The organism is Sphingomonas sp. PSPC2-2, from assembly GCF_049897725.1.
Lineage (GTDB): Bacteria > Pseudomonadota > Alphaproteobacteria > Sphingomonadales > Sphingomonadaceae > Sphingomonas.
On record NZ_JAFCWU010000008.1, the window covers coordinates 56259 to 113929 of the forward strand.

General features: G+C 64.7%; 48 protein-coding genes, 1 tRNA gene and 1 pseudogene (2 of these 50 cut by a window edge). 28 read left to right on the forward strand and 22 right to left on the reverse strand.

Annotated elements, in window-relative coordinates:
- The 6 genes from ruvB to ftsH form a co-directional block, all read left to right on the forward strand.
- On the forward strand, positions 1 to 350 hold the final stretch of the coding sequence (gene ruvB / locus ACP7BY_RS14860) for a Holliday junction branch migration DNA helicase RuvB (RefSeq protein ID WP_033964683.1). It extends 673 nt beyond the left edge of the window; the window shows 350 of its 1023 coding nt (coding positions 674-1023); the start codon falls outside the window, past its left edge; it ends in the stop codon at positions 348 to 350.
- Positions 351 to 454: 104 nt separating this feature from the next.
- A complete protein-coding gene (ptsP, locus tag ACP7BY_RS14865; RefSeq protein WP_137902707.1) occupies positions 455 to 2725 on the forward strand; it encodes a phosphoenolpyruvate--protein phosphotransferase in 2271 nt (756 codons plus the stop codon).
- 109 nt (positions 2726 to 2834) lie between these two features.
- Entirely contained in the window at positions 2835 to 3806 is a 972-nt protein-coding gene (locus tag ACP7BY_RS14870) for a helix-turn-helix domain-containing protein (RefSeq protein WP_137902706.1), read from the forward strand.
- 58 nt (positions 3807 to 3864) lie between these two features.
- Entirely contained in the window at positions 3865 to 4866 is a 1002-nt protein-coding gene (locus tag ACP7BY_RS14875; protein ID WP_033964682.1) for a tetratricopeptide repeat protein, read from the forward strand.
- A 1-nt stretch (position 4867) separates the two neighbouring features.
- Positions 4868 to 5899, forward strand: coding sequence for a tRNA lysidine(34) synthetase TilS (gene tilS / locus ACP7BY_RS14880; protein WP_137902705.1), 1032 nt, complete (start codon positions 4868 to 4870; stop codon positions 5897 to 5899).
- Between the two features lie 81 nt (positions 5900 to 5980).
- Positions 5981 to 7945: an ATP-dependent zinc metalloprotease FtsH gene (gene ftsH, locus ACP7BY_RS14885; protein ID WP_033964681.1), complete on the forward strand. Its 1965-nt coding sequence runs from the start codon at positions 5981 to 5983 to the stop codon at positions 7943 to 7945.
- A gap of 99 nt (positions 7946 to 8044) precedes the next feature.
- Here the strand turns inward: ftsH and ACP7BY_RS14890 are convergent, their stop codons facing one another.
- The gene (locus ACP7BY_RS14890; protein WP_033964680.1) at positions 8045 to 9106 is read right to left on the reverse strand and encodes a DUF3667 domain-containing protein; all 1062 of its coding nucleotides are present in this window, start codon (positions 9104 to 9106) and stop codon (positions 8045 to 8047) included.
- Between the two features lie 77 nt (positions 9107 to 9183).
- Between ACP7BY_RS14890 and ACP7BY_RS14895 the strand changes: the two genes are divergently transcribed.
- The 10 genes from ACP7BY_RS14895 (at position 9184) to ACP7BY_RS14940 (ending at position 17729) form a co-directional block, all read left to right on the forward strand.
- Positions 9184 to 10452 carry a glutamate-5-semialdehyde dehydrogenase gene (locus ACP7BY_RS14895; protein WP_033964679.1) on the forward strand — a complete coding sequence of 423 codons (1269 nt, stop codon included), beginning with the start codon at positions 9184 to 9186 and terminating at the stop codon, positions 10450 to 10452.
- On the forward strand, positions 10416 to 11081 hold the full coding sequence (locus ACP7BY_RS14900) for a nicotinate-nucleotide adenylyltransferase (protein WP_052192313.1): 666 nt from the start codon (positions 10416 to 10418) through the stop codon (positions 11079 to 11081). The genes ACP7BY_RS14895 and ACP7BY_RS14900 overlap by 37 nt, the downstream gene beginning before the upstream one ends.
- Positions 11082 to 11089: 8 nt before the next feature.
- Positions 11090 to 11491, forward strand: coding sequence for a ribosome silencing factor (gene rsfS / locus ACP7BY_RS14905; RefSeq protein ID WP_033964677.1), 402 nt, complete (start codon positions 11090 to 11092; stop codon positions 11489 to 11491).
- Between the two features lie 153 nt (positions 11492 to 11644).
- Entirely contained in the window at positions 11645 to 12067 is a 423-nt protein-coding gene (locus ACP7BY_RS14910; RefSeq protein WP_033964676.1) for a 23S rRNA (pseudouridine(1915)-N(3))-methyltransferase RlmH, read from the forward strand.
- A 1-nt stretch (position 12068) separates the two neighbouring features.
- Positions 12069 to 13250 (forward strand): murein hydrolase activator EnvC family protein, encoded by a 1182-nt coding sequence (locus tag ACP7BY_RS14915; protein WP_126845433.1) that lies wholly within the window; start codon positions 12069 to 12071, stop codon positions 13248 to 13250.
- A gap of 93 nt (positions 13251 to 13343) precedes the next feature.
- A complete protein-coding gene (locus ACP7BY_RS14920) occupies positions 13344 to 14684 on the forward strand; it encodes a S41 family peptidase (RefSeq protein WP_033963508.1) in 1341 nt (446 codons plus the stop codon).
- Between the two features lie 3 nt (positions 14685 to 14687).
- Positions 14688 to 15161, forward strand: a complete 474-nt coding sequence (locus ACP7BY_RS14925) for a disulfide bond formation protein B (protein WP_033963509.1) — start codon at positions 14688 to 14690, stop codon at positions 15159 to 15161.
- Positions 15158 to 15694: a demethoxyubiquinone hydroxylase family protein gene (locus ACP7BY_RS14930; RefSeq protein WP_137902704.1), complete on the forward strand. Its 537-nt coding sequence runs from the start codon at positions 15158 to 15160 to the stop codon at positions 15692 to 15694. Before ACP7BY_RS14925 ends, ACP7BY_RS14930 begins: the two co-directional genes overlap by 4 nt.
- Before the next feature lie 14 nt (positions 15695 to 15708).
- On the forward strand, positions 15709 to 16134 hold the full coding sequence (locus ACP7BY_RS14935) for a hypothetical protein (protein ID WP_033963511.1): 426 nt from the start codon (positions 15709 to 15711) through the stop codon (positions 16132 to 16134).
- 110 nt (positions 16135 to 16244) lie between these two features.
- Positions 16245 to 17729: a hypothetical protein gene (locus ACP7BY_RS14940; RefSeq protein WP_137902703.1), complete on the forward strand. Its 1485-nt coding sequence runs from the start codon at positions 16245 to 16247 to the stop codon at positions 17727 to 17729.
- Here ACP7BY_RS14940 and ACP7BY_RS14945 read toward each other — a convergent pair.
- From ACP7BY_RS14945 to ACP7BY_RS14980, 8 genes are all read right to left on the reverse strand, one after another.
- The gene (locus ACP7BY_RS14945) at positions 17721 to 18068 is read right to left on the reverse strand and encodes a tRNA-binding protein (protein WP_081988595.1); all 348 of its coding nucleotides are present in this window, start codon (positions 18066 to 18068) and stop codon (positions 17721 to 17723) included. The genes ACP7BY_RS14940 and ACP7BY_RS14945 overlap by 9 nt on opposite strands.
- Entirely contained in the window at positions 18055 to 18726 is a 672-nt protein-coding gene (locus tag ACP7BY_RS14950; protein WP_033963514.1) for a glutathione S-transferase family protein, read from the reverse strand. The genes ACP7BY_RS14945 and ACP7BY_RS14950 overlap by 14 nt, the downstream gene beginning before the upstream one ends.
- Before the next feature lie 99 nt (positions 18727 to 18825).
- Positions 18826 to 19260 carry a hypothetical protein gene (locus ACP7BY_RS14955; protein WP_033963561.1) on the reverse strand — a complete coding sequence of 145 codons (435 nt, stop codon included), beginning with the start codon at positions 19258 to 19260 and terminating at the stop codon, positions 18826 to 18828.
- 72 nt (positions 19261 to 19332) lie between these two features.
- Complete coding sequence (gltB, locus tag ACP7BY_RS14960) at positions 19333 to 23844, reverse strand: glutamate synthase large subunit (RefSeq protein WP_137902702.1); 4512 nt, start codon at positions 23842 to 23844, stop codon at positions 19333 to 19335.
- On the reverse strand, positions 23841 to 24419 hold the full coding sequence (locus tag ACP7BY_RS14965) for a DUF2059 domain-containing protein (protein WP_137902701.1): 579 nt from the start codon (positions 24417 to 24419) through the stop codon (positions 23841 to 23843). Before ACP7BY_RS14965 ends, gltB begins: the two co-directional genes overlap by 4 nt.
- A 5-nt stretch (positions 24420 to 24424) precedes the next feature.
- Positions 24425 to 25867, reverse strand: coding sequence for an NAD(P)-dependent oxidoreductase (locus tag ACP7BY_RS14970; RefSeq protein WP_033963516.1), 1443 nt, complete (start codon positions 25865 to 25867; stop codon positions 24425 to 24427).
- Positions 25868 to 26023: 156 nt separating this feature from the next.
- Positions 26024 to 26833, reverse strand: a complete 810-nt coding sequence (locus tag ACP7BY_RS14975) for an undecaprenyl-diphosphate phosphatase (protein ID WP_033963517.1) — start codon at positions 26831 to 26833, stop codon at positions 26024 to 26026.
- Positions 26834 to 26856: 23 nt separating this feature from the next.
- Positions 26857 to 27789, reverse strand: coding sequence for a complex I NDUFA9 subunit family protein (locus ACP7BY_RS14980; RefSeq protein WP_033963518.1), 933 nt, complete (start codon positions 27787 to 27789; stop codon positions 26857 to 26859).
- Between the two features lie 109 nt (positions 27790 to 27898).
- On the opposite strand from ACP7BY_RS14980, the gene ACP7BY_RS14985 reads away from it, so the two are divergent.
- Together ACP7BY_RS14985 and ACP7BY_RS14990 are read left to right on the forward strand one after the other, a co-directional pair.
- A tRNA-Leu gene (locus ACP7BY_RS14985) sits at positions 27899 to 27985 on the forward strand.
- Positions 27986 to 28202: 217 nt separating this feature from the next.
- Positions 28203 to 29321 (forward strand): annotated as a pseudogene (locus tag ACP7BY_RS14990) (IS3 family transposase).
- 95 nt (positions 29322 to 29416) lie between these two features.
- Here the strand turns inward: ACP7BY_RS14990 and ACP7BY_RS14995 are convergent.
- From ACP7BY_RS14995 to ACP7BY_RS15005, 3 genes are read right to left on the reverse strand one after another with little or no spacing between them, the layout of a single operon-like run.
- The gene (locus ACP7BY_RS14995) at positions 29417 to 30133 is read right to left on the reverse strand and encodes an SDR family oxidoreductase (protein WP_033963520.1); all 717 of its coding nucleotides are present in this window, start codon (positions 30131 to 30133) and stop codon (positions 29417 to 29419) included.
- 56 nt (positions 30134 to 30189) lie between these two features.
- Positions 30190 to 30864, reverse strand: a complete 675-nt coding sequence (locus tag ACP7BY_RS15000) for a peroxiredoxin-like family protein (RefSeq protein ID WP_033963521.1) — start codon at positions 30862 to 30864, stop codon at positions 30190 to 30192.
- A gap of 36 nt (positions 30865 to 30900) precedes the next feature.
- On the reverse strand, positions 30901 to 31584 hold the full coding sequence (locus tag ACP7BY_RS15005; RefSeq protein WP_231564897.1) for a glutathione S-transferase family protein: 684 nt from the start codon (positions 31582 to 31584) through the stop codon (positions 30901 to 30903).
- A gap of 88 nt (positions 31585 to 31672) precedes the next feature.
- Here ACP7BY_RS15005 and ACP7BY_RS15010 point away from each other — a divergent pair, with 88 nt between their 5' ends.
- Both ACP7BY_RS15010 and ACP7BY_RS15015 read left to right on the forward strand, forming a co-directional pair.
- Positions 31673 to 32551 (forward strand): LysR family transcriptional regulator, encoded by an 879-nt coding sequence (locus ACP7BY_RS15010; protein ID WP_197057694.1) that lies wholly within the window; start codon positions 31673 to 31675, stop codon positions 32549 to 32551.
- 99 nt (positions 32552 to 32650) lie between these two features.
- Complete coding sequence (locus ACP7BY_RS15015) at positions 32651 to 33421, forward strand: enoyl-CoA hydratase/isomerase family protein (RefSeq protein ID WP_033963523.1); 771 nt, start codon at positions 32651 to 32653, stop codon at positions 33419 to 33421.
- A 611-nt stretch (positions 33422 to 34032) separates the two neighbouring features.
- On the opposite strand, the gene ACP7BY_RS15020 is transcribed toward ACP7BY_RS15015, so the two are convergent.
- The 3 genes from ACP7BY_RS15020 to ACP7BY_RS15030 form a co-directional block, all read right to left on the reverse strand.
- Positions 34033 to 34968 carry a glycerophosphodiester phosphodiesterase family protein gene (locus ACP7BY_RS15020; RefSeq protein WP_033963524.1) on the reverse strand — a complete coding sequence of 312 codons (936 nt, stop codon included), beginning with the start codon at positions 34966 to 34968 and terminating at the stop codon, positions 34033 to 34035.
- 104 nt (positions 34969 to 35072) lie between these two features.
- Positions 35073 to 37583, reverse strand: coding sequence for a TonB-dependent receptor (locus ACP7BY_RS15025; RefSeq protein WP_137902700.1), 2511 nt, complete (start codon positions 37581 to 37583; stop codon positions 35073 to 35075).
- A 97-nt stretch (positions 37584 to 37680) separates the two neighbouring features.
- Positions 37681 to 38811, reverse strand: a complete 1131-nt coding sequence (locus tag ACP7BY_RS15030) for an ROK family transcriptional regulator (protein WP_033963565.1) — start codon at positions 38809 to 38811, stop codon at positions 37681 to 37683.
- Positions 38812 to 38884: 73 nt separating this feature from the next.
- On the opposite strand from ACP7BY_RS15030, the gene ACP7BY_RS15035 reads away from it, so the two are divergent.
- Positions 38885 to 40192 (forward strand): MFS transporter, encoded by a 1308-nt coding sequence (locus ACP7BY_RS15035; protein ID WP_033963525.1) that lies wholly within the window; start codon positions 38885 to 38887, stop codon positions 40190 to 40192.
- Positions 40193 to 40316: 124 nt separating this feature from the next.
- Here ACP7BY_RS15035 and ACP7BY_RS15040 read toward each other — a convergent pair whose 3' ends face one another.
- Genes ACP7BY_RS15040 through ACP7BY_RS15050 form a run of 3 tightly spaced genes read right to left on the reverse strand, consistent with a single transcriptional unit; the run spans position 40317 to position 43592 of the window.
- Positions 40317 to 42824, reverse strand: a complete 2508-nt coding sequence (locus tag ACP7BY_RS15040; protein ID WP_137902699.1) for a TonB-dependent receptor — start codon at positions 42822 to 42824, stop codon at positions 40317 to 40319.
- Positions 42824 to 43123 (reverse strand): EthD family reductase, encoded by a 300-nt coding sequence (locus ACP7BY_RS15045; protein ID WP_033963526.1) that lies wholly within the window; start codon positions 43121 to 43123, stop codon positions 42824 to 42826. Before ACP7BY_RS15045 ends, ACP7BY_RS15040 begins: the two co-directional genes overlap by 1 nt.
- Before the next feature lies 1 nt (position 43124).
- Positions 43125 to 43592, reverse strand: a complete 468-nt coding sequence (locus ACP7BY_RS15050; protein ID WP_052192054.1) for a pseudoazurin — start codon at positions 43590 to 43592, stop codon at positions 43125 to 43127.
- 196 nt (positions 43593 to 43788) lie between these two features.
- Between ACP7BY_RS15050 and adh the strand changes: the two genes are divergently transcribed.
- The 4 genes from adh to ACP7BY_RS15070 all read left to right on the forward strand — a co-directional run bounded on the left by adh (position 43789) and on the right by ACP7BY_RS15070 (position 49264).
- Positions 43789 to 45309, forward strand: a complete 1521-nt coding sequence (gene adh / locus ACP7BY_RS15055; protein ID WP_033963527.1) for an aldehyde dehydrogenase — start codon at positions 43789 to 43791, stop codon at positions 45307 to 45309.
- A 94-nt stretch (positions 45310 to 45403) separates the two neighbouring features.
- On the forward strand, positions 45404 to 45796 hold the full coding sequence (locus ACP7BY_RS15060; protein WP_033963528.1) for a DUF779 domain-containing protein: 393 nt from the start codon (positions 45404 to 45406) through the stop codon (positions 45794 to 45796).
- Positions 45797 to 45830: 34 nt separating this feature from the next.
- Positions 45831 to 47009, forward strand: coding sequence for an FIST N-terminal domain-containing protein (locus tag ACP7BY_RS15065; protein WP_052192057.1), 1179 nt, complete (start codon positions 45831 to 45833; stop codon positions 47007 to 47009).
- Positions 47009 to 49264 (forward strand): hybrid sensor histidine kinase/response regulator, encoded by a 2256-nt coding sequence (locus ACP7BY_RS15070; protein ID WP_033963529.1) that lies wholly within the window; start codon positions 47009 to 47011, stop codon positions 49262 to 49264. Before ACP7BY_RS15065 ends, ACP7BY_RS15070 begins: the two co-directional genes overlap by 1 nt.
- Before the next feature lie 2 nt (positions 49265 to 49266).
- Here the strand turns inward: ACP7BY_RS15070 and ACP7BY_RS15075 are convergent, their stop codons facing one another.
- The 4 genes from ACP7BY_RS15075 to pedF all read right to left on the reverse strand — a co-directional run bounded on the left by ACP7BY_RS15075 (position 49267) and on the right by pedF (position 53223).
- Entirely contained in the window at positions 49267 to 49875 is a 609-nt protein-coding gene (locus ACP7BY_RS15075; RefSeq protein WP_231564900.1) for a LuxR C-terminal-related transcriptional regulator, read from the reverse strand.
- A gap of 164 nt (positions 49876 to 50039) precedes the next feature.
- Positions 50040 to 51827 carry a methanol/ethanol family PQQ-dependent dehydrogenase gene (locus tag ACP7BY_RS15080; RefSeq protein ID WP_171010502.1) on the reverse strand — a complete coding sequence of 596 codons (1788 nt, stop codon included), beginning with the start codon at positions 51825 to 51827 and terminating at the stop codon, positions 50040 to 50042.
- A gap of 123 nt (positions 51828 to 51950) precedes the next feature.
- Positions 51951 to 52805 carry a substrate-binding periplasmic protein gene (locus ACP7BY_RS15085; protein ID WP_126845452.1) on the reverse strand — a complete coding sequence of 285 codons (855 nt, stop codon included), beginning with the start codon at positions 52803 to 52805 and terminating at the stop codon, positions 51951 to 51953.
- 4 nt (positions 52806 to 52809) lie between these two features.
- Entirely contained in the window at positions 52810 to 53223 is a 414-nt protein-coding gene (pedF, locus tag ACP7BY_RS15090; RefSeq protein ID WP_052192066.1) for a cytochrome c-550 PedF, read from the reverse strand.
- 147 nt (positions 53224 to 53370) lie between these two features.
- On the opposite strand from pedF, the gene ACP7BY_RS15095 reads away from it, so the two are divergent.
- The 3 genes from ACP7BY_RS15095 to ACP7BY_RS15105 form a co-directional block, all read left to right on the forward strand.
- Positions 53371 to 54336, forward strand: coding sequence for a PQQ-dependent catabolism-associated beta-propeller protein (locus ACP7BY_RS15095; protein WP_033963533.1), 966 nt, complete (start codon positions 53371 to 53373; stop codon positions 54334 to 54336).
- 111 nt (positions 54337 to 54447) lie between these two features.
- Positions 54448 to 55875 carry a porin gene (locus ACP7BY_RS15100; RefSeq protein ID WP_052192060.1) on the forward strand — a complete coding sequence of 476 codons (1428 nt, stop codon included), beginning with the start codon at positions 54448 to 54450 and terminating at the stop codon, positions 55873 to 55875.
- A gap of 80 nt (positions 55876 to 55955) precedes the next feature.
- Positions 55956 to 57671 carry the 5' portion of a TonB-dependent receptor plug domain-containing protein gene (locus tag ACP7BY_RS15105; RefSeq protein WP_033963536.1) on the forward strand. 297 nt of this gene lie beyond the right edge of the window, so 1716 of the gene's 2013 nt are visible here — the first part of the coding sequence; its start codon is at positions 55956 to 55958; its stop codon lies off the right edge, out of view.

Sequence of the window (57671 nt, forward strand, 5' to 3'; positions counted from 1 at the left end):
GGCGGGTGCGCGATTTCGCGCATGCGGCAGGGCACGATCTGGTCGATGCGCGCGCCGCAGATGCCGCGCTCAATCGGTTGGAAGTCGACCGGCTCGGGCTCGACGCGATGGATCGGCGCTATCTGATGATGATCGCCGACATTTATCGCGGTGGCCCGGTCGGCGTGGAGACGCTTGCGGCGGGCTTAAGCGAACCGCGCGACACGGTCGAGGAAGTGATCGAGCCGTATCTCATCCAGCTCGGCCTGATCGCGCGCACCGCGCGCGGGCGTTGCCTCAATGCGGGCGGGTGGAAGCATCTTGGCCTGACCCCGCCCGAAGGCGCGCAGGAAAGCTTGTTCGACGTGTAAAACTCCCCTCCCGCAAGCGGGAAGGGAATAAGAAAGAGCCCCCCAAACAAATCTTGTGCGTCGCACGATAGCCAAGCCCTGCACCAATCTGTTAGCCGGGTACCATGCCAAGCGCCGCCGCCTCCGCCCGCGAAATCCTCCGTCGTCTGCATGACGTGATGGCCTCGCGCACGCCTGCGCAGGCCAAGCTCAATGCGGTGGTCAACATCGTTGGCGAGGCGATGGCGAGCGAGGTCTGCTCGATCTATCTGCTGCGCGAGGGCGTACTCGAACTTTACGCCACGCGCGGGCTGGCGCAGGAGGCGGTGCACGTCACCAAGCTGGCCTTGGGCGAAGGTCTGGTCGGCACGATCGCGCAGACGGTCGAAATGCTCAACCTCGACGAAGCGGCGAGCCATCCCGACTTCGTCCACAATCCCGAAACCGGCGAGGAAAAGTTCCGCAGCTTTGCAGGCGTGCCGATCATCCGGCGTGAACGCGCAGTCGGCGTGCTGTCGGTCCAGCATGTCGATCCGCGCAAATATGACGAGGTCGAGATCGAGGCCTTGCAGACCGTGGCGATGGTGCTGAGCGAACTCATCGCCAATGCCGAACTGGTCGATGCCAGCGGTGCCGCGACGATGCGCCCGCAATCGACCGCCGCAATGCGCATTGCCGGGCTGAAGCTCGTCGATGGCATGGCGAGCGGCTATGCCGTGTTCCACCAGCCGCGCGTCCATGTCGAACATATCGTCGCCGAGGATACCGAGGCCGAGCGCCACCGCGTCTATGCCGCGTTCGACAAGATGCGCGAGCAGATCGAGCGGATCGCCGCACAAGCCGAATTCGGCGTCGGCGGCGAGCATGAAGAGGTGCTCGAGACCTATAAGATGTTCGCCTATGACGAAGGCTGGGCGCGGCGCATCAACGAAGCGATCGATTCCGGGCTGACCGCAGAAGCGGCCATCGAGCGCGTGCAGCAACGCACGCGGATGCGGATGCGCCAGATCGACGATCCGTTGCTGGCCGATCGGATGCACGATCTTGAGGATCTGTCGAACCGGCTGTTGCGGATCGTGTCGGGCCAGATGGGCACCGCCGCGCAAATGGGCTTGCGGCAGGATACGATTCTGATCGCGCGCAACTTGGGGCCCGCCGAATTGCTCGAATATGATCGGCGGCGGCTGAAGGGCGTGCTGCTCGAAGAAGGGTCGCTCACCGCGCACGTCACCATTGTCGCGCGGGCAATGGGGGTACCGGTGCTTGGCCGCGTGCGCGACGTGCGGCGTTTGGTGGGCGAGGGCGATTTGCTGCTGCTCGATGTCACCGCAGGCAACGTCTTTGCGCGGCCATCGGCGGCGATGGAGGAAGCGTTCCAGACCGCGCTGGAATTGCGCCAGAAACGCCGTGCGGTGTTCGCTGCACTGAAGAGCGAGGCCCCGGTCACCAAGGACGGCCACCGGTTGACGGTGATGGTCAATGCCGGGCTGCGCGACGATGTTTCGGCGCTCGATGTGACCGGTGCCGACGGCATCGGCCTGTTCCGCACCGAATTCCAGTTTCTCGTCTCCGCCACCTTGCCCTCGCGCGAGCGCCAGCAGCGTTTGTACCGCGATGTGCTCGACGCAGCGGGCGATCGGCCCGTGGTGTTCCGCACGGTCGACATCGGCGGCGACAAGGCGCTGCCCTATCTCAACAAGGAAGATGCCGACGAAGAAAATCCGGCGATGGGCTGGCGCGCGATCCGGCTCGCACTCGAACGCGGCGGGCTGATGAAGGTGCAGGCGCGCGCGCTGCTGGAGGCGGCGGCCGGGCGCACGCTCAACGTGATGTTCCCGATGGTCAGCGAGCCGTGGGAGTTTGACGAAGCGCGTGCACTGTTCGAAGCGCAGCGCGACTGGCTGGGCGCGCGCGGCAAGAAGCTGCCGACCGACATCCGCTATGGCGCGATGCTTGAAGTGCCGGCGCTTGCCGAGCAGCTTGACGTGCTGCTGCCCAATATTGCCTTCCTGTCGGTCGGCACCAATGACCTGACGCAATTTCTCTTCGCCGCCGATCGCGCCAATCCCAAGCTCGCCGAACGTTATGACTGGTTGAGCGCCGCGATCTTGCGCTTTCTGCTCAAGCTGGTCGAACCGACGCGGGCGGCGGGCGTGCAGTTGACGGTGTGCGGCGAAATGGGCGGGCGTCCGTTGGAAGCGATGGCGCTGATCGGGCTCGGCATCGATCGTCTGTCGATCACGCCGGCGGCGGTCGGGCCGATCAAGGCGATGGTGCGCTCGCTCGATCGGGCGGCATTGACGGCGCATATGGCAGCGCTGCTCAAGGCACCTCCGCGCGATATGCGCGGCGCGCTTTCGGCTTGGGCGACCGAAAACGGCGTTGAACTGGCGTGATCGGGCGATGGAGGATGCGACAGGCCGTTGACTTGTCTGCCCCCCTTTGTGAGACACGATCGCAGGGCAGGACAAAGATTGGGCCGCACCCATCCTGCCGGAGAGACGCATGACCGATCCGTTACCGTCCGAAGAGGCAACGCTGTTCCCCAAGACTGCCGGGGAAAAGCTGCGCGAGGCGCGTGAGGCGCAGGGCTTGTCCCTCGCCGAGATCGCTGCGCGGACTCGCGTACCGGTGCGCCAGCTCGAAGCGATCGAACTCGGCAATTACGCGACCTTGCCGTCGATCACCTATTCGGTGGGTTTCGCCAAAGCCTATGCCCGTGCGGTCGGGATCGACGAAGTCGCGATCGCGCGCGAGGTGCGCGGTGCCAGCGATCAGCCCAATGCGGTCCGGCGAACCGAATATGAGGCCTATCAGATCGACGAGCCGTCGCGCGTGCCGACGCGCGGTCTGGCGATGGTGACGCTGCTGGTGGCGATCATACTGCTGGTTGGGGTCGGGGTGTTTTACGGGACCAACCTGTTTCGCGGCGAGGAGAGCGTGGCCACGACGCCCGCTGCCGAGCCAACCGCACCGGTCGCGGACGCGCCGACGGCTGCACCCACGCCTGCCGCGCCGACGGGTGCCGTGGTGTTGACCGCGACCGACGAGGTGTGGCTGAAAGTCTATGACAAGGCCGGAAAGACCTTGTTCATCGGCACAATGAAGGCCGGGGACACCTATGCGGTGCCCGGCGATGCTGTCGGCCCGATGATCAATGTCGGGCGTCCCGACAAATTGCAGGTGACGGTGGGCGGAACGCAGGTCGCGCCGCTTGGTGACGGCAAGGTTGCGATCAAGGACGTGCCGATCGACGCGGCGACGCTCGGGGCACGCGGGGCAGCACAGCCTAATCCGGCCGTTGCCGCACCCCCGACGCCCGCCGCCCCGACGCGTGCGGCATCGCGGAGCACGGCAAGCCCCGCCGCGCATCGCGATCGTGCGGGTTCGGCCTCGGTCGAACCGCCGCTCAACATCGCCGCTCCCGTCGCCCCGGAGCCGACCGGGCCCACGCCGGGCGCGACGCCGAAACCATGATCGTCTGCGCAATGGCGAGGTTCGTTGCGCGATTTCTATTTACACCGGGGGGTGTCGAATGCGCACTTATCTGATCTCTGCACTGGTCGTGGCTGGAACTGCCCTGGCCCCCCAGCCAGCATTTGCCCAGCGCACGACCGGCGCTGCAATTGAGGGGCGGGTGGACCGGCTCGAAGGCGAGATGCGCGCGGTGCAGCGCAAGGTGTTTCCGGGCGGAAGCGGGCAATATGTCCAGCCCGAGAACCAGCCGACCAACCCGGACACGATCCTGTCGGGCTCGCCCACCAGCCCGGTCGCGGACCTGACCGCGCGCGTCGATTCGCTGGAAACGCAGTTGCGCGGCATGACCGCGCAAATCGAAACCAATCAGCATCGCCTGCAACTGGTCGAGGGGCGATTGAAGACGCTCGAAGCGAATGCAGCGGCTGCGGCAGCGGCGGCCGCAGCCGCAGCAGAGCCCGCACCGATCCAGTCGCCCGGTGCCGATGATCGCCCCACTCCGGTACGCCCCGTAGCGGACCGGCCCTCCGACAAGCCGACGGCGGCCAAGCCGGCCCCGACCAAGGGCGGCGTGACCCCGCCGCCGGTCGTGCGCACGGTTGTTGCGAAGGACCCCGAACGTGGGGCGAAGCTCGCCGCGATCGATCGGCCGGACACTGGGGACGCTGCCGAAGACACCTATCTCTACGGCTATCGGCTGTGGGCGGCGAAGCTCTACCCCGAGGCCGAGGCGCAGTTCACCATCGTCACCACCAAATTCCCGACCCACAAGCGCGCGAGCTATGCGCAGAATCTGCTGGGCCGGTCGTATCTGGAAGATGGCAAGCCGTCGCTTGCCAGCCTTGCCTTTTACGACAATTACAAGAAATGGCCCGATGGCGACCGCGCGCCCGAAAGCCTTTATTATCTGGCCCAGGCACTGGTGAAACTCGACAAGCCCGCCGCCCAAGTGTGCAAGGTCTATACCGAGCTTACGCGGACCTACGGTGCCAAGGTCGATGCCGACCCAAAGATGAAGGCAGGCGTCGCCAAGGGCCGCGCCGCCGCCAATTGTTCGTGAGATGAGCGCGCTCGACCGTGCGGCGGTCGAGCGGTTCGGCGGTGATCTTGCGCATGTGCTGGGGGGTGCCGTCCCGCCCGATGCGCCGATCGCGCTGGCGGTGTCGGGCGGGCCCGACAGCATGGCGATGCTCGCGCTCGCGGCTGCGGCGTTTCCGGGGCAAGTTCACGCGGCCACGGTCGATCACCGCTTGCGCGCCGCCGCTGCCGCCGAGGCGCGGATGGTCGCCGCCTGGTGTGCCAACGCCGGGGTGCCACACACCACACTCGTGGTGGCAGAGCCGATTGGACCCGGGTCGGTGCAGGCGCGCGCCCGGGCTGTACGTTATGAGCTGCTGCTGCGCTGGGCGGCCGAGATCGGCGCGAGCTGCCTTGCTACCGCGCATCATGCCGACGATCAGGCCGAAACCTTCCTGATGCGCGCCGCACGCGGGTCGGGTGTGGCAGGGCTGGCGGGCATCCGCGCACGACAGCGGCGCGAAGTGGTTGCTCCCGGCCGATGCGGCGGGGTCGATTTGGTCCGCCCGCTCCTCGGATGGCGCGTGGCGGAATTGCGGGCTTTGGTGGTCGCAGCGGCGATGCCCTTCGTCGATGACCCCAGCAATGCAGATCCGCATTATGACCGCACGCGTTTTCGCGCGCTGCTCCGCGACACGCCATGGCTTGATCCTGCGCAGCTTGCACGGTCGGCTGGCTACGTCGCCGAGGCCGATGCGACGCTGCGCGAGATCGAGGCGTGGCTGTGGACGACGCGAAAGGTCACGCCCGAAGGGGTTGACGATCCAGACTTGCAAAGCTGGCTCGACCTGACCGATCTTCCGCGCGAGGTGCAACGCCGGATGTGCCGCTCCGCAATCCATTCGGTGCGCGCGGTGAACGGCATTGTCCGCCCGTCCTTCGACGACTCGACCAATATCGAACCGCTGCTAGACGCACTTGCGGCGGGCAAGACCGCGACCCAGGCCGGAATCATGGTGTCGGTGCGGGGAAAAGTGTGGCGTTTCGCCCCGCAACCGCCGCGTCGCTCACTCTGATCGGCGAATTTGCTTGGCGCATTCCATTGCCATTAATCCTCATGCGCCTATCTTGAGAGATCGAGAAAGGTACGTTTCCGCATGAACGACAACGACAAGCAGCCCGGCTCCAACACTGGCGGGCCCAACCCGTGGATGAAGTCGCTGCTCATCTGGGTTGGCATCCTCGTCGCGCTGGCGTTGTTCGTCACGCTGATCGGCAATCGCGAGCCTGGCCCCGCAGCGGCGCAGATCCCCTATTCGGCGTTCCTCGACAAGGTCGAGAGCGGTGCGGTCCATGACGTCAATATCGCGGGCGAGGTTGTTACCGGAACGTACAACGACACCACCAAATTCCGCACCTTCGCGCCGCAGGACCCGCGCCTGACCGATCGCCTGCGCGAAAAGGGCGTCGTGATCAGCGCCAAGCCCGAAGAGGGCGCGCCGATCTGGCAGATCCTGCTGGTCAATTCGCTGCCGTTCTTCCTGTTCCTCGGCCTTGGCTATTTCGTGCTGCGCCAGATGCAGAAGAACACCGGCTCGGGCGCGATGGGCTTCGGCAAGAGCCGCGCCAAGATGCTGACCCAGAAGGAAGGCCGCGTGACCTTCGATGATGTCGCCGGTATCGACGAAGCGCGCGAGGAGTTGCAGGAGATTGTCGAGTTCCTCAAGGACCCGACCAAGTTTGCCCGCCTCGGCGGCAAGATTCCTAAGGGCGCGTTGCTGGTCGGCTCGCCGGGCACCGGCAAGACGCTGCTCGCCCGCGCGATTGCGGGTGAGGCGGGCGTGCCGTTCTTCACCATTTCGGGGTCCGATTTCGTCGAGATGTTCGTCGGCGTCGGTGCCAGCCGCGTGCGCGACATGTTCGAACAGGCCAAGAAGTCGGCCCCCTGCATCGTCTTCATCGACGAAATCGACGCGGTCGGCCGCCATCGTGGTGCCGGCCTCGGCAATGGCAATGACGAACGCGAACAGACGCTCAACCAGTTGCTGGTCGAGATGGACGGGTTCGAGGCGAATGAAGGCATCATCATCATCGCCGCCACCAACCGGCCGGATGTGCTCGATCCAGCCTTGCTGCGTCCGGGCCGGTTCGATCGCCAGGTCGTCGTGCCCCGGCCCGACATTGAAGGCCGCGTAAAGATCCTCGAAGTGCATATGAAGAAGGTGCCGCTGGCACCCGACGTCGATGCGCGCGTCATCGCCCGCGGTACGCCCGGCTTCTCGGGTGCCGATCTCGCCAATCTCGTCAACGAAGCTGCTCTGCTGGCTGCGCGGAAAGGCAAGCGGCTGGTCGCGATGAGCGAGTTCGAAGAAGCCAAGGACAAGGTCATGATGGGGGCCGAACGGCGCTCGATGGTGATGACCGACGAAGAAAAGCGCATGACCGCCTATCATGAGGCCGGCCATGCGATCGTCTCGATCCACGAAGCAGCGTCCGACCCGATCCACAAGGCCACGATCATCCCGCGCGGTCGCGCATTGGGCATGGTGATGCGCCTGCCGGAACGCGATTCGTACAGCTATCACCGCGACAAGATGTACGCCAACCTCGCCGTTTCGATGGGCGGGCGCGTCGCCGAGGAAGTGATCTTCGGTTATGACAAGGTGTCGTCGGGTGCTTCGTCGGACATTCAATATGCCACCGGCCTGGCGCGCGACATGGTCACCAAATGGGGCATGTCCGACAAGGTTGGCCCGGTCGAATATGCCCAGCCCGAAGGCGAATCCTTCCTTGGCTATTCGAATTCGCAGCCGGTGCGCATGTCCAACCAGACCGCGCAATTGATCGACGACGAGATCAAGGCGATCGTCCAGGGCGGTCTCGACCGTGCCAAGCATCTGCTGACCGAGCATATCGACCAGCTTCACCTGCTGGCAGGGGCCTTGCTCGAATATGAGACGCTGTCGGGCGATGAGATCCTGAAGCTCGTCGCCGAGGGCAGCATCAGTCGCGACGACGGCCCCAAATCGCCATCGGTGCCGGGGGCTGGCACGTCTATCCCCAAGACGCGGAAGCCCAAGGGCGGCAGCGGCTTCGGCAATCCGGCACCTGCCGGAGCCTGATGCCAGGCACCAAGAGGCAAGAAAAGGCTGCGTCCGAAGCATCGGGCGCGGCCTTTTTTATGGGATAAGCCGCAGCCGAAATCCGCTGCCGCCAAGCGGCTATTCCATCAGCCCCATAACGAGCAGCATCGCGGCAAAGGCGAGCAACGCGACCCAGGCAAAGATCAGAAGGGCGACAGTGCGCCACAGCGCCGACCGCTTGCGCAGCCCATAAGCGCCGCGCAATTGTGCGAACATGTGGACGGGGGGAATGATCAGCGCCGCCCGCTCGATCAGCCACGACGATACGCCTGCGGTCGATAGCAGCGTCAGCGTCACCACCAGCATCATCATGAAGGCGATCGAATAGGTCACGAAGATCGCATGGTCGTACATCTGGAAGCGTCGCCGCCACAGAAACAGCAACGCCACGAACGGCGTTGAGATCGGGATCAGCGCCCAGCTATATTTGTACGCGCTCGACTGCAGTTTGTAGAGTACCAGTCCCGGGTTCTCCCTCGCCTTGGCCAGCCCCTTGTCGAGCGCGTGCCAACTGGTGTGAACGTCGTCGAAGCTAAGCGGGATGTCCTGCATTGCCTTGCCCGACATCACATTGCGCGCTGCGGTGAGCGAGGTCATATCGTCCTTCAACTCAGCGATTTTTTCCGCGGCACCGGGCGCATTGGGCGTTGCTTGCAGCTCGGCGAGCCGCGCCGTGTTCTTGGCGATATTGGCATCGATGTTCTGCACCGCCCTGGTGCGCGCCTCGGGCGGCATGCCGATGCCGAGTTCCCCCGCGATCGCGTGGATCGTCGCGAACATCAGGAACACCGAAAACAGGAACAACGCCAGCGGCGAGACGAAGCGTGCGCGCTCACCCGCGATATAGCGTCGCGTCAGTGCACCGGGGTGGAATGCCAGCATCGGCAAGGTGCGCCAGATCTTGCCTTCAAAGTGGAACACGCCGTGCAGCAGATCATGGCCGATCGAGTGCAGTGAACGGTGGACATGCCCGGCCTGGCCGCAGGCATGGCAAAAGTCGCCGTGCAGCGACGTTCCGCAATTCAGGCAAAGCCCATGCTCATGTGCGCGATGGACGATTTCGCCAGCATGCGGTTCGGCCACACGGCCGACCAGCATGCCCGTTGCGATATCGCCCGCTGCCCCGATTTCCCCCGACATGCGCGGAGCATAGCAGCGGCTTTTGCGAATGCGATAGCTTTTGCGGGGGCGGCCTTGCTCGTGATAGCGACGGTTTCATGAACGATGCCACGATTCTGCTCGCCGACATGACCAACCGCGCTCGCGCCGCTGCCCGCACGCTGGCGACGCTGCCGACAGCGACCAAGGCGGCTGCGTTGCGTGCGGCCGCGCAGGCGCTGCGCGATGCCGCGCCGCAGATCCTGTCCGCCAACGCCACCGATATGGCCAAGGCGACGGAAGCCGGTCTGTCGAACGCGATGCTCGACCGGTTGAAGCTCGATAGCGGGCGCGTGGCGGCGATGGCGGACGGCGTTGCCGCCGTTGCGGGACTGGCAGATCCGGTCGGCGCGATCATCGACGAGAGCGAGCGCCCCAACGGCCTGCGCCTGCGCCGCGTCCGCGTGCCGATCGGCGTGATCGGCATTATCTATGAAAGCCGCCCCAATGTGACCGCCGATGCCGCCGCGCTCGCGGTGATGGCGGGCAATGCTGTGATTCTGCGCGGGGGCTCGGAGGCGATCGAGAGCAACCGCGCGATCCACGCCGCGCTCGTGTCGGGCCTGGTGGCCGAAGGCATCCCCGCCGATGCCGCGCAACTGGTGCCCACCACCGACCGGGCCGCCGTCGGCGCGATGCTGGCGGCCGACGGATCGGCGGGCGCAGGCGCGATCGACCTGATCGTACCGCGCGGCGGCAAGGGGCTGGTAGCGCGCGTCCAAGCCGAGGCGCGTGTGCCCGTGCTCGCGCATCTCGACGGCATCAACCACATCTATGTCGATGCCTCGGCCGATCCGGCGATGGCCCGGTCGATCGTGGTCGATGCCAAGATGCGGCGCACCGGCGTGTGCGGTGCGATGGAGACGTTGCTGATCGATCGCGCTTATCCCGATCCGGTGGGGCTGGTCTCCGCTTTGCGCGATGCTGGCTGCGAGGTGCGCGGCGGCCCCGGCCTGCGCGCGCTGGTGCCCGATCTGGTGTCCGCGACCGATGCCGACTGGGACACCGAATATCTCGAGGCGATTGCCTCGGCGGGGCTGGTCGACGGCCTCGACGGTGCATTGCGTTTCATCGCGCGCCACAGCTCGCACCACACCGACGCGATCGTCGCGAATGACGAACGCGTCGCGACGCGCTTCCTCGCCGAAGTCGACAGTGCGATCGTGCTGTGGAACGCCTCGACGCAATTTGCCGATGGCGGCGAATTCGGGCTCGGTGCCGAAATCGGCATCGCCACCGGGCGCTTGCACGCGCGCGGCCCAGTGGCGCTCGAGGGCCTGACGACCTACAAATGGGTCGGCTATGGCACCGGGCAGGTGCGCGGTTGAAGACGGCGACACGGACGCGCATCGGCATTCTCGGCGGTTCGTTCAATCCAGCGCATGCGGGGCACCGCGCGATCAGCCTGGCGGCGCTGGAGGCGCTCGCGCTTGATGAAGTGTGGTGGCTGGTGTCGCCCGGCAATCCGTTGAAGGAGAAGAGCGGGGACATGGCACCGTTCGCGGCGCGCTTCGCCTCGGCGGCGCGCGTGGCGCGGCATGCGCCGATCCGGGTGAGTGCGATCGAGCAGCGTCTCGGCACCCGCTACACCGTCGATACGGTCACCAAATTGCGGCGACTCTTCCCCAAGAAGCAGTTCATCTGGCTGATGGGATCGGACAATCTCGTGCAGTTCGACCAGTGGAAAGGGTGGCGCCGGATCGCGCGTGAGGTTCCGATTGCGGTTATCGCGCGTCCGGGGTATGAACATGCTGCTCTCGCGGCTCCCGCGATGGGCTGGTTGCGGCGCGCACGTCGGCCCGCACACCAGGCGAAGAACTGGACGCAGTGGAGATTGCCGGCACTCGTGCTGTTGCGCTTCCGCCCCGACCCGCACTCCGCGACGCAGCTTCGTGCTGCCGACCCCGCCTGGCAGCGGCATTTCCTGCCAGATGAACCGTCCCCACCTTCTGCATAGGAATCGTCTTGGCCTCATCTTCTCCTGTTTATCGCGCGTCCGAACCCGATGAGGTCGAGGCGCTGCATCGGCTCGTGCTCGCGTCGCTCGACGACGATCAGGCGGTCGACACCATCTCGATCCCGCTCGCGGGCAAATCGAGCATCGCGGATTACATGGTCATCGCCAGTGGGCGTTCGACCCGCCAGGTCGCGTCGATGGCGCAGAAGCTCGCCGAAAAGATCAAGGGCGAGCTTGGCCGCCAGACCCGCATCGAAGGTCTGCCGACCGCGGATTGGGTGCTGCTCGATGCCGGGGACGTGATCGTGCATCTGTTCCGTCCCGAAGTGCGCACCTTCTACAATCTGGAACGGATGTGGGCGTTTGGCGATGCGCCGACGCCGCCGGTCGCCCCGGCGATTGCGGATTGATCGCACGATCTTCTGCCTCCCCGGCGAAGGCCGGGGCCCAGTCGTGAGCGGTGAGATGGTGCGCGCAGCGCTTACGAGCAGCGGTCTCTGCGATTGGGCCCCGGCCTTCGCCGGGGCAGGCGTGGGCTAAGACCTCTCGCAACGGAGTCAACAATGCTGCTCCACATCGTTGCCCGTGGTCGGATCGGGCGCGGGCCGGAGGCCGAATTGGTCGAGCGCTATGTCAAGCGGCTGGCCTGGCCGTTCAAGATGACCGAATTGCCCGATACCGGCGGCAAGATGCCTGCGGTCGAGCCGGGCACGCGCGTGGTGATGCTCGACGAGACCGGGCAGGTGCTGCCCTCGCGCGATCTTGCGGCGACGTTGGAGAAGTGGCGCGATGGCGGCGTGCGTGAGGCGCGCTTTCTGATCGGGGCGGCGGATGGCTTTGACGATGCGCAGCGCGCCGAGGCCGATGTGTTGCTGAGCTTCGGGCGGGCGACCTGGCCGCACTTGTTGGCGCGCGCGATGCTGGCGGAGCAATTGTACCGCGCGACCAGCATTCTCGCCAACCATCCCTATCACCGCGAGGGGTAAGATGCGCGGGCGGGGCTTTTTGATCGGGGCGCTGGCGCTGGCGGGTGCAAGTGTAGCACCGGCGCAGGATACCGCCGACCAGCGTCAGCGACTGGCCGAGGCCAAGGCGCAATCGGCTGCCGCTGCCGCGCGTTCGGCCGGGCTGGAACGCGCCGCCGCCATCGAACGCGACCAGGCCGCGCAGGCGCGCGCGCAGGAGGCGGCCGTCGCCGCGCGGATTCAACAGGCCGAGGCCGACATCGCCGCCGGTCAAGCGCGGATCGCGATCATTGACCGGTTGCTGGCCGATCAGCGCGCGCGGCTCGCCGCGAAGCAAGCGCCGGTCGCGCGCCTGATGGCGGCGCTGCAATCGCTCGCGCGGCGTCCCGCGGTGATCAGCATGGTCCAGCCCGGTTCGGTCGACGATCTGGTTCACGTCCGCGCGGTGCTGTCGAGCACGCTGCCGGTCATCCGCGCGCGCACCGCCGATGTCCGCGCCGATCTTGCGCACACGCGGGCGCTGCAGGAACAGGCTGCGCTGGCGACGCGCGCGCTGGCCGAAAGTCGCACACGGCTGGAGGCGCAGCGGCTGGCGCTGACGCGGTTGGAGGCGGAACACCGCTTGCGCTCGCGCACGTTGGGGCGCGATGCGCTGTTCGAATCCGACCGGGCCATCGCGCTCGGCGAAAAGGCCCGCGACATCGTCGATCTGATGGATACGATCGGCAATCAGGCGGCGACGCGGGAGAGCCTGGAATCGCTCCCGGGACCGTTGCCGCGTCCGCCGCGGCCGGGGGAAGTCGCGGCACCGGTCGACCAGGGGCACTGGTCGTCCGCCGCCCCGCCTTATCGTCTGCCGGTCCAGGGCAAAATCGTAACCGGCCTTGGCGAAGTGTCGGCGGCGGGCGTGCGGTCGCGCGGGCTGACGCTTGCGCCACTCGCGGGTGCGCAAGTCGTCGCGCCCGCTGCCGGACGCATCGCCTTTGCCGGGCCGTTTCGGGATTATGGGGCGATCGTCATTATCGATCATGGCGGCGGCTGGACGTCGCTGGTGGCAGGGCTCGGCAGCGTCAGCGTGCGGATCGGCGAAGCCGTCGGGCAGGGCGCGCCGATCGGTCAGGCCCAGCGTGGCGAGGCTCCGCGCGTGACCGTCGAACTGCGGCGGCGCGATCGCGCGGTGGACATGACCGCGCTGATCGGCTGAGTCACGCTGCGTTCAGGGCCACCATGCTTTGCTCTGCGATGAAACCCCGCTACGGTGCGGCGATACCCTCTTGGTCGTACGAGTATCGAAACGATGTCGCGCTTTTCCACCTCGCTGTTTCAGGCCTCCGCAATTGCCGCGGTGCTGGCCATTGTGCCGATCGGCACCAGCGCAATGGCGGCGGTCGACACCGGCACGTACCGCGAAATGTCGGTGTTTCTCGACGTGTTCAACCGGGTGAAGGCGGAATATGTCGACAAGGTCGATGACAAGGTGCTGGTCAAGGGCGCGATCCAGGGAATGCTCGCCGCGCTCGATCCGCACAGCGCATATGAGACCGGGCTCGATTACGACAATCTCAAGATCCAGACGATGGGTAGTTATGGCGGCCTTGGCCTCACCGTCACGATGGAGGATGGCGCGGTCAAGGTGATGTCGCCACAGCCCGATGCGCCGGGCGCGCGCGCCGGGATCAAGTCGGGCGACTATATCACGCATATCGACGGCAAATTGATTTTCGGCGATTCGCTTGATGAATCGATCCAGAAGATGCGCGGCGCGCCGGGCACCAAGGTCGCGCTGACGCTGTTGCGTCCAGGTCGCGACAAGCCGATCCAGGTCACGCTGGTGCGCGAGAAGATCGTGCAGAAGCCGGTCAAATGGAGCGTAAAGGACGGCGTCGGCGTCATCACCATCACCGCCTTTTCGGAACATACCGGGGAGGCGGTTACGGGCGCGATCCGGGGCATCGTCAAGCAACTCGGCCATGATCCGCTCGGTTACATCATCGATTTGCGCGACAATGGCGGCGGCTTGCGCGACGAGTCGATCGCCGTTGCCGACAACTTCCTCAGCAGCGGTGAAATCGTCTCGCAGCGCGGTCGCGACAAGGCCGATATCGAGCCGTTTTACGCCGAATCCTATGTGAAGGGCGATCTGGCGCATGGCGTGCCGATCATCGTGCTGACCAACGCCGGGACCGCGTCCGCGTCGGAAATCGTCGCGGGGGCTCTGCAGGATCACCACCGCGCGCTGGTGATGGGCGAACGCTCGTTCGGTAAGGGGTCGGTGCAGACGGTGATCGATCTTGGCGACAATGCCGCGCTGCGATTGACCACTTCGCGGTATTATACCCCGTCGGGACGATCGGTGCAGGAGGGCGGGATCGAGCCCGATATCGCGGTGCCGCAGCTTTCCGACCCCGATTACAAATCGCGCCCGGTGTTCCGCGAGGATGATTTGCGGCGCCATCTCATCAACGAGGTGAAGGCCAATAACGGGGCTCTGGAGGAGGACGGCAAGGTCGATCCGCGCTTTGCCGCGACGGCGGAAGAGTTGAAGGCCAAGGGGGTCGACGATTTCCAGCTTAGCTACGCGCTGAAAACGCTCGCGCGGCTGTCCTCGACCCAGCAATCCGTGACCGCGGCGAAATAAGCGATGATCCGGGACCGTTTTCGCGCCGCACGTTTGCTCGCGTTGCTGATTCCGCTGGCGTTGCTCGGCGGTGCGCTGGCCTTTCAATATATCGGCAAGCTCTATCCGTGCGAGATGTGCTGGTGGCAGCGGTATCCGCACATCGCGGCGCTTGTGCTGGCGGCGCTGGCGTTTGTCGTGCCGGGACGGGCGGCGCGGACCGCGCTCGTCGGGCTGGCAGCTTTGGCGATTTTGCTGAGCGGCCTGATCGGCGTCTATCATGCCGGGGTCGAATATCATTGGTGGGCGGGCGTTACTGCCTGCACCTCCACCGTATCGGGCCCAATCACGCTCGACAGCATCATGAACGCGCCGATCATCCGCTGCGACGTGGCGCAATGGACGTTGTTCCATATTTCGCTCGCCGGATACAATGCGCTCTTTTCGAGTGCGGGCGCGCTCGCCATCTTCGCGCTGATGCAGAGGAAGGCAGCATGACTCGTTGGAAACCTGGCGACCCGAAGCGTGCAACCGCATCGATGGTACGGGTCGATCAAGCAGGCGAATATGGCGCGACGCGCATCTATGCGGGGCAGCTTGCAGTGCTGGGCGATCGCAGCCCGGCGGCGCGCGCGATTGCCGGCATGGCCAATCAGGAAGAACGCCACCGTGCGTTTTTCGATTCGATGATGGCGCGGCGCAGTGTGCGCCCGACCGTGCTGCAACCGTTTTGGGATGTCGCCGGTTTCGCGCTTGGGGCGGTAACGGCGGCGATGGGTCCTGAAGCCGCGATGGCTTGCACTGCCGCCGTCGAAACCGAGATCGACAAGCATTATGCCGAGCAACTCGATGTGCTAGGTGACAGCGATCCGGAGCTTTCGGCCGCCATCCGCGATTTTCAGGCCGAAGAGGTCGAACATCGCGAAACGGCGCTGGCGGCAGGTGCGGAAAACGCTGTCGGGTATCCGTTGCTCAGCGCGGCCATCCGGCTGGGGTGCAAGGTTGCCATCGCGACCGCGAAACGGATTTGACGGGAGACAGGATCATGGCGAACCTGACGACGAAGACAGCGCTGGCGGCGACATTGCTTACGGGCATTGGCCTGGGCGGTTTGGTGCCCGCGCCGCTCGCGGCGCAGAACGTGCCGGTACCGACGCTGGTGATCTACGGCACGCAAAAGTGCCCGACCGATGCCGATGGCAATGAAATCGTGGTGTGCGTCCGCCGCAAGCCTGGCGAGCAGTTCCGCATTCCCAAGGAATTGCGCGAATTGAAGGTCACGCCGGAAAACGAGAGCTGGGCGGCCAAGTCAGCGGCCAATGATCGGGTTGGTGCGACGGGAATCGGCAGTTGCTCGACGGTAGGTGCCGGCGGATCGACCGGCTGCTTCGCGCAGGCCGGCCAACGCTATAAGCGCGAAAAGCAGGACGCCAAAGCTGACCAGCGCGCCATAGAAGCCTCTTTGCCGTAATGGGTTGAGCGTGCAAGTGCGCGAGATGCGAACGGGGCCGTCGCTGATTGGGAGTTGCTCTGCGCTTCCCTTGGGCCGCTCGCTCGGCCAATGGCTGTTCGCCTGATTACATGAGAGAGCCTGACACGACCGTTCGCGCGCCCCATGCGGCGGCGCTTCTGCTGTTCGCGCTGGTGTGGCTGTCGTGCATATGGTTCGGCTCGTTCGAGCTCAATCCCAACAACGCCACACGCCTGTTTGGCGCACTCGCGCTGGTCGAACGCGGTGAGGCGACGATCGATCGCTATGAGACGCTGACGATCGACAAAGCGCAGTTCGCGACCAAGACGGGCACGCATTACTATATGGACAAGGCCCCCGGCATGACGCTGATGGCGGCACCGGTGGTTTGGGCGGCCGACCATTTGGCGGGAGCGCAGTCCTATGACGAGGTGATCGACATCACCAATCTCCGGCTCGCGAATTTCCTGCGGCTTCGCTTGTGGCTGGCGGTGGCATTCGGCGCGGCGGTGTTGACGGCCTTTGCCACCGTGCTGCTGTTCGATTTCGGCACCGGACTCACTGGCAGCCCAGCCGCCGGGCTGTTTGCGGCGCTGGGCTATGCCTTGGGATCGGTGATATGGGGCTGGTCGACCACGATGTTCGGCCACGCTTCGGTCGCGGCGCTGTTTCTGATCGCGACCTGGGCGATCTGGCGCGGCACATCGGGCGCGAAGGAGCTTGGGCGTTGGCGCTATCCGGTGATGGCCGGGTTGGCGCTTGGCTGGGCGGTTGCGGTGGAATTTCAGGCGGCCTTGGGCGGCATTGCCATCGGGCTATGGGCCTTGTGGCGCAGCCGGGGGGCGGTGTGGCCGATGCGGTGGCGATTGTACGCGCTGGCGGTCGCGGCGGCCGTGGTCGCGGTGCTGCCGATGTTGGCCTATAATCAGTTTGCCTTCGGAACCCCGTTCATGACCGGCTATCGCGGCGTGGTCGGGTTTAGCGGGATGAACCAGGGGCTGTTCGGCCTGACCTATCCAAAACCGGAAGCGCTGCTTGGCATTACCCTGGGACTCCGGCGTGGATTGTTCTGGGTGGCACCCGCGCTCGCAATGGGTGCGGCGGGCGTGATCCTATTGCTGCGCGATCGCGCGACGCGCGACCTTGGCGTGCTGGCGGTCGCGGTGATCGTGATCGTACTCTCGCTCAATGCGTCCTACGCTTATTGGGATGGCGGCGCGTCAACCGGGCCGCGCCATTCGGTGCCAGCGATTCCCTTTCTCGCGCTCGGCCTCGCTCCATTCTGGGTATCGCTGCGCTCGCGCGCGGCCAAGCGCTCGGCGGCGGCACTGCTCGCGCTGTCGATGATCGTCAATCTGGTGATCGCATCGACCGACATCTTCGCGCCCGAAAACATGGCGATGCCGGTGTGGACGCGCAATTTTGTCGGCCTGTTCGCGCACGGCAAGTTCAATACACTGGCCAATGTCTATTGGGGGTGGCAGCCGTGGTTCGGTTTTGCGCTGTATCTCGACGTCGCGCTGCCGACGCTGGCGCTGATCCTGTGGTGGACGCGGCGCGCGGAGCGGGATCGGCAGCGTACGGGGTCAGTATAAGCGGCCGCCATTGGGCACGGGCAGCGTGGGCTGAATCAAGACGACCTCGCCATCCTCGTCGGGAAAGCCCAGCGTCAGCACTTCGGACATCACCGGACCGATCTGGCGCGGTGGAAAATTCACCACCGCGGCCACTTGGCGACCGGGCAATTCCTCCAGCGTGTAGCGTTTGGTAATTTGCGCCGAGGACCGCTTGATCCCGATCTCCGGCCCGAAATCGATCTTCAACCGATAGGCCGGCTTGCGCGCCTCCGGGAAGGGCAAGGCCTCGACGATCGTCCCGACGCGGATGTCGAGCTTCAGGAAATCGTCGAAGGTGGCGCGCTCAGAAATCGACATCGTCATAATGTTTCGGCGGCACGATGCCCTCCATCCGTTCCGACAGCAAGGGACGGAAGCTCGGGCGGCTCTTGAACCCGCGATACCATTTCGCGGTCTGTTCGTGATTCTTCCAGTCGATTCCGCCGAGATAATCGGCGACCGAAATTTGCGCCGCGGCGGCGAGGTCGGCCAGACTCATCGTCGATCCTGCCATCCAATTATGATGGTCGAGCAAATAATCGGTATAATCGAGGTGGCGCACCGCCGCCTTCATCGCGTCGCGCAGGCGGCGCGCATCGGGCGGTTCCTTGGTGACCAGGCGCTTTTCCATGCGTTCGTGCAGCAGCGGCGCGACGATGTCGGCGAAGAACTGCGAATCGAACCAGGCGACGAGACGGCGGATTTCGGCGCGGTTGACCGCCGTGCCGTTGAGCATCGCGTTCTTCTCGACGGTTTCCTCAAGATATTCGCAGATCGCCATCGAATCCATCAGGCGGATGCTGCGCAGCGCGTCGGTCATCACCGGCACCTGGCCCGCCGGGTTCAGGTCAAGAAACTCGTCCCGCTGTTCCCACGGGTTTTCGCGGACGAGTTCGCAGCCGACGCCCTTTTCACCGAGCAGCAGGCGCACCTTGCGCGAGAACGGGCAGAGGGGGAATTGAAAGAGTTGCCACATAGGCCCGTCGTAGAAGCTGCGCGGCGGTGGGGGAAGATGGCTTGGCGCGGGATTCGTTCGATCGACCCCGTCCCGAGATGTCGGACGCCAATCCGGACGTTAGCGTAGCGACTCCATTTCCGCCCGCGTCTGGTCGAGCAGATGATGGATGCGGTCGGAAGTGCGCTTGAGCTCGGCGCTCATGCTGGCGACATCCTGCATCGCACGCCCTGTTGCGGCGATCGCACCGCGTGCGCTTTCGTGCAGGTCGCGGCGGTAATTGGGGTTGGAGCGTGCTGCCAGATCCCCAAGGGTGTTGTCGGGACGGACATTCGCGCGCGGATCGGCATAATGCGCCAGCGGGCCGACATGGGTCTGGAGCAAGGCATCCGCGAATTCGTCGACGGTTGCCGCAAGGCCTTCCTGGACAAGTGGCATCGACAGCGCCGAGCCGAGTTGCTGCGCATCGACTGCGGGCGGTTGCGGTGCGCGGTCCTGCGCGAAGGCTGGCCCCGCCAGGCAGAGTGCGAACACACCGATCAGAAAAGGACGCATGACAACCTCGAATCTGGCCTGGAACATGGGCCGAGCGCGCGAACCGTTAGCATGATTCGCGCGCCCGGTCGATCATTCGGCGGCGATCTGCTCGACCCGGTCGTCGAGTGGATGCGCGAGGCGGGTCAGCATTTCCTTGGGCACCACTTGCCAGAAATGGTCGACCGCGCGGCCCCAATCGTCGAGCAACGCGCCCGACCATTTGCTGTCGGTCGCGGCATGATGCGCGCGCACCAGGCCGAGCAGCACCGCTTCCCAATGCAGCGAGGACAGGCGGTTCCAGGTGATGTTCTCGGGGTTGGCGCGCCGCGCGAAGCTGCCGTCGGCATCATAGATGAACGCCATGCCGCCGGTCATGCCTGCACCGAAATTGGCACCGACCGGGCCGAGCACGACGGCGGTGCCGCCGGTCATATATTCGCAGCCATTGGCACCGCAGCCTTCGACCACCACGGTCGCGCCCGAATTGCGCACCGCGAAGCGTTCGCCCGCCTGACCCGCTGCATAGAGGCTGCCCGAGGTTGCGCCGTAGAGCACGGTGTTGCCGATGATGGTGTTGTCCTGGCTGGCGAGCGGCGAACTGACCACCGGGCGAACGACGATGTTGCCGCCCGACAGGCCCTTGCCGACATAGTCATTGGCGTCGCCAAACACTTCGAGCGTGATGCCCTTGCACAGGAACGCGCCGAGGCTCTGCCCGGCCGAGCCGCGCAGGCGGACATGGACATGCCCGTCGGCGAGGGCCGACATGCCGAAGGTCCGCGTGATCTCGCTCGACAGCCGAGTGCCGACCGCGCGGTGCGTGTTGCGCACCGAATAGGTCAATTGCATCTTCTCGCGCCGGGTGAAGACGGCGGCGGCGTCCTTTATCATCTGCGCATCGAGGCTGTCGGGCACTTCGTTGCGGCGCGTTTTCAGGCTGAAGCGGCGCTGATCGTCGGGTGCATCGACCTTGGCGAGGATCGGGTTGAGATCGAGGTCATCGAGATGCTCGGCACCACGGCTGACCTGGCGTAGCAATTCGGTGCGGCCGATCACTTCGTCCAAGCTGCGGAAGCCGAGCCGGGCGAGGATGTCGCGCACTTCCTCGGCGATGAAGGTCATCAAATTGATGACCTTTTCGGGCGTACCGCCGAATTTGGCGCGCAAAGCGGCGTCCTGCGTGCACACGCCGACCGGGCAGGTGTTGGAATGGCATTGCCGCACCATGATGCAGCCCATTGCTACCAGCGACAGCGTGCCGATGCCGAACTCTTCCGCGCCCAGGATCGCGGCGATCACGATATCGCGCCCGGTCTTGAGGCCGCCATCGGTGCGCAGCTTGATCCGCCCGCGCAGGCCGTTGAGCGTCAGCGTCTGGTTGACCTCCGACAAGCCCATTTCCCACGGCGTTCCGGCATATTTGATGCTGGTCTGCGGCGAGGCCCCGGTCCCGCCGACATGCCCGGCGATCAGGATGACGTCGGCATGCGCCTTCGCCACGCCCGCCGCCACCGTGCCGATCCCGGCCGAGGAAACGAGCTTCACGCACACGCGCGCGATCGGGTTGATCTGCTTCAGATCATAGATGAGCTGCGCCAGATCCTCGATCGAATAGATGTCGTGATGCGGCGGTGGCGAGATCAGCGTCACGCCCGGCGTCGCATGGCGCAGCTTGGCGATGAACTCGGTCACCTTGAAGCCGGGCAATTGCCCGCCCTCGCCGGGCTTTGCCCCCTGCGCGACCTTGATTTCGATCTCGTCGCAGGCGTTGAGATATTCCGCTGTCACGCCGAAGCGGCCGCTGGCGATTTGCTTCACCCCCGAATTGGCGTTGTCGCCATTGGCATAGGGTTGATAGCGCGCACTGTCCTCGCCGCCTTCGCCCGACACGGCCTTGGCACCGATGCGGTTCATCGCGATGGCGAGCGTTTCATGCGCTTCCGGGCTGAGTGCGCCCAAGGACATGCCCGGCGTCACGAAACGCTTGCGGATTTCGGTGATCGCCTCGACCTGATCGACCGGCACGCCCTCGGCCGGGAAGTTGAACTGCAGCAGGTCGCGCAGATAGATGGGCGGCAGCCCCTCCACCCCGCGCGAGAATTGCAGATAGGTGGAATAACTGTCGGTCGACACCGCCGTTTGCAGCAAGTGCATGAGTTGCGCGGAATACGCGTGCGTTTCGCCGGTGTGGCGCTGGCGATAGAAGCCGCCGATCGGCAGCGATGCCACCGCCGAGTCATACGCCTTGTCGTGCCGCAACTGCGCGTTGAGGTGGAGCGAGGCATAGCCCTCGCCCGAAATCTTCGCGGGCATCCCCGGGAACAGGTCGTTGACCAGCGCACGGCTGAGGCCGACCGCCTCGAAATTATAGCCGCCGCGATAGCTGGAGATTACCGCGATCCCCATCTTGGACATGATCTTGAGCAGGCCCTCGTCGATCGCGGTGCGATGCCGCGCGAGGCACTGCGCCAGAGTCAGATCCCCGAACAGGCCGCGCGCATGGCGGTCGGCAATCGCGGCCTCGGCGAGATAGGCGTGGACCGTGGTCGCGCCGACACCGATCAGCACCGCATAATAATGCGTGTCGAGGCATTCGGCCGTCTGGATGTTGATGCTGGCATAAGAGCGCAGCCCCATCCGTACGAGGTGCGTATGGACAGCCGCCGCCGCGAGCACGCCGGCGATGCCGATCCGGTCCGGGCCGATGCCCATGTCGCTCAGGAACAATTCGCTCTTGCCCTGACGCACCGCCGTCACCGCTTCGGCACGGATGCGCGCAATCGCGGCGCGCAGCGTCTCGGGGCCGCCACCGGCTTCGAAGGTGCAGTCGATCTCGGCCGCCTGTGCGCCGAAATGCGCCTTGAGCTGCGCCCAAGCGGTGCCGTCCAGCACAGGCGATTGCAGCACCAGCACGCCATCGCGCCGATCCTCGGTGTCGAGAATATTGGCCAGGTTGCCGAAGCGCGTCTTGAGCGACATCACATGGCGTTCGCGCAGCGGATCGATCGGCGGGTTGGTGACCTGGCTGAAATTCTGCCGGAAGAACTGGCTGATCAGCCGCGGCTTGTCGGAAATGACCGCGAGCGGGGTATCGTCGCCCATCGAGCCGATCGCTTCCTTGGCGCTTTCGACCATCGGCGCGAGGATCAGCTCCATATCCTCCAGCGTCTGCCCGGCGGCGATCTGGCGGCGTGTCAGCTCGGCGCGCTCGAAATGCGTGATCGCCTCGCCTTCGGGCTGCGGCAGATCGTCGATCCGCTTGAACGCGCCGATCATCGCGGCATAGTCGGCCTCGCCCGCGATGCGGTCCTTGATCGCGCGGTCGTGCAGCAGCACGCCTTCATCAAGGTCGATTGCGAGCATCTGCCCCGGTCCCAGCCGGCCCTTTTCGACCACGGTCGATTCGGGCACGACGACCATGCCGCTTTCGGAGCCAACGATCACCAGACCATCGATCGTGCGGACATAGCGCAAGGGGCGCAGCGCGTTGCGGTCCATGCCCGCCACCGCCCAGCGGCCATCGGTCATCGCCAGTGCGGCGGGTCCGTCCCACGGCTCCATCACGCTCGCCAGATATTGATACATGGCGAGGTGTTCGGGCGGCATGTCGATGCTGTCGGCCATCGCCTCCGGCACCAGCATCAGCTTGGCGGTCGGCGCATCGCGGCCAGAGCGGCAGATCGCCTCGAACACCGCGTCGAGCGCGGCGGTGTCGGATGCGCCCGCCGGGATCACCGGCTTGATGTCCTCGGACTGCTCCCCGAACGACAGGCTCGCCATCTTGATCTCGTGGCTGAGCATCCAGTTCTTGTTGCCGCGAATGGTGTTGATCTCACCATTGTGCGCCAGCGTGCGGAACGGTTGCGCCAGCCACCATTGCGGGAAGGTGTTGGTCGAATAGCGCTGATGGAAGATCGCGACGCGGCTCTCGAAGCGCGGATCGCGCAGATCGGGGTAGAAGATCGACAGCGATTCGGCGAGGAACAGGCCCTTGTAGATGATCGAGCGGCACGACAGCGAGCAGATGTAGAAGCCCTGGATCTGTGCCGCGATGACGCGCTTCTCGATCCGGCGGCGGACGAGATACAGGTTCTTCTCGAACTCGGCGGCGGTCTGGTCGTCGGGCAGGGGCCCCGCGATCATGATCTGTTCGATCTCGGGACGGGTGGCGAGGCCCTTCTGCCCGATCACCGACACGTCGACCGGCACCTGGCGCCAGCCATAAATGGTATAGCCTTCCTCGATGATCGCGCTTTCGACGATCGTGCGGCAGGCTTCCTGCGCGCCGAGATCGGTACGCGGCAGGAAGATCATGCCGACCGCGAGCCGGTTGGGCAGCGGACGGTGGCCCGAGGCGGCGATCGCATCGTCGAAGAATTTGAGCGGCAGATCGATATGCAGGCCAGCGCCGTCGCCGGTCTTGCCATCGGCGTCGACCGCACCGCGATGCCATACGGCCTTCAGCGCATCGATTGCCGACTGCACGACGCGGCGCGAGGGCGTGCCATCGGTCGCCGCGACGAGACCGACGCCGCAAGCGTCGCCCTCAAATTCGGGGCGGTACATGCCGTGTTCGGCGAGATAGGCGCGTTGGTCGATCATTGCGTTTTCACTGGCGGCTGGAGGGCGGTGATTTGCTTAACGAGATCTGCGATGTCGGACTGCACCGTTTTCATCGATTGCGTCATTATGTTGCGTTGCCAGGCGGCGATGTCCGGATCGCTCATGATCGTCATGGAATTCGCCGTGTAAACCTTGCCGGTCGGGGTCGAGAAGAATGCCGACAAATCATGGAGTTGGGATATATCGAACCGACGCGCGTAAGCGTGCGCCATCGCGTCGGCCATTCCGGGCAGGTTTGCGTTTAATACCTGGGTCGATCGAGCGAATTGACGAGCGACAAAGGCATCGAAGATCGTTTTGACGCGCGGGTCCTTGTTAACCGCAGCCGCAAATTCAGGATTGGCCATGAGCGGCTGACGAATGTTGGCGGTCATCGCCGCCATCATACCGTTCATCATTTGCTCCCGGGTGGCCGGGGGGAAGATTTGGTCGATGAGCAAGCGGGCTGCGGCGAGGCGGGCTGGATCAACTGCGGGCACCGCAGCTTCCGACGTTGCGGTCTGGCTGATGGCGGGGGCGGCGGGGGCGAGGATCGCGGCCGCGAGCAAGATCATCCTCTTCACGCCGCTTTCCTCCCTGCGCTCGCCTTCGCCTTCAGATATTTGTGCATGCTCGCCGCGACATCGCGGCCGTCGCGGATCGCCCAGACGACGAGGCTCGCACCGCGCACGATGTCGCCTGCTGCGAACACGCCGTCGAGCGATGTCATCAGCGTTTTGTTATCGACCAGCACGGTGCCCCAGCGCGTCGTGCCGAGTTCGGGTGCACCGAACAGCTTCGGCAGATCCTCGGCATCGAAGCCGAGCGCCTTGATGACGAGATCGGCGGGCAGATCGAAGCCTCCCTCCGGGTCGATTTCGGGCGCGCGGCGGCCCGAGGCGTCGGGTGCGCCGAGGCGCATGCCGCTTGCTTTCACGCCGCCGACCGCCTCACCGCCGGTGAAGCTTTCCGGCGCGGAGAGCCAGACGAACTCGACGCCTTCCTCCTCGGCGTTGTTCACTTCGCGCTGCGAGCCGGGCATGTTGGCGCGGTCGCGGCGGTAGAGGCATTTTACCGACGCCGCATTCTGGCGGATCGCGGTGCGCACGCAATCCATCGCGGTATCGCCGCCGCCGATGACGACGACATGCTTGCCCGCTGCATTGAGGCTGCCGTCATCGAAGGCGGGCACGGCATCGCCGAAATTCTTGCGGTTGGAGGCGGTGAGGAAGGCGAGGGCATCGACCACGCCGTTCTTGTCGACCCCGGGTGCCTTGATCGCGCGGGCGCGGTAGACGCCGGTGGCGATCAGCACCGCGTCATGGCGTTGGCGCAGCTCGTCGAGCGTGGCATCGCGGCCGACCTCGAAATTTTCATGGAAGACGATGCCGCTCGCCTTGAGCCGGTCGACCCGACGCATGACGACGGGCTTTTCGAGCTTGAAGCCGGGGATGCCATAGGTCAGCAGCCCGCCTGCACGATCGTACCGATCATAGACATGCACGTCATAGCCGTTGACGCGCAGATATTCGGCGGCGCTGAGCCCTGCGGGGCCTGCACCGATCACCCCGACCGATTGGCCGCGCGGCGTGCCGGGCACGAGCGGCTCGACCCAGCCTTCTTCCCAGGCGGTATCGGTGATGAACTTCTCGACCGACCCGATCGTCACCGCGCCGTGGCCGGAAAATTCGATGACGCAATTGCCTTCGCACAACCGGTCCTGCGGGCAGATGCGGCCGCAAATCTCGGGCATGGTCGAGGTGGAATTGCTCAGCTCATAGGCTTCGCGCAGGCGCCCTTCTGCGGTGAGGCGCAGCCAGTCGGGGATGTGGTTGTGCAGCGGGCAATGCACCGAGCAATAGGGGACGCCGCATTGCGAGCACCGCCCGGCCTGATCCTCCGCTTCGGGCGCGGCATAGCGCTCGGCGATTTCGCGGAAATCCTCGGCACGGATCTCGGGTTCGCGCTTGGCTGGATAAGCCTGCTCGCGATCGACGAACTTCAGTAGCGACGTGTCGGCCATCTGCGCCCCTTTCGAGGGCGCAGATACCGTGGCTTACGCGGATTGTCACGACCAAAACGGCTTTTAGGACAGCATGTGTGACCTATAAAATGCGTCGTTTGATGTGAGGGGTGCCAAAACCGGTTTTTGTCTAGCTTATATAATTCCGAACCGGCCCTAAATGCTCAAAAGCCATGCGAGGGCGATGCTTCCCGCAACAATCCGATACCAGGCAAAGGGGATGAACCCGAATCGGGTGACGATACCGACAAAGGCTTTCACCACGATCAGTGCCACGACGAAGGCGACCGCGAAGCCGAGTGCGATGGCCGCCAGCCCGACGCCGTGCCCGCTGACCAGCTCATGCCGGTTCTTGACCAGTTCGAGGGTGGTTGCCCCCAGCATGGTCGGGATGGCGAGGAAGAAGCTGAACTCGGCGGCAGTGCGCCGCTCCACCCCCAATGCCAGCGCGCCAAGGATGGTCGCGCCCGAACGGCTGACCCCCGGCACCATCGCCAGACATTGCAGGAAGCCGATGCCGACCACTTTGGGCAGCGGAATATCCGCCACGCCGACGATGTTGCTCTTGGGGGCGAAGCGTTCGACCGCGATGATCGCAAAGCCGCCGACGATCAGCGCGATCGACACCACCTCGGCATTGCCGAGCAGCGCCTCGATCTGCTTGTGGATGGCGAGGCCGATGACGGCGGCGGGGATGAACGCCACCAGCACGTTGCGCACGAAGCGGATCGACACCGGATCGCGCCGCAGCAGCCCCATGCCGACCGCCCAGAAGGTTCGCCAGTACAGCACCACGATCGCCAGGATGGCACCGAGCTGGATGACGATGTTGAACACCTCCCAGCGCGCCGCATCATAGCCCAGCAGCTTGGTCGCCAGGATCAGATGCCCGGTCGAGGAGACGGGCAGGAACTCGGTCACCCCCTCGACAATGCCGAGGAGGATGATGTTGATGATCTCGTTCACGAAAATCCCCTGTTAATCGGCGCTCAGGCCGATGCCGGCACCGCGAACCGTCCGCCCTTGCGATATTGCACCAGCCACCCCGCCGCCACCGCGTCGAGCGGCGTTGGGGTGATTCCCAGCGCGGTTAGCCCGTTCGTGGTGGTAACGACATTATCGTTTGCCAACATCTTCCATTGATCGGATGTGATCGGCGCGCCGGGCAGGAAGCCGAACGCTGCGATCGCCCCGCCAATGGCGTCGGGCAATTCGACGATATGCGGCGTGCGGCGGACCGCCTTGGCGATCCAGCGCACCAGCGCACCCATCGACAGAATGTCGGGGCCGCCCAGCTCCAGCGTCTTGCCCGCCGACAGCGCCGGATTTTCGATCGCGGCGACCACCGCGTCGGCGACGTCGCCAACGTACACTGGCTGGAATTTGGTTCCTGCGCGCAGCACCGGCACGACCGGCGCGCTGGCAATCATCTTGGCGAAGCGATTGATGAATTGGTCCTCGCGGCCGAACACGATCGACGGGCGCAGGATCGTAGCGCTGGGGAAGGCCGCGCGCACCGCCGCCTCGCCCTCGCCCTTGGAACGGCCATAGGCCGAGGGCGATGCGGGATCGGCCCCGATCGCCGAAATCTGCACCAGCTGGGCAACGCCTGCGGCTTTCGCAGCCTCGGCGACGATGCGCGCGCCCTCGACATGCACCCGTTGGAAATCCCCGCCGAGGATGCCGACCAGATTCACCACCGCATCCGACCCGGCGACCGCACGCGCAATCGATTCGGGCTTGGCGAGGTCAGCGGCGACGAATTGCGTCTGGCCGAGCCCGCCCTGCGGCTTCAGAAAGAAGGCTTGGCGCGGATCGCGCTGCGCGATTCGCACGCGCGCGCCCCGTGCGAGCAAGGCTTGCGCGACATAGCGGCCGAGAAAACCCCCGCCGCCAATCAGCGTAACCAGTGTGTCTTTCATGTGGTGCGCCTCGTAAATGCCGTCTGAACCGGTAATTTGTCCCTTGCCCCAGCAACGCCCGTGTTGACAAGGCCGACTCCGCTCCCCTAAGGGCCGCTCCCTACCCAGTGCCCGGATGGCGGAATTGGTAGACGCACCAGCTTCAGGTGCTGGCGCTCGCAAGGGCGTGGAGGTTCGAGTCCTCTTCCGGGCACCATTTGTTTTCTGTTCGTTCCATCTGGGAGCGTCCAGGGACGCCAGGCAAGCGGCTGGCTTCAAAGCACAAATTCATTGACGATCGCTGGCAACCGTCCGGGTTGATCCAGCGGAATTCAGCAAAAGAGACACAAAAGAGGTCTCATTTTGTGTCTGCTGGTGACGTGCTCCCCAGAATTCATGCCATTGGTAATTAGCTCGTCAGTTGGAGACGAGTGATGCGGCGAAGCCGATTTACCGAGGATCAGATCATTGGGGTACTGCGCGAGCATGAAGCTGGCGCGAAGACGGCCGATCTGTGCCGGAAGCACGGGATCAGCGATGCAACCTTTTACACCTGGAAGTCGAAGTACGGCGGACTGACGGTGTCCGACGCGGCACGATTGCGAGCGCTGGAAGATGAGAACCGACGGCTGAAGAGGCTGCTGGCGGAATCGATGCTGGACGTGTCGGCGCTGAAGGATCTGCTGGGAAAAAACTGACCCGGTCTGCGGAGCGCTACGCTGCGGTGGAGAAGCTGATGGCCGATCACGGCTTCTCCGAGCGTCGTGCCTGCAGGCTGGTCGGGGTCAATCGGTCGGCGTGGCAATATGAGCCGCTTCGCGGGAAGGACGATGCTGTGCGCGAACGGATGCGCGAGATCGCCAACGAGCGCCGTCGGTTCGGCTATCGTCGGCTGGCGATCCTGCTCAGGCGCGAGGGGGAAGGCATGAACTTGAAGAAGGTGTATCGGCTGTATCGCGAGGAGCGGCTGACGGTGCGCAAGCGTGGCGGCCGCAAGCGGGCGCTCGGCACGCGGGCGCCGATGGCGATCCCGCAGGAACCCAACCAGCGCTGGTCGCTCGACTTCGTATCTGACTCGTTGGCCTGCGGCCGGCGGTTCCGTATGCTCAACGTGATCGACGATTACAGCCGGGAATGCCTGGCGTGCATCGTCGATACCTCGCTGTCAGGTCGGCGCGTCGTCCGCGAGCTGAGCGCCATCGCCGAACGTCGCGGACTGCCGTGCATGGTGGTCAGCGACAATGGCACCGAGCTCACCAGTCACGCCGTTCTCGCCTGGTGCCAGGAGACCGGGGTCGAGTGGCATTACATCGCGCCGGGCAAGCCGCAGCAGAACGGCTTCGTCGAAAGCTTTAATGGTCGCTTGCGCGACGAGTGCCTGAACGAGCACCTGTTCCCATCGCTGGCTGCGGAGACGGATCATTGAGGCATGGCGGACGATCTATAACACCGTGCGTCCGCACAGCAGCCTTGGCGGGTTGGCACCCGCCGAGTTTACGAACCGCCCCCGCCAGCGGCATATGAACACCGAAGCTAAGTTATCAGCGGCCTGAAAATGTGGAGCACGTCAAAAGGGGCCATGGGCATCGGACCAAGAGATGACCGCAATTGTCCGAAGCCGCCACCTCGATAGCGAGGCCCGACGAGATCACAGCGTCGCCTTGCCGATCGAGGCTCCGCCGTCGACGTGGAGTGTCTGGCCGGTGATGAAAGCTGCATCGCCCGAGAGCAAAAAGGCGATGGCTGCGGCGATTTCATCAGGCTTTCCGAGCCGCTGCATGGGAACGCCCGCGAGGTAGCGCCGCTCGCCTTCACTGCCCGGCTGATTGTTGGCGCGGAACAGCTCGGTTTCGGTCGGCCCGGGCGCAACTGCATTGACCGTAACGCCGGTGGTCGCGAGTTCCAGCGCCCAGCTGCGGGTGAAGCTGACGAGCGCCGCCTTCGCCGCTGCATAGGCGGTCCGTTCGAGGCTGCCCAGGATGGTCAGGCTGGAAATGTTGACGATCCGGCCCCAGCCGCGATCCTTCATGCCCGGCAGGATCGCCTGCGCGGCCTGGAGCGCCGGGTGCAGGTTCACCCGCATTACTTCCTCCAGCGCAGCTAGCTCGACTTCGCCGAGCCGCTGCGGACGGACGAGCCCGACATTGTTGATCACGCCATCAAACGCGAAGCGGCGGGTAAGATCGGCGAGTGCTGCATCGGTGGCGGCCGTGTCGGCAAGATCGACGGGTACAAGCGTGCCGGGGAAATCGGCGGTCGCCTGTCGGGCAATGCCGACGACCTGCTGGCCGTCAGCGGCGAGGCGATGGGCGAGCGCGAGGCCAATGCCCTTGCTGGCACCGGTGATGAGGAAGGTTCGGGTCATGGTCTTCTCCGGACAGACGTGCTCCCGGTGCTTTCGCACCCGAAGCGCTACGGGCTTCAGGCAGCGACGTTGGCAGCGCGGCGCAGTGTGGGGAGCATGTCTTCGGGTTCCGGGCGGCGCGTATAGTCCGGGTTCACCTCGGCATAGAGAATCGTGCCATCCTGGCCGATGACGAAGCGCCCCGGCATCGGCAGCGTCCAGCTCGGATCGCCGTTGAACGTCGGCAGATCGTTCTTCAGCGTCTTGTACAGGTCGACCAAATAGTCGGGCATCGCGAAACGCAGGCCGAACGCCGCCGCCACATCGTTGCGCGGGTCCGAAAGGATCGGGAAACCGAGTTCGTTCTGGCGCACGGATTTGCGGCTGTTGACGGCGGTCTGCGGCGAGATGGCGACGAGGCTGGCACCAAGCTTCTTGAACTCGGGCAGCGCCGCCTGGAGCGCCTGCAACTCCATGTTGCAATAGGGGCACCAGACACCGCGGTAGAAGCTGACCACCAGTGGCCCCTTCGCCAGCAGATCGGCGGAAGCGACTGGCGTGCCGTCTGGATCGTTGAGCGTGAAGGCTGGTGCCGCCTCGCCGGCCTTGAGTGCCCGCGCAGCCGCGCCGCTGGCGATCAGTTCGGTGGTCGCGCGGTCCATCGTGTCGATTACCTCGGGCGGCACGGCATAGGGTGGCTTTCCGGCGCGGAAATCGGCTTTGAAGGCATCAAGCCTGGCTTGAAGAGTCATGAGAAGTCTCCTTGGATCGAATGCCGGGAAGCGGAATTAATGGTCTTGCGGAACGAGCGCGCTGACGCGTTCGATCGCACGCTGGACGCCGGGGCGAGCCTCGACCTCGGCATACCAGCGCGCGACGTTGGGCGTGTCGTCGAGCGCGACGCCGGCAAACGCGCGCCGCCACAGCCAACCGAAATGGGCGATGTCCGCTATTGTGAACGCATCGCCCGCGACGAAGCGGCGCTCCGCCAGCACGCGGTCCAGAACCGAAACGGTCCGCTTCGCTTCTGTCGAGAAACGCTCGATGGCGATCGGCTGCGGCTCGGCAGCGAAGCGCTGGAAGAATCCCGACTGGCCGAACGCCGGCCCCAGCCCCGAGGCATGGAAGAACAGCTGCTCGAATACCCACGCGCGCCCTTCGCCGGCCGATGGCATGAGCATTCCGGTCTTTTCGGCGAGATAGATCAGGATCGCGGCGGACTCGGTCAACACCAGCCGCCCGTCGGGACCATCGGGATCGATCAGTACCGGCACCTTGCCATTGGGGTTGAGCGCCAGGAAATCGAGTGCTTTCTGCTCGCCCTGGCGGACATTCACGGAACGCAGCGCATAGTCGAGCCCCAGCTCCTCCAGCGCGATCGGCACTTTGACGCTGTTGGGCGTCGCAAAAGCATAGACTTCTAGCATCGTCATCATCCCGGCGCGCTCCGGACCATCCGGGAGCGCTGCCATGAGATGCCTCTTCGTCGCTCGACAGGGCAGCGGCCTTGAAGCAATAATGCTCATTCCCAGGAGGAATGACGTGGACCGATATCAAGCAATGGCGACTTTCGTCCGCGTGGTGGAAACGGGCTCCTTCTCTGCCGCCGCCCGACATCTGAACGTCGGTCAGCCGGCCGTCTCCAAAACGATCGCACAACTGGAAGACCGGCTTCAGGTCCGCCTGCTGATTCGCTCGACCCACGGCCTGAAGCCCACAGAGGCCGGGCAGCGCTTCTTCGAGCGCGCGCGCTCGGCCATCCGGGAAGCCGACGAGGCCGAACTTGCAGCGCGCGGCGCGGGTGCCGGATTGTCCGGGTGCCTGCGCGTCTCGGCGGCGACGACTTTCGCGCGGCTGCACATCGTGCCGCTACTGCCGCGCTTTCTGGAACAGCATCCCGAACTGGAGATCGACGTGATCCTCGATGACCGCGTCATCGACCTCGTCGCCGAGGGGGTCGACTTGTCATTGCGCATGGGCACGCTGGCGGATTCCACGGCGACCGCGCGCAAACTCGCAACCGGCGGCAGATCGGTGCTGGCCACACCGGCTTATTTCGCGCGCGCCGGGGAACCGAAGAATCCTGCCGACCTCGCCGACCATGAAGCCGTAGTCTACGGCCAGACGGTCAGCGTCTGGTCGTTCAGCTCCGGCGGCACCGAGTCTTCGGTGGCGGTGCGCGGTCGCGTGCGCGTAAGCGCGGCCGAAGGGCTCCGCGCCGCCGTGCTCGCCGACATGGGCGTCACCATCGCCTCGGATTGGATGTTTGCGCCTGAACTGGCGAGCGGCGCGGTGCGGCGCGTCCTGACCGACTGGTCGCTTCCGTCGCTCGACCTGTGGGCCGTGTTCCCTGCGGGCCGAATGGCGAGCGCCAAGGCCCGCGAGTTCGCAAACTTCGTGGAAACGGTGATGGCAGACGGTCATTCCGTGCAGGCATAAAGATTATCACTTCAGGCTGTCATCCGCGTCCATCCGGAATGGCCTAGCTGATCCGCACGCCGACCGACGGGGTCGGCACAGACAGAAGGATCAGCCGTCATGGCCAAGTTCGACACCTATCGCGACGCCTTCCCCAACGCCCGCTTGACCCGCAAGGACAATGGCGTGCTCGAAGTCGCGCTGCACACCGACGGCGGCAAGCTCGTCTTCAACGGCCATACCCACGAGCAGTTCGTCGACCTGTTCCATGCGATCGGCGAAGATCGCGACAATCGCGTCGTAATCCTGACGGGTTCCGGCGATGCCTTCATGGATGCGATCGATCCCGAGGGCTTCGATTTCTTCACCCCTAGGGGCTATGACAAGATCCTGCGCGAAGGCCGCAAGGTGCTGTCGAACATCCTCGATATCGAAGTGCCGATGATCGCCGCGCTCAACGGGCCAGTGCTGCTGCACAGCGAATATGCGCTGCTCACTGATATCGTCCTCGCCACGCCAGAGACGGTGTTCCAGGACAAGCCGCATTTCGAGTTCGGCATCGTTCCGGGCGATGGCGTGCATGTCCTGTGGCCGCACGTGATCGGATCGATCCGCGGGCGCTATTTCCTGCTCACCCGGCAAGTTTTGGACGCCGGGACAGCGAAGGACTGGGGCGTGGTCAATGAGATCGTGGCGGCCGACCGCCTGCTCGCCCGCGCGCACGAGATCGCCGACGGCATCGCAGCGCTGCCGCCGCTCACCGGCCGCTATACGCGGATCGCACTCACCCAGGGACTGCGTCGATTGATTGAGGCGGATGGCGGCTATGGCCTTGCGCTGGAAGGCATCAGCGCTGCGGACGTCGCCCGCACGATGGCGGCCCAAGCCTGACATTTGCGCCGCCGCTCGGCAACGCGCGGTCGGTGGCGTCCCCCTGACCGGGAATTCTTGAAGGTCCGCTTCGCTCAGAAGCGGACCTTTACTCATTGCGGGCCGGATGGGGTATATTGGTCGTGACCAGCGTTCGCTGAGCCATCGACGTAACCACCAAGCATATATTTGAACCGGCTGTTATGGCTTGCGGCTTTGCAAAACCTGCCGGTCGGCAATCAGCGAAGTCTGCTCGTTCGCAAGCCGAATACCGGAAGCCCGGCGAATGTCCGCTCCCTCCGCAAACCGCCCTTCTCCATCGGACCTGCGAATGACGGCTTTGTCCCAGGTTTCGCCCTTCCAGCTGGGCTGTAGTTTGAGCGTGCACCGACGAATGGATGTCGGAAGTTGGGAAGGCGAAAAAGTCTCGGGAGTGGCCGCTCGTGGGTCACCGCCGCCACGAAGCTGGCAGCACCTGTTTTCGCGGTTCGACGGACGGGCGCAAGCGACTGCTAAAGTCCAGAGCTGCCATTGGTTTGCAGAGCAGTATTTCACGCCCCGATGCCGTTCCCGGAAGTGCCACATGCTCTCAGTCCGGCGTCTGGCAACACGCGGCATCCGTGGAAGCCCATTCAGCGTCGTTTGGCATTGCGCATCGCAAGCATTGCTTCGGGTTCGTCGGTCAGCAACATGGAGGCACCGGCGCGGACGAGCGCACCCCACACCGCATCCGGGGCCCGCAGAGCGTCGCGGTCGCTGCCCGCGCCGACCACGAAATTGCCGTCCAGCATGTTCACCCAAAGCCGCACACCCAGCGATCGCGCGCGTGCCGAAACCGTCGTGAGCATCGACAGTGGCAGGCGATACGGCAATTCGATGCCAACAGGCTTCACGCTGCCCGCCATCTGCGCGGAGATGATATCGGCGATGGCGAGGTCGCGATCGTCGACATCCTGCGGGATCACCAGGAACGCCACTTCGTCATACGGTGCCATTGCTGCAAGCGGTAGCGATCCGGCACCGACCCGCGTCTTGAGCGTCACGCGATCTTGCGCACCGGCTTTGCGCGCGGCGGCGATGACTTGCGGATAGACGGCGTCCTTCACGTCGAGGTTGAGGACGATCCGATCCTTCGCGAGTTCCAGCATCTCGTCGAGCGTCAGCACGGCCTGATCAGTCATTGCCGCCGCCGGGCCGCCTTCGCCCTGACGCAGGTGCAATAGCTTGATCTGGGCCAAAGTGAGATCGGCGACCTTGCCGCTGCCGTCGGTGGTACGGTCGACACTGTCGTCGTGCATGATGACGAGATAGCCGTCGCGCGTTTCGCGTACGTCTGTTTCCATCATGTCTACGCCCATCGCCGCGCAGCGCTGCAAGGCGAGCGCCGAGTTTTCCGGCGCGGGCCCATACCCATGATGCGGGGCGGGCGCATGGCAGCCGCGATGCGCGACGACGACCAGCCCGCCCTGCGGATTGCGAACGTTGGCCATGATGTCGCGCGGTGTCGCCGCGCCCGCTGCGCTGCTCGCGAACAGCGCGAGGGCGGCGGTGAAGGGGAGAATTTTCATAGAGAGAGAGCCCAAATGGGAGAAGCGCGCCTTCGGGCGAAGGTTCGCGCGCCAGGAAAAGGCCCGGACGATCCCGTCCGGGCCGACAGGTCAGCGTGGAACGATCACCATTTCAGGCCGACCACGAAGCGGACATTGCGGCCCCATAGGGGACGGCCGAAGATCGCGTCGGGCGTGCCCTGACCGGACAGAGTGTCGCCTGCGGTATTGCCCTCGGTCAGGCCATGCGCGTTGGTGACATTGTCGCCGACGATCTGGAAGTTCCAGGGTCCATGATCGAACGTCATGCCTGCGCTGAAATAGCCATAGGCCGGCAGCGCGGTGGTGTTCGTCACATCGACATAGCGTTTTCCGACGTAATCGTAGCGTCCGTAGACGCTCAGTCGGTCACCACCATGGAACTTGAAATCGAGGCTCGGACGGATGTTTCCGTAGATTTTGGGCTGCCGCACGATCTGCTTGCCGGCCACTGCGCCGGCGCTAGCCCCCGTGGTGCTGGTGAAGTTGATGTATTTGGGGTCCTGCACCGTAACCGCGCCCGATACCGACAACGGACCCGCGACCCGCAAAAGCCCGTCCGCCTCGATGCCCTTGTCTTCGGCCGATCCGACGAAGGCGACGATCTGGTCGCTGCGCCCGGTGGAAGGGTTGAAGGTGGTGAAGCTGGCGCTCAATGGATCGAATTTGGTATAGAAACCGGTGAGATACAGGTAGGAATGCCCGACCAGCGCCTTCACCCCTGCCTCGTAGAGCTTTGCCTTCGATGCGGTGAACGAAGAACCGGTGATCGCGACGGCGGACGCATAAGCGGGCACTTCGAGTTGCGATGCGCGCGCGTAAATGCCGAAGCGGCTGCTGAGATCGTAGTTCACGCCCGCCGTCCAGTTCGTCGCCTTGGGCTTGAATTTCGTGGTGACGATCGCGCCGGTGAAGCCTCGCGTCGCATTGTCGGCGAGCGTCGCCGCATTGCCGAGATTGTACGAGCCCGTGGTCTGGGAAAAGCCGTTATAGCTGTACCATTCCTGCCGAAGGCCGAGGTCGATCCGCAGGCGGTCGGTGATGTCCCATGTGTCGGTTCCGTACACCGCGACCATCTGCGCATCATATTTGCCGCCGACCAGCGACGCCGCGTCGTTCAGCGCGCCATTGTCGGTGACATAGCCCTTGACCGATCCATCGGCCCCGTAAGCGACGAGGTCCAAGGTCTTCGGCTGCGACGTGACCTGGAGCAGGTAGTTTTGATAGACGGCGAAGACGCTGCTGCCCCAGTCCGCGCCATAGACGCCGACGCGAATATCGTGGCTGCCCAAGGGGGTGTCGAACTTGCGCGTGACGCTCACGTCGCCTTGGCCGGAATAGAATTTCGCGTCGGTCGAACGATATTGCGCCGAAAGCACGAGGCCGGACTGGCTGGCGGGATCATAAAGCGAGGCACCGTTGGTGCCCGCAAAGGCATAGCCCAGATACGCGACATTGCCGAACGCCGCCTGCGCCGCCGCCAGATTGCTGTTTGCAAAGGTGGTGGCGACCAGCGGATTGGAGGTCGTGTACAGAGCATCGAAGTGCGAGCGCCCCTCGGTATAACCGGCCTTGGCGGAGACGTGCCACCCGCCGAAGTCACCCTCATAATCCAGTTGGGCGTTGCCGAAGCGCATATGTCGGCCATTGGCGAGATCCCCGCTCTGATTCTGCACAACGCCCGCGCCGTTGCGATACGCGATGTTCACCGAGCGCAGCGCCGGGGTGTCGAGCGTACCCGTCAGCGAATTGAGGTAGGGATTGAGGCTGACGGAGGGATTGCGGGGATCGGCAGTCGGCAGCGAGAGATAGAAGATGTTGCTGTCGTTGGTGTACTGGCCCGAGAGCTTGACGAAGCCGTTCGCAAAATCATGCTTCAAGTTCGCGCGGATCTGCCCGCCGCGATCGGACGGGAAGCCGGCATCGCGGTAGCCGTCATTCTGTCGCAGGAAGCCGCCGACCGCGTAATAGGTATCGTGACCCAGCGGTCCCGATTGATAGGCATCGAGCCGGTAGAGGCCGGTGGTCCCGACCGTCACCTGCGCCTCGCCCTGCGGTTTATCGCTGCCGGTGCGGGTGATCACGTTCGCGATCGCGGCCGCACCGCTCGCATAAATCGGTGCCGGGCCGCCCCGCACGACCTCGACCCGCTGGGTCATCAGGTCGGGACGGTTCATCCCGTCGCCCGCGTTGAAGAAATACCCGTCGAGATCGTGGAACAGCGGCAGGCCGTCCTGCTGGAAATAGAGATAGCCGCGGTCGGTCGGAATGCCGCGCACGCGGGTGATGTTCTGCACTTCGCCGCCGGTTGACTCGACCTGGATGCCCGGGACGACGCTGAGCAGCTGCGCCATGCTCTGGGGCGCGAGCTTCTTGATATCGTCCGAAGAAAGCGAATTGACCGCGTAGGAAACGTCGAAGCGCCGTTGCGCGCGAGCAGATCCGGTGACGACGATATCGACCGGCTGTTCGGCTTCGGCCTTAGCGGGAGCCGCGGCGTTCGCCTGGTCGCCGGGCGCGGTCTCGGCCAGCGCCGGGCCACCGGCAAAGAGCGCCAGGACGGCGGCATTGGTGAGCAGGCTTGTCTTGATTCGCATGATAATCCCCTTGAATTTGTTCGAGGGGCGCTTTCGTCGGGTTCGGTGACAGTTTTAATTGATTTCATGAAATTAAATCAGAGAGTTCCAAATGCGGTCAACGCCTACTTTCAAGCACGTCGTGGAGCGGAGCGAGCGCGGCACCCAGCACGACGGCCTTACTCCCAAGGCGGGATGCGTAGATCTGTGGCGTTGGCGCACGGAGCCCGCTGAAAAGGCGATTGCAATGCTCGGTCACCTGCGCCGCCAGCCTATCCAGGACCGATTGAGGCAGCGCGCCTGAAATGACCACCGCGCCGGGGTCCAGCCACGCGACGCCGCTATGCGTGGCTGCGGTCAGTTGCTTTGCAGCACGCGCGATCCATGTGTCGAAAACCGCGCGATACGGGTCCAAAAGGCCGTGCAGGTCGGCGAGAGATGCGACATCGGCACCTGCCCGGCGCAGGGTTTCCAGAAGATCGACCCCGGACGGCCTTGGTTCGCTGCCCGGAAAGAGCCGTCCGACCTCGCCCGCATTGTGGAACTCGCCGGAGAACAGGTCGCGCTCCGCGATCAGGCCGCCGCCGACACCGTGGCCGAGAAAGAAGACGAGGATCGAACGGTGCTGGCGGATGATTTCCGGGCGATAGAATTCAGCCAGCGCCGCCGCAGCCGCATCATTCTCGATCCACACGGGCATGCCCAGCACATCGCCTAGAACCTCCCGCAACGGAATATTGTCCCACGGCGCGATCCAATCGACGACCGCGCGACGGTTACGATCGCCATCGATCGCGTACCCCGCGACCGCTACGCCCAGGCCCAGGAAGCGGCCCCGCATAAAGCTGCGCTGCGCGACCAGAGTGCGCAGTCGCGCCTCGACCGTCCTTGCGAAAACCCTCGGATCATTTTGCGTAAAAGGCAGCGTATCCTCGAACAGAATCTCGCCCCGAAAATCGATTGCGACAAGCTCAAGCCATCCCGGGTGTACGGTCGCGCCGACCGACCATCCGCCATCGCCGGCGATCGCGACGGGAATCGTCGGGCGTCCGCGACCCGTCTCGGAATTCGTCGGAATATCCTCGACAAGCTGCATGTCGGCGAGCTGCTGCGTAATCCGCGTCAAGGTGGCGGGGTTGATGCCGAGCGTTTGGGCGAGGTGCACGCGCGCGGTCGGGCCATGGATGCGCAAATGCTGCACGACGCGCCGCTGCGCTTCGCTGAGAATGAGCCTGGTGGGCGAAGACATGCGCATAACGCCCGATTATATAATTGCAGTGCGTCAAAAAAATGAAGGGTGAGCCCTTTATGGCGATCGGGCCATGTCCCGCTTCTCCCAGCCTTCGGGCGTATCCCTGCCAACCGAGCCGATTCCGCTCTCGACCAAGCTCGCTTACAGTTCGGGCAATCTGGGCAAGAGTTTCCTCTGGAACGCCTTCGAGAGCGTCCTGCTCTATTTTCTCGTGTTCAATGCGGGCCTGTCTGCAGCGTATGCCGGTGCACTGCTCGCGTCGCTGATGGTGTGGGACGGCCTGGCCGATCTGGCGATTTCCTATCGATCCGACTGGACCGGACGGCGCGATGCGCAAGCACGCCTGATCCGGGTCGCGGCGCCATTGTGCGGTGCCGGTTTCGCGCTCATTTTCGCAGCACCAGGATTTGGCGGCACCGCCCTAACCGTCGCCGCCGTCGTCGGAAGCAGGATCGGCTACACGCTGGGCGATGTCGGGCATAACACCCTGCTCTTGCGAGTCGTTCGAACCGAGCGGGATAGCGGAGACGTCTCCGCGCTGCGTCTTATCTTCAGCGCGCTTGGCGGGAGCGGAGTCGGTTTGGCGCTGGCCAAGGTTCTGGCAATCGGCGATCAGGCGGGGCGCAGCCATGCCTTTGTCATCTTCGGCGTCGTCGGCGGTGCCCTTTACGCATCGACCTTGATCTTCGCGCAAATCGCGACCGCGCGGCTCGCGGATGGCGAAAGAAAGCCGCTTAAAGTCCCGGCCATAACGATGCTGCGACGTTTGCTTGCCAATCCTGCCTATCGCTTCGCGCTGTGTGTCGTCGCCATCCAGAGCATGTTGATCCCCTTTTTCTCGCGCGCGCTTCCGTTCTTCGGCCACGCCGTGATGCGGGACACGGCCTGGGCGGGTTGGGCGCTCGCCAGTATGACGTTTGGCCAGGGCGTTGCGCTACCTCTCTGGATGATCGTCGCGCGGCACATTCCGACGCGCACTGTCTTGGCCGTATCTCATATTGGCCTCATCCTATCGATTGGCTGCTTCGCGTTCAGCCTGACCTCGACCGCTGGCATGATCTTTCTCGCATTGCTTGGCGGAAGCCAGGCGGGCATGAACACCGCCATCTGGGCGCTTCTGGCGATGAGCGTGCAATCGGAACGCGGCAACGGGATTGTCGGCGAAGCCTTTCCGATCGGGCTGTTCGTCGCGACGTTGAAGGCCGCGTCCGGGTTGGGCACCGCGTTGCTTGCCGTCCTCGTCGCCAAGCTCCTCCCGGTTTGCCCATTATGTCCGCCGATTTCGCCTTCATTTGTCCTGTCGGGCGCGCTTGGTATTCCTGTCCTGGGTGCGATCTGCGTCTTGTACTTGCAGTTTGCCTCCTCCAGACGCCGATGAATGCCTCGGTTCATGACCGAAATCTGAGGCTGACGCTTCTTTGCCGGCACGTGGCTTAGTCTATGAAATTTAAGCGCATTTCGCCTGTCTTCTGGCGATGACGCCTTACCTGTCTTCTCTCCGCTCAAAGTCGAATGCGAGCGCTGACCTGCACCGAACGCGGCGCGCCGGGTGCGTAGAAGGTCGAGGATAATAGCGGGCGCTCGCCGCCGATCACCGGGGTGGCGAAGGGGCGCGCTACGAAACGGCCAGTGCCGTCGAATGCAGTCGCCGCGAGCTGCGCGGCGGTGGCATATTGCTTGTCGAGCAGGTTGTTCACCTGGAGCGTCAGCGTGACGGCCCTGGTAACGTGCAGTTCGGCACCGCAATTGATGACCGCATACGGTCGCGTGCTCCCGGCACCGAGGTAATAAACGCCGTCGGGCACATGCGCGTTGTTCTCGTTGCCGCGCGCAAAGACGCCCGAAACAGCGATAACGTCAACATCGAGCGACAGGCGCTTGATCGGATCCCAGCCGACCGCCGCCTTGGCGATCGAACGCGGGATTAGCGGAATGCGATTTCCCCTGCTGATGGCGATCGTGCCGTCAAACCCGGGGGCGACGCCGTCATTGCTGCTGTTGCCCGAGGCACCGACGTGCTCGCTGCTGCGGTACGTGGCGTCGAGCCAGGTATAATGGCCCGAAAGCCGAACTGCACCGAACGTGGCGGTCGCATCCAGATCGACGCCTTGCCGCCGCGTGCGGCCAAAGTTCCGGAAATAGCCAAAGCCTGCGGCGTCGTTCGCGACGAATAGAATGTCGTTGCGGCTGTCGGTGCGAAAGGCACCGATGCGCCAGGTGAGGGGGCCATGCGTGCTGCCATGTACGCCGACCTCAAGCGTCGTCGCGGTCACCTGGTTGAGCGGTGGATCCCCTGCCAACGCATTGGGCAGCCGACACGGGCTTGCCGGATCGGAGCAGCCGAGCTCGATCGCCGAGGGCGCGCGGCTGGTCTGCGCGATCGCGGCATCGAAGCCGAGCTGCTTGAACGGCATCCAGGCGACGGCGATAGCGGGGTTGAAGGCGGAGAAGCGATGATCGCCCGTCAGCGAACCGGTTCCGGCAACGGGCGTGATCCGGTCGCGATTGCCGACGCTCGTGCGATCGTAGCGTGCCGACAGATCGACTCGCAGCGTGCCGGTCAGCATCAGCGAATCGGTGCCGTAGAGGCCGAGATTGGTGGTCCGACCGTGCAGGTCGACGCGCGCGTCGAACGCGGTTTCGGATTGCTGCGTCCCGTCGGCAAACGCACCCGGGCCAGTGACGCCGACCACGCCGCGCTCGGCAGTCAAATAGGCGAATTGGGCGGATTGCGCGAAGTCGGCCTGGCTATCCGAATAGCTCGCGCCGAACGTTAGCGTCTGGTGCAGCCCGGCGAATGTCGCGGTAAGTGTTGCCTCCATGCTCGCGCCCCATTCGCGCTGGTCGGTCGCCGAACGGTTGATCAGGCCGTTGCATTTTTCGTTGGGCTCGGTGTCGAGCAGCGCCTCGGCGATACAGCGATAGCGCGGGAAGGGCGTGTTGCCCTGCGTTTCGCCACTTAGCGGAAAGCCGCTAATGTTGGCCGCAGCCAAGGCGGCGCGCTCGGCGGCGTTGGGCTGGTATAGATTTTCGCCGAGCGCATTGTCGTTGACGTCGCCATTGAAGGTGCGGGTCTTGATCCGCCGCCAATAAACGTTTCCCGACAGCGACAGTGCGTCCGATACGGTGTGCTTTGCGGTCAGATTGACCAGCCCCGAGCGGTTCCGCGTGACGTCGGGCTGGGTGTAGACGCTGCGGCGATCGGCGGCGAGCAGGCGCTGTTCTTGCAGTCCGTTGCCGTTGAGGTCGGTGTCCGCGTAGCTCGTTGAAAGCTGCAGATGCGTCGTCGCATTCGACCAGCCGAACTTGGCGAATCCCTGATAGGCGCTGGAGGTCGAAAAGGCGCGCCAGCCGCGCTCGTGAAAGGCGTTGCCGCTGACGAACCAGTCGAACCCGCCGCGGATCGCGCCCCCGGCCTGCGCCTCGAGCGTGCGGCGTGCGAACGATCCGACGCCGACATCGAGCAGGTAGCCGGGGTCCGAGTTGCCGTCCTTGGTGCGGATCGATACCGCACCCCCCAGCGAGTTGCGCCCGAACAACGGGTTCGAGCCCGGCACGAGGCTAACCGAGCGGATTGCTGATTTGGGGATCAGGTCCCAGCTGACGATATCGCCGAACGGCTGGTTGAGCCGAACGCCGTCCAGGAAGACCGACAACCCCTCCGGCGTGCCGAGCAGCGGGGAAGCGGTGAAGCCACGATAGTTGATGTCGGGCTGAAGCGGGTTGCCCTGCATTTCATTGACGAACACGCCACCGCTCAGCCGCTTGAGATAGTCTGTGAGGTCATTGGCATGCGCGCGCTGGAGCTGCTCGTCGCTGATGGTCTGCGCTGGAAAGCGCAGCGCGCCCTCGCCGACATCAAACAGGGGCGTGGCGGTGACGACGATATCGGGGCCGGTCTGGTCTTGCGCAAAGGCGGCGAGCGGGAAGACGAGCGCTGCCCCCGCAATGCCGACGCGCGAGAACAGCCGCACCGCGATCGGGCCCTCCGACTTCGCGCTCCCGTCCATCACCGGGCCGTACAGCGCAGCGGCACGGGGGCAATGTCGGTGAAGGTGGCGACGTCGCCAAACACCGTGGCCGCCTCGGGCGATGCCAGCGCGGCGTCGAGCGCCGCGCCATCGCTGAACTCGAGCACCGCGACCGCCGCATAGGCCGGAGCGGGTTCCTCTGGAATAAATGCGGAGGCGCGGGTCAGCCCATACCGCGTCCAACTATCGCGTACGAGCGGCAGATGCCGGTCCAGATAGGCATCCAGGTCGAACGTCGCGCCGTCGGTTCGGGGATAGGTGACGAGCAAGGTGGTCATGTCAGCGCGCCTTTGCGAGATAGCCGACCATCCGCTTCTTAGCGAAGGGCGGGAGATTGGCCGCGCGCGCGGCGGCGAGATTGGCGGACGGGCCGTCGCCGGCCTGCACGACCGCGACCATCCCCATTGAATAATGCGGTGCGCATTTGATGCCGTAGATGCCGGGCGTGGTGACAACGAGATCGAAAGACTTGCCCATCGCACCTTTGCTCGGCGTGACGCCGGCGGGCAGCATCGTGGGGATCAGCTCGGCATTGTGCACCGGGCTGGTCGGCACGAAGCGTACTGTGTCGCCCGGATTGGCCTTCACGAAGGCGGGGACGAACACCATCGCGCCTTCGGGGCCGCTATCCCTCATCTCGACGACGATCGTCTTGGCGGGCACGGTCTTGGGTGCCTTCGCACTTACGCCGGTCGCTCCCAGCGCGGCAGTCAGACACAATGCGGCGGCGATCAGTCTCGACATCATCTTCTCCTCACGATCGTCTCGCGCGGGCGCTCGGCCTTGGCAGCGGACGCTTGGTTATCGCGAGCGAGCATGGAGGCAGACTGACGGTCCGCAAATTGCCCTTTGGTGCAATAGCGCGGTCGAGGGTTTTGGGCACAATAGAGGCAGATAGCCCGCATTGGTGTCAGCCACCGGGCTCATATCCAGGAGAGAAACTATGCTGCACCAGGCGCTCGAAGGTTTGAAAGGCAAGGTCGCGATTCGCTCGACTTATGACAATTACATTGGCGGCCAATGGGTCGCGCCGGTGCAGGGGCGCTATTTCGACAATCCCTCGCCGGTGACCGGCCAGACGGTGTGCCAGGTGGCGCGTGGTACCAAGGAAGACATCGATCTCGCACTCGACGCCGCGCACAAGGCGAAGGACGCGTGGGGCCGCACCTCTTATGCCGAACGCGCGGTGATCCTCAACAAGATCGCCGACCGGATCGAGGCAAATCTGCCGCTGATCGCGATGGTCGAGACAATCGACAACGGCAAGCCGATCCGCGAGACGACCGCCGCCGACATTCCGCTCGCGATCGACCATTTCCGCTATTTCGCAGGCTGCATCCGCGCGCAGGAAGGGGGCATTTCCGAGATCGACCATGACACGGTCGCGTATCATTATCACGAGCCGCTGGGCGTGGTCGGCCAGATCATCCCGTGGAATTTCCCGATCCTGATGGCGGTGTGGAAGCTCGCGCCCGCACTTGCCGCCGGCAATTGCATCGTGCTCAAGCCAGCCGAGCAGACGCCGATGTCGATCATGGTCTTGATGGAGATTATCGGCGATCTGCTCCCGCCGGGTGTGCTCAACGTCGTCAACGGTTTCGGCGTCGAGGCGGGCAAGCCGTTGGCGCAGAGCCCGCGCATCGCCAAGATCGCCTTTACCGGCGAGACCACGACTGGCCGCCTGATCATGCAATATGCGACCGAAAATCTGATCCCGGTCACGCTCGAGCTCGGGGGCAAGTCGCCCAACATCTTCTTTGCCGATGTGATGGATCAGGACGACGATTTCCTCGACAAGGCGCTCGAAGGGTTCGCGATGTTCGCGCTCAACCAGGGCGAGGTGTGCACGTGCCCGAGCCGCGCGCTGGTGCATGAAAGCATCTACGACCGCTTCATGGAAAAGGCGGTCGCCCGCGTCGAGAAGATCGTGATGGGCAGCCCGCTGGATCCTTCGACCATGATCGGCGCGCAGGCGTCGAACGACCAGCTCGAGAAGATCCTGTCCTATTTCGATATCGCGCGCGACGAAGGAGCGAAGATCCTCACGGGCGGCGAGCGCGCGCAGCATGGCGACGATCTGGGCGGCGGCTATTACGTCAAGCCGACGATCATCTCGGGCAACAACAAGATGCGCGTCTTCCAGGAGGAAATCTTCGGCCCGGTGGTGGCGGTGACGCCGTTCAAGGACGATGCCGACGCGCTCGCGATCGCCAATGACACGCTCTACGGGCTCGGCGCGGGGGTTTGGACCCGCGACGGAACGCGCGCCTATCGCATGGGTCGCGGGATCCAGGCCGGACGGGTGTGGACCAATTGCTACCATCTTTACCCGGCGCACGCTGCGTTCGGCGGGTACAAGCAATCGGGGATCGGGCGCGAGAACCATCGCATGATGCTCGATCACTATCAGCAGACCAAGAATTTGCTCGTCAGCTACAGTCCGAAGCCGATGGGGTTTTTCTAGCGTATCGACCGAAGCCCGGCGGTCTGTTCCCTTGGCCGTCGGCTGCGGCGGGTCTTCGGACCCGCCGCTTTTTCCCGCGTTTCAGGAGCCGAGCGTGACGCCACCTGCCCGTATTCTCGCAACCGACGCCGCGATCGCCTTGATCGATCGGCTGAGCGCGATCCACGGGCGGGTGATGTTCCACCAGTCCGGGGGATGCTGCGACGGATCGGCACCGATGTGCTACCCTGCGGACGAGTTTCGGGTCGGTGGGCAGGACATTTTGCTGGGGCGTATCGCCGACGACGTGCCGGTGTGGATCGGTGCCGCGCAATTCGCCTATTGGCGGCATACGCAGGTGACGATCGATGTCGTGCCCGGGCGCGGCGCGGGGTTTTCGCTCGAGGGGCCCGAGGGACTGCGCTTCATCATCCGCAGCCGCGTCTTCAGCGACGCCGAGGTCGATGCGCTCGACGCGGCGGGCGTGCCGGTCTGCGGTGCCGGATGATCCATGGCAATCGACGCACCCGTGCAGGCATGACATGATGCCGCTCATGCTCGATGCCCCCCCGCCCGCGCGGTTGCGTTCCCCGGTCCGTACCGCTGCGACGCGGCTTGCGGATCCCGATGCCGCAGCGCAGGCGCTGTTTGCTGCCCTCGACCCGATGACGCTTGCCGGCGTGCTGATCTTCAGCTCCAGTCGCTACGCGCTCGATGGGCTGGCCGAGGCGATCAACCGGCGTAGCGAAGGGCTGTGCGTGGTGGGATGCACCTCTTCGGGTGAAATTACTCCGGAAGGCATCGCCGAGGGCACGATCGCTGCGATCGGTTTCCCGGCGAGTGATTTCACGCTCAACGCTGTCCGCTTCGATCATCTCGATTCGTTCGATGCCAGCCGTGCGCAAAGCGTCGTGCGCGCGCTGGTCGCCGAATCGACCGCCGCCTCGGACGCGCTTGGTCCCGAGGTGACGCGCGCCGCGATCTTCCTGGTCGACGGGCTGTCGCACCGCGAGGAGATGCTCACCGTCACCGTGCAGGATGCGCTTGGCGAAATCCCCCTGATCGGGGGATCTTCCGGCGACGGGCTCGACTTCAAGGAGACCTTCATCTTCCAGGACGGTGCCTTCCGCCGCGATGCCGCGCTCGTCGCGATCCTGTCCTCGGCGCGACCGATGCAGGTGTTTCGCTCGCAGCATTATGCGCCGGGACAGGTCAAGATGGTGATCACCGGGGCCGATCCGGTGGGGCGCGTCGTTACCGAAATCAACGCCGAACCGGCGGCGGAGGAATATGCCCGGCTGACCGGGACGACCGTCAACCAGCTCGGCCCCGCAGTCTTTGCCTCGCACCCGCCGATGGTGCGCGCCGGCGGCGAATATTATGTCCGATCGATCCAGTCGGCCAATCCCGACGGCAGTCTGACCTTCTATTGCGCGATCGACGAAGGTGTTGTGCTGACGCTGGGCGAGGCACGCAACATTCTCGACGGGCTCGGCACTTTGTTCGACGATCTCGACCGCAGTGTCGGTGGGATCGACCGGATCGTCGGGTTCGACTGTGTGCTCAACAAGATCGAGGCCGAACAGCGGCAATTGACCCGCAAAGTCTCTCGCATGTTCGTCGAACGGCGCGTCACTGGCTTCAACACCTATGGCGAGCAGTTCCACGCGCTCCACGTCAACCAGACCTTCAGCGGCCTGGCGATCGGCTGGGGGGACTGATGGCAACGCGGATCGCCGTGCCCCAAAGCCACGATGCCGCGCGGATCGCGGCGCTCGAGGCTGAGATCGTCAAACTCAAGCGCATCAACACCGCTCTGATCGACCGCGTCGAACGCTCAACCGATCTTCAGGGCAATGCCTTCTCGCTGTTCGAAACCGCGATCTCGCTGGAGGGCAAGGTGCGCGAGCGTACCGCCGATCTGGAACAGGCGCTCGACGCGCTGGCGCGCAGCAACGCGGCGCTCGGGATCGCCAAGGAGACGGCCGACGATGCGCAACGCCGCTTGCGCGATGCGATCGAGAGCATCAACGAAGGCTTTGCGATTTTCGATGCCGATGATCGGCTTGTGCTGTGCAACCAGACCTATCTCGGCCTGTGGCCCAAGATCGCCGACCGGATCGTCCCCGGAATCTCCTTTTCCGAAATCACCGACATGATCGGCAAGGACGGCACCACGCTTGGGGCGATGGTCGCACACGACCGCTGGGTGTCCGAGCGGATGGCGCAGCGCATGGTCGCGAGCGGCGGGCATGTCCACGCGCTTGCCGACGGCCGCTGGATCCAGATCAACGAATTGCGCACCAGCGAGGGCGGGATCGTCGGCGTCTATACCGACATCACGGAAGTGAAGGCCGAGGATGCGCGGCTGCGCGCGCGTGAACTCGCCGAGAAGAGCGCGATCCTCCAGGCGACGCTCGATACGATCCCGCAGGGCGTGTGCGTCTACGATGCCGAGCGTCGGCTGGTCGCGTGGAACGATCCGCTGCTCGCAGTAATCGGTCTGCCCGCCGATGGGATCGCGATCGTCGCGACGCATGACGGGTTGGTCGCGGGATGTGTGGCGTTGAACGGACCGATGGAGCCAGACCTGCCGCTCGCTTGGCTCGAAGACGGCGTGCGCGATGCCGTCTCGCTCCGACGTTACCGAAGCGGCAAGGTCGTAGAGGTTCACCGTGCACGCATGCCCGATGGCGGGATGGTGATGAGCTTTGGCGATATCACCGAAAGCCTGCGCGCCGCCGAGCGGCTGCGCGAGACCAACGAGACGCTCGAACGCCGTGTCGAGGAACGTACCGCCGACATCAACGCGGTCAATCGCGAGCTCAGCCGCGAAAATGCCGAGCGCCTCGCGGTCGAGGCGGCACTGCGCGACGCCAAGACTGCAGCCGAACAAGCCAATATCTCCAAGACGCGTTTCCTCGCTGCGGCGAGCCACGATCTGTTGCAGCCGCTCAACGCTGCGCGGCTGTTTGTCGCCGCCTTGAGTGACCGGCGGCTCGCCTTGCCGACGCGCGCGCTGGTGCGCCAGGCGGGGTCGGCGCTCGATTCGGTCGAGGATCTGCTCGAATCGCTGCTCGAGATATCCCGGCTCGATGCCGGTGCGATCGTCGCCGAGCCGATCGACTTCGCGCTCGACGAAATGCTGCGCAGCATGAAAGCCGAATTCGCACCCGTCGCGCGCGAGCGTCGGTTGACGCTGCGGATCGATGACGGTGTGTTCTGGGTGCGCTCCGATCCGCGCCTGTTGCGGCGGATTCTGCAGAACCTCATCGGCAATGCGTTACGCTATACCCAGGCCGGGTCGGTGGACGTCTCGGTTCGCGTCGAGGGTGAAATGCTGCAGGTCGAGGTGATCGACACCGGCCCGGGGATCGCGCCCGAGCATCATGTCGAGATCTTCGAGGAATTCCGGCGAATCGGCGAGCATGGGCGTGATCGCGGGATGGGGCTGGGGCTGGCGATCGTTCAGCGCGCGGCGCGGATGCTCGGCCATGCGCTGACCGTCCGCTCCGCGCTCGGCGAGGGCTCGCGCTTCGGGGTGGAGGTTCCGCTCGGCACGCCCAGCGCGCACGTGTCGCATACCGTCGCGCCATCGCGCAGCGGGCCGCTCAACGATCGGGTCGTGCTCGTGATCGACAATGAGACATTGATCCTCGAAGGCATGTCGGCTCTGCTCGAGGGGTGGGGCTGCACCGTGCTGAACGCACGCGACATGGCGACCGGGATAGCGCAAGCCAACATCTCGCGGCCCAATCTCCTCATTGCCGACTATCACCTCGACGACGGCCAGACCGGGGTCGGCGCGATTGAGGGCTTGCGGGCTGCGGAGGGTGCCGCGATCCCCGCGATTATCATCACAGCCGATCGTACCCCCGAATTGCGCGATCATCTGGCTGCGGCGGGCTTCCACGTCCTGCAGAAACCGGTCAAGCCCGCGCAGCTCCGCGCGCTGATCACGCGGCTCACGCAGTAATGTCAGGCGTCGGTCCCGAATTTCACCTTGTTGACGAGGATGACGGCCTGCGTGCGGCTGAACACCTTGAGCTTGGCGAGGATCGCCGAGACGTGCGCCTTGACCGTCGTCATCGAGACATCGAGCTCATAGGCGATCTGCTTGTTGAGCTTGCCCGCGACGACGAGCCGCAGCACGACCTTTTGCTGCGGCGTCAGGCTGTCGATGCGGCGCTGGATGTCGGCATCCTCGAGCGTCTCGGCGGCCTCGATCTCGTCCATCTCCGGGGCATAGAAATCCCCCGCGAGTACGGTCTTGAGCGCATCGACGATCGCACTGCGCCGCAGCGATTTGGGGATGAACCCGGCCGCCCCCGCCGCCAGCGCACCGCGTGCAAGACCGCGCTCCTGCGCCGCCGAGACGATGACCACGGGTACCGAGGGGAAGCGCTCGCGTAGCGCGATCAGCCCGGAAAAGCCGACCGCGCCGGGCATGTTGAGATCGAGCAGCACCAAGTCGAAATCGCCCTCGCGCGCGATCACCGCGCTGGCTTCGTCGAGCGAGGAGGCCTCGAACAGCTCGCATTGATCGAACGCCACCGCGATGACGGTGCGCAAACCATCGCGCACCATCGGATGGTCGTCGGCGATGAGCACGCGTTCCACGTAATCCAGATCCCCCTGTTGCGCCGTTCCGCTTGCCGAGCGTAGTCCGATTGCGCGGGAAAGCGAAACGGGGGCGGCATTCGCCACCCCCGCCGCACGGCTCCGCTCGACGCCGGATAGAGCCGTGCCGCTCACGATTTCGGCAGCTTAAACACCCACAGCGCACCACCCTGATTGATGTGCTGCACCGCCTTGGCGACTTCGCCGCCCCACAAAGGCACCGCGCCGCCCCAGCCCGACATCACCGCGACATATTGCTCGCCATCGGTTTCCCAGGTGATCGGCGTGCCGACCACGCCCGATCCCGTGTTGAACTTCCACAATTCCTTGCCGCTCTTGGCGTCGAACGCCTTGAGATATCCCTCGGGCGTGCCTGTGAACACGAGGTTGCCTGCCGTGCTCAGCACGCCGCCCCATAGCGGTGCCTTGTTGTTATATTCCCACGCGATTTTTCCCGTCGCCGGATCGATCGCGCGGAGCACACCGATATGATCCTCATAGAGCGGCTTGATCGTGAAGCCGGCACCGAGGAACGCCGCACCCTTCTTGTAGGCGATCGGCTCATTCCAGATATCCATGCCCCATTCGTTGCTGGGCACGTAGAACAGACCGGTCTGCTGGCTGTACGACATCGGCATCCAGTTCTTGGCACCAAGGAAGGCGGGGGCCGCGAACACGGTCGTTCCCTTTTCCGCGGTGGGCGGGCCGGGTCGGTTGGCCTCGACATAATTGGGCCTGCCGGTCTTCAAGTTATAGCCTGTCGCCCAAGTTGTTTTTGAGACGAACGGGGTGGCCTGCAGCAACTTGCCGTTGGTGCGGTCGAGAATGAAGAAATAGCCGTTGCGGTCGGCCTTGGCACCGAGCTTCATCATCTTTCCGCCGCGCATCGCGTCGAACGGGATCAATTCGTTGACTCCGTCGAAATCCCAGCCGTCGTGCGGTGTGGTCTGATAGTGCCATTTGATCTGGCCGGTGTCGGGATCGATCGCGAGCGTAGAGGCGGTGTAGAGATTGTCGCCGGGGCGCAAATGGCTGTTCCAGGGCGCAGGATTGCCCGTGCCCATGTAGATCAGGTTGGTATCGGGATCGTAGGTGCCCCCCAACCACGTCGCGCCGCCACCCTGCTTGTACTGGTCGCCCTGCCAGCTCGCATTGAGCTTGCCGGTCATTCCGTTTTCCTTGCCGCCCAGGGTGCCCATGTTCCCCTCGATCGTCGGACGCGTCCAGATCAGCTCGCCGGTGTTGACGTCGCGCGCCTGGATCTCGCCGATCACGCCGAATTCGCCACCCGAATTGCCGACGATGATCTTGCCGTGGACGATCATCGGCGCGGCGGTGAAGCTGTAGCCGGCCTTGTAGTCGGCGATCTGCTTGTTCCAGATGACCTTGCCGGTGTTGCGGTTGAGCGCAACGAGCCGGGCGTCGAGCGTGCCGAAGATGATCTTGTCGCCGTAGATCGCTGCCCCGCGATTGACCACGTCGCAGCACGGCACGATCGCATCGGGCAGACGCGCGTCATATTCCCATTTCTCCTCGCCGGTTTTCGCATCGAAGGCGAAGACGCGGGAATAGGAGCCGGTGACGTAAATCGTGCCGTCATAGACGAGCGGCTGCGATTCCTGCCCACGCTGCTTCTCCCCACCAAGCGAGGCGGCAAAAGCGGGAACGAGCTTGGCGACGTTGTCGGCGTTGATCGTGGAGATCGCACTAAAACGCTGTGCGCGCGGCCCCATGCCGTAGGTGAGCACGTCGCCCGGGGTGTTGGCGTCGTTCATCAAGTCTGCATCGGTCGGGCCGACCGCCGCCCCCGGCGCAGCGGCCTCCCCCGGTGCGGCATCGGGTGCCGCCACGAGCGGTGCCGCGAGCAGCGCGCTTCCGATTGCGAAAATCGACGTCTGTCGCACAATGCGCTTCATCATCTTCTCCCCTGGTTGTTCTTTACGCCCGCCATTTCCGGCGAGGTCGGCTGCTGCTGCAGTACGATCGCTTCACGCTATCACGGTACGCGCGCCCGCCAATTGGACCTTGGGCCTAGGCGGCGGTCACGATGCGAGCGGCGCGCGCAGCGTCACGCCGTACCGGTCGAAGATCGCCGGAACGGTTTTGTCGGCAATCAGTTCGGGAAGCAGAGTGTCGAGCCGGTCGCCGAGATCGCGGCTGTCGTCCTTCACCGCCAGGCCGATGTCCCAACCCGGGCTGGTCAGCGCCGGGATCGGCCCCTTGCGCGCAACGATCGCGTCGCCGCCCTTCGACAGCGCGTGCTCGACTTGCGCGCGCGTCGCCATTGCGAGATCGGTCTTGCCTTCGCGGACCGAGTCCAACGCGACCATGCCGCTGGTCATGTGCACGACGTCGCTGCGCAGCGCGCCGCCGAATTGGCCGCTCATGTAAAAATCGGGAATGCTGTTGAGCTCGACCGCAATTTTGTGGCCCTTGAACCGGGCCGGCGGATCCTCGCAATCGACCGCGCGGCCGCAGCCGATCGCGAAGCTCTCGCGATAATAGGGTGCGACGATCACGACGCGATCGTTGCGCAACGCAAAGGCGCGGTCGAACGGCGCGTGCATCATGATGTCCGACAGCGTGCCGCCGGTGGCGGGGCCTTTCCACACCATGTTGCGCAAGTCGTCGTCGACATCGTCGCCCGCAAGGAAGTCCCGAAACTCGGGCCTGACGCCCAGCTTGTGCGCGATTGCAGTACCGAGATCGACGTCGATCCCGCGCAGCGTTGCGCCTTCCAACCACGCCCAAGGCGCGAAATCGCGATAGACCGCGATGCGCAGTATGCCAGCGCTCCGGATCTTTTCGAGCGACGCCGCGCGCGCCGGGAATGCGGGGAGCGCCGCAGCCGCGCCGATCCCGGCAATCACGCCACGTCGGGTAAAGCCCGGGTTCATGGCACTAATCCTGGTGCTTGGTGTCGAGCCAGGAGCGGATCGCCCAGCCGGCTTTCTGCCCGAGAACATCGCCGAGCGGCGGCATATAGACCTTGCCGTCGCGCGCCGAGCCATGCTGGTAGCGATTGATGAACCACTCGTCGCCCGCTTCGCCGACATCGAGATAGCGCAGATCGGGCGCAATGCCGCCCGACATCGCTTCAAGGCCATGGCAGCGGGCGCAATTCTGGCCATATGCCGATTCGCCGATCTTGATCGCGGTCGCATTGCCGCGATACGGATTTTTGACGAGCCATGCCTCGCCAATGTCGGGCAGGGCGCTCGTGTCGACCGGTTGCGGCAGCACATTGCCATGCGCGAAGACCGCATTGCCGATCAGCGCGGTGGCAAGTCCCGTCGCCACAAGCAAAGCGAGCATCGACAGGCTGGGGATCTTCATCGGCTTCCTCTCCACGGCTTTCGCGGTCTTCGCGATTGAGTCGGGGATGTAGGCGGGTGCAGGCCTGCGACCCTATTGCACTTAGGTACAGCATGCGCCCGCGCGCGATTGGACTAGACCCGTCTCATGCGGATTTGTCTTACCCTGCCCTTGCTTTGCGCTCTCGCTTTCGGGGGGAGTGCGCGCGCCGAGACGGTCTACGTCTCCAATGAAAAGGGAAACAGTATCACCGTGATCGACGCGACGTCGCTCAAGGTCGTGGCGACCTGGCCGATCGGCAAGCGCCCGCGCGGCATCGTCCTCTCGCGCGACGGCAAGTTTCTCTATGTCTGCGCGAGCGACGACAATGCCGTGCAAGTCATCGACCGCGCGACGGGCAAGGTCGTCGCTGACTTGCCGTCGGGCGAGGACCCCGAGCAGTTCGCGCTATCGCCCGACGGTACCATGCTGTTCGCGGCGAACGAACGCGACGCTGCGGTGACCGCGATCGATGTCGCCAAGCATGTCGTCGCCTGGCAAGTCGATGTCGGGGTCGAACCCGAAGGGATGGCGGTCAGCCCCGACGGCAAGACGGTTGTCTCGACCTCGGAGACCGATGACTCGGTGCATTGGATCGATCTCGCCAGCCACAAGGACTTTGCGCAGACTGCGGTCGGGATGCGCCCGCGCCACGCCGAATTCACCGCCGACGGCAAGGCGCTGTGGGTCAGTTCGGAAATCGGTGGCGAAGTGCAGATTCTCGACACGACCAGCCACGCGGTGACCAAAACGATCGCCTTCGCGCCCCCGGGGGTGTTCAAGGACAAGATCATGCCGGTCGGTATCCGCTTCACGCCCGACCGCAAGCAGGCCGTCGTCGCGTTGGGGCGCGCCGATACGCTTGCAATCGTCGACGTCGCGAGCGCGACGGTGACCGGATACATCCCGGTCGGGCGGCGCGTGTGGCACTCCGCGATCGATGCCGCAGGGAGCCGCGTCTTTTCGGCCAATGGACTTTCGGACAATGTCTCGGTGGTCGATCTCGCGACCAAGGCCGTGATCGCGACGATTGCTGTGGGCCGCGCGCCCTGGGGCGTCGTCGTCGCGCCCTGATCGGACGCCGCGCACCACGCACCAAAGTCCAATTCCCCGATCGCCGCCGCGGGCGCAGCGTTGGCGCACAGGCACCGCGAAAGGCGGGCCGCTATCAGGGGGAGGATATCCGTGAGGGGCACCACAACATTGCTGCAGGCGGTCTGCGCGGCCGCATTGCTGGCGGGCGCGACGCCCGCATTCGCGCAAGACGACACGACCAGCGCCCTGCTGCTGCGGCTGAAGGAGAAGGGCATCCTGACGCAGGCGGAATATGACGATCTGATCGCGCGCAAGCCACCCGCCGCGCCACCCGCCCCACAACCCGCTGCAGTCGCGACCAACCCGACCGCCGAGCCGCAGACCGCAGCTGTCGCGCAGCTCGACGACAAACGGCTGGTGCGGATGACGAGCAGCGGGATCGGCATGGAAGTCGGCGGCGTGACGGTGAAGTTCTCGGGCTCGGTCAACGCCTTCTATACGCATGATTCGCCCGATAAGCGCCTTGCCGGCACGACGGTCGTCGGCGGTCTCGCCAATACCGGCCCGCAGAACAGTTCGGCGATCCGCAACGGGCTGCTGCCGGGCATCTTCGGGCTCGACGTGTCGACCAACCAGGGCGGCTGGGACATTGCCGCGCACTTCGGCTTCTATCCCGGCATCAACAGCAATTCGTACGGCGGCAATGGTGCCAACGCCGCCGGTGCGCCAGTCGCGCTGGCGACCGCAGGGATCGATGCCCGGCAGACCTATATGACGATCGGCAAGCCGCATCTCGGCACCTTCAAGCTCGGGCGTGACATCGGCCTGTTCGGGTCCGATGCGATTCTGAACGATATCACCCTGCTGTCGGTCGGCACGCCGGGCAGCAATGCGGGCCCGTCGAACACCTCGCTCGGGCGGATCGGGATCGGCTATATCTACACCGACTTCCAGCCGCAGATCACCTACACCACGCCCGTGTTCGGCGGCTTTCAGGCGTCGGCCGGAATCTTCCAGCCGTTGTCGACGCTGACGGGCGGGGCCGAGGTCAACGGCACGCCCGGTTTTCAGGGTAAGGTCACCTATGACTTCAAGGCCGACACATTCACGGGTCACCTGTGGGCGTCGGGCATTACGCAGAAGCATGACGGCTTTGCCGGCGCGCCGAGCTATACCGGCAGCGGCTTCGATGTCGGTGGCAAGCTCGGCTATGGTCCGCTGAATGTGCTCGGTTATTATTATGGCGGGTCGGGGCTGGGGACGACGGCGCTGTTCGTCTTCTCGACCGATGCGCTCGGGCGCAAGCGTGACAGCAGCGGCTTTTACGGTCAGGCCAGCCTGACCTTCGACAAGTTCACGGTCGCGGGGAGCTATGGGCAGAGCAAGCTCGATCTCGCGCGTGGCGAGGTCAACCCGACGTTGCTCGACAAGAATAGCAGCTGGGTTGGACAGCTACGCTACGGCCTGACGAGCTGGGTTACGCTGCTCGCCGAATATATCCATACCAAGGCGGAGGCGCAGGGCCCGAACGAGGCCAAGTCCAATACCGTATCGGTCGGGTCGATCCTGTTCTTCTAATTGTGCAACTATGCGGTGGCGGGGGCGGTTCGATCGAACCCATCTCGCCACCCGTCCTATTTTGAAAGCGCCGGCCCGTCATGCGTCGCTCGTCATTCCTTCCGTTGCTGGCGTTGGTGGTTCCATCGTCTGCGCTCGCGCAGCAAAGCCCCGCACCGTCTGCCGATCCCGCCGATATCGTGGTGCTCGGCCAGCCGCTTCCGCTTCCGCCGGGGATGCCGGCCTATGGCTCGGTAACGATCGGCCGTTCGCGCTTGACCAGCGATGCGACTGGGCGGGTCGAGGACGTGCTGCTCGACGTTGCGGGGTTCCAGCAATTCCGCCGATCGGACAGTCGCTCGGCCAACCCTTCGGCGCAGGGTGTGACGTTGCGCGCGCTCGGCGGCAATGCGTCGAGCCGCGCGCTTGTGCTGCTCGACGGTGTCCCGCTGGCCGATCCGTTCTTCGGGTACATTCCCTTCAATGCGATCTCGGCGGATCGGCTCGCTGGCGTGCGCGTGACGCGCGGCGGCGGCGCGGGTGCGTTCGGTGCCGGTGCCGTCGCGGGGACAATCGAGCTGGCGAGTGCGACCCGCCACGACCTGCCGACGATTGCGGCGGAGGCCTTCTACGGCAGCAACAACGCGCAGGAAGTGTCGGCAAGTGTCTCGCCCGATATTGGCGGCGGGTTCGTCAGCGTGTCGGGCAAGTTCGAGCGCGGCGACGGTTTTTACACCACGCCGCCATCCCAGTTCACCGCCGCGACCGTCCGCGCGCGCTACCGGGATGGATCGGGCACCATTCGCGCGGTCGTGCCGATCGATGCGCAGACCGAACTCCAGGTGCGCGGTCTGCTGTATCGCGACGAGCGGACGCTCCGCTTTGTGGGCGCGAACAGCAGCAGCGAGGGGGAGGATGCCAGCGTCCGGCTAATCCATCGCGGGGATTGGGCGATCGATGCGCTGGCATATGTCCAGGCGCGCAATTTTTCCAACCGCGTAATCAGCGCGACCAGCTTCAAGCTCACGCTCGACCAGCGCAACACGCCGGCGACGGGGGTTGGCGGCAAGATCGAGCTGCGCCCGCCGGTCGGGGCCGACCATGTTCTGCGCATCGGTGCCGATGTCCGGCTCGGCGACGGCGAATTGTACGAAGACGCCTATGCCGCGAGCGGCGCGGTCACCGCGCGGCGCAATGCCGGGGGCCATACCAGCACGACCGGTCTGTTCGTCGAGGATGACTGGACGCTCGGGCGACTGGTGCTGACCGCCGGTGTTCGTGGCGATCGCTGGACGATCACCCAGGGCTTCTTCCACGAGGCCAGCGCGACAGGCGCGACGACCACCGACACGCGCTATCACGACCGTCATGGGTTTGAGGGCACCGGGCGCGCGGGCGCGCTGTTCCACGCGAGCGACGCACTCGCGCTGCGCGCGGCGGGTTATACCGGCTTCCGCTTGCCGACGCTCAACGAACTCTATCGCCCGTTTGTGGTTTTCCCGATTACCACGCAAGCTAATGCGGCGCTCGGGCTCGAACGGCTGCGCGGAGCCGAGGCCGGGCTCGACCTCACGCCGGTCGCTGGCGTCACCCTCGGCATCACCGGCTTCTACAACCGCCTCGACGGCGCGATCGCCAACGTCACGATCGGGCCCAATCTGCGCCAACGCCGCAACGTCGATGCGATCGTCGCCAAGGGGATCGAGCTCACCGCGCGGGCCGCGCGCGGGCGCTTTTCGGTCGATGGCTCCTATGCGTTCAGCGACAGCCGGGTCCACGCATCGGGTGCATCGCGACAGCTTGATGGCTTCATCCCG

Coding starts and splice junctions, on each gene's coding strand:
- ptsP (WP_137902707.1), top strand. CDS start 455: ATGCCAAGCGCCGCCGCCTCCGCCCGCGAAATCCTCCGTCGTCTGCAT.
- ACP7BY_RS14870 (WP_137902706.1), top strand. CDS start 2,835: ATGACCGATCCGTTACCGTCCGAAGAGGCAACGCTGTTCCCCAAGACT.
- ACP7BY_RS14875 (WP_033964682.1), top strand. CDS start 3,865: ATGCGCACTTATCTGATCTCTGCACTGGTCGTGGCTGGAACTGCCCTG.
- tilS (WP_137902705.1), top strand. CDS start 4,868: ATGAGCGCGCTCGACCGTGCGGCGGTCGAGCGGTTCGGCGGTGATCTT.
- ftsH (WP_033964681.1), top strand. CDS start 5,981: ATGAACGACAACGACAAGCAGCCCGGCTCCAACACTGGCGGGCCCAAC.
- ACP7BY_RS14890 (WP_033964680.1), bottom strand. CDS start 9,106: ATGTCGGGGGAAATCGGGGCAGCGGGCGATATCGCAACGGGCATGCTG.
- ACP7BY_RS14895 (WP_033964679.1), top strand. CDS start 9,184: ATGAACGATGCCACGATTCTGCTCGCCGACATGACCAACCGCGCTCGC.
- ACP7BY_RS14900 (WP_052192313.1), top strand. CDS start 10,416: ATGGGTCGGCTATGGCACCGGGCAGGTGCGCGGTTGAAGACGGCGACA.
- ACP7BY_RS14910 (WP_033964676.1), top strand. CDS start 11,645: ATGCTGCTCCACATCGTTGCCCGTGGTCGGATCGGGCGCGGGCCGGAG.
- ACP7BY_RS14915 (WP_126845433.1), top strand. CDS start 12,069: ATGCGCGGGCGGGGCTTTTTGATCGGGGCGCTGGCGCTGGCGGGTGCA.
- ACP7BY_RS14920 (WP_033963508.1), top strand. CDS start 13,344: ATGTCGCGCTTTTCCACCTCGCTGTTTCAGGCCTCCGCAATTGCCGCG.
- ACP7BY_RS14925 (WP_033963509.1), top strand. CDS start 14,688: ATGATCCGGGACCGTTTTCGCGCCGCACGTTTGCTCGCGTTGCTGATT.
- ACP7BY_RS14930 (WP_137902704.1), top strand. CDS start 15,158: ATGACTCGTTGGAAACCTGGCGACCCGAAGCGTGCAACCGCATCGATG.
- ACP7BY_RS14935 (WP_033963511.1), top strand. CDS start 15,709: ATGGCGAACCTGACGACGAAGACAGCGCTGGCGGCGACATTGCTTACG.
- ACP7BY_RS14940 (WP_137902703.1), top strand. CDS start 16,245: ATGAGAGAGCCTGACACGACCGTTCGCGCGCCCCATGCGGCGGCGCTT.
- ACP7BY_RS14945 (WP_081988595.1), bottom strand. CDS start 18,068: ATGTCGATTTCTGAGCGCGCCACCTTCGACGATTTCCTGAAGCTCGAC.
- ACP7BY_RS14950 (WP_033963514.1), bottom strand. CDS start 18,726: ATGTGGCAACTCTTTCAATTCCCCCTCTGCCCGTTCTCGCGCAAGGTG.
- ACP7BY_RS14955 (WP_033963561.1), bottom strand. CDS start 19,260: ATGCGTCCTTTTCTGATCGGTGTGTTCGCACTCTGCCTGGCGGGGCCA.
- gltB (WP_137902702.1), bottom strand. CDS start 23,844: ATGATCGACCAACGCGCCTATCTCGCCGAACACGGCATGTACCGCCCC.
- ACP7BY_RS14965 (WP_137902701.1), bottom strand. CDS start 24,419: ATGATCTTGCTCGCGGCCGCGATCCTCGCCCCCGCCGCCCCCGCCATC.
- ACP7BY_RS14970 (WP_033963516.1), bottom strand. CDS start 25,867: ATGGCCGACACGTCGCTACTGAAGTTCGTCGATCGCGAGCAGGCTTAT.
- ACP7BY_RS14980 (WP_033963518.1), bottom strand. CDS start 27,789: ATGAAAGACACACTGGTTACGCTGATTGGCGGCGGGGGTTTTCTCGGC.
- ACP7BY_RS14995 (WP_033963520.1), bottom strand. CDS start 30,133: ATGACCCGAACCTTCCTCATCACCGGTGCCAGCAAGGGCATTGGCCTC.
- ACP7BY_RS15000 (WP_033963521.1), bottom strand. CDS start 30,864: ATGACTCTTCAAGCCAGGCTTGATGCCTTCAAAGCCGATTTCCGCGCC.
- ACP7BY_RS15005 (WP_231564897.1), bottom strand. CDS start 31,584: ATGGCAGCGCTCCCGGATGGTCCGGAGCGCGCCGGGATGATGACGATG.
- ACP7BY_RS15010 (WP_197057694.1), top strand. CDS start 31,673: ATGGCGACTTTCGTCCGCGTGGTGGAAACGGGCTCCTTCTCTGCCGCC.
- ACP7BY_RS15015 (WP_033963523.1), top strand. CDS start 32,651: ATGGCCAAGTTCGACACCTATCGCGACGCCTTCCCCAACGCCCGCTTG.
- ACP7BY_RS15020 (WP_033963524.1), bottom strand. CDS start 34,968: ATGAAAATTCTCCCCTTCACCGCCGCCCTCGCGCTGTTCGCGAGCAGC.
- ACP7BY_RS15025 (WP_137902700.1), bottom strand. CDS start 37,583: ATGCGAATCAAGACAAGCCTGCTCACCAATGCCGCCGTCCTGGCGCTC.
- ACP7BY_RS15030 (WP_033963565.1), bottom strand. CDS start 38,811: ATGTCTTCGCCCACCAGGCTCATTCTCAGCGAAGCGCAGCGGCGCGTC.
- ACP7BY_RS15035 (WP_033963525.1), top strand. CDS start 38,885: ATGTCCCGCTTCTCCCAGCCTTCGGGCGTATCCCTGCCAACCGAGCCG.
- ACP7BY_RS15040 (WP_137902699.1), bottom strand. CDS start 42,824: ATGGACGGGAGCGCGAAGTCGGAGGGCCCGATCGCGGTGCGGCTGTTC.
- ACP7BY_RS15045 (WP_033963526.1), bottom strand. CDS start 43,123: ATGACCACCTTGCTCGTCACCTATCCCCGAACCGACGGCGCGACGTTC.
- ACP7BY_RS15050 (WP_052192054.1), bottom strand. CDS start 43,592: ATGATGTCGAGACTGATCGCCGCCGCATTGTGTCTGACTGCCGCGCTG.
- adh (WP_033963527.1), top strand. CDS start 43,789: ATGCTGCACCAGGCGCTCGAAGGTTTGAAAGGCAAGGTCGCGATTCGC.
- ACP7BY_RS15065 (WP_052192057.1), top strand. CDS start 45,831: ATGATGCCGCTCATGCTCGATGCCCCCCCGCCCGCGCGGTTGCGTTCC.
- ACP7BY_RS15070 (WP_033963529.1), top strand. CDS start 47,009: ATGGCAACGCGGATCGCCGTGCCCCAAAGCCACGATGCCGCGCGGATC.
- ACP7BY_RS15075 (WP_231564900.1), bottom strand. CDS start 49,875: ATGGTGCGCGATGGTTTGCGCACCGTCATCGCGGTGGCGTTCGATCAA.
- ACP7BY_RS15080 (WP_171010502.1), bottom strand. CDS start 51,827: ATGATGAAGCGCATTGTGCGACAGACGTCGATTTTCGCAATCGGAAGC.
- ACP7BY_RS15085 (WP_126845452.1), bottom strand. CDS start 52,805: ATGAACCCGGGCTTTACCCGACGTGGCGTGATTGCCGGGATCGGCGCG.
- pedF (WP_052192066.1), bottom strand. CDS start 53,223: ATGCTCGCTTTGCTTGTGGCGACGGGACTTGCCACCGCGCTGATCGGC.
- ACP7BY_RS15095 (WP_033963533.1), top strand. CDS start 53,371: ATGCGGATTTGTCTTACCCTGCCCTTGCTTTGCGCTCTCGCTTTCGGG.